Genomic DNA, 52,111 nt, shown 5'->3' with positions numbered 1-52,111 from the left:
TGATCGGGAGGCCGTTGGTGCCCGCGTCGATGACCTGCGCGCCGGTGAGGCGCTTCTTCAGGCCGTCGAAGCCCTTCGGGTCCACGGCGGTGTCGCCGTTGATGAAGTGGTCCTGGAACTTGTAGGACAGCGCCTTGACCTTCATCGCGGTCTGAATGGCCCGCTGCTCGTTCAGGTTGCCCCGGGTCTTGACGATGAACGTGTCAACGTCCGCGTCGCCACCGAGGATCACGAGCGCCTCGGACTTCTGGTTGACCGTACCGGTGGACTCGCTGTACGCCTCGTTGACGTTACGGAACTCCACGCCGGGCAAGGTCGCTTCCTCGTTGTACGCGTACGCGTTGCCCTGGATGGTCAGGAAGGGAATCCGGTCCAGAACCGGAGAAGCCTGGACGAAGGTCTCCAGGACGCCCCGCTGAAGGTCGTCCGTGGACAGCTTCGCAGCCTCGGAAAGAGTCAGTGCCATTAGTTGCTACTCCTAGAATGGGTTGGCGAAGTCAGCTCTGGTACGCGCTCAGCAGGCGGGAAAGCCCCGGCCCCGGGTCGGACTTCTCCGAGCCGTAGGCACCCTGCGAGGGGTCAACCGGACGATCTGACTTCTTCGAAGCTCCGAAAAGCTCCTTTACCTTCTCCGCGTGGGCCTTGATCTCGTCTTCGTTCGTGCCCTTGAGGAGATCTGCGAACTCGGCAGCGGATTCGCCGGGAACCCCTACCGAGAGAGCCGCCTGGAGCTTGACCAGTCCCAGGCGGGCGCTTTCCAGCTCGGCGGCCAGCGCCGCCTTCGAGGTGGACAACTCCTCCAGCTTGGCCCCGAACTCCCCAGCGGCTTCGGTCTTCGCCTTCTCGGCGGCCTCCTTCGCCTGCACGCGGTACTTGGCGGCCTCGTTGTTGGCCTTGGTGAGCTGCTCGCGCGCCCACTCCGGCAGCTCGTCCGGCTTGGTGTCCTCGGGCCTGGCCCGGGTACCGGTCGGCTGCGCGCTCTCGGCGGGCTCGTTCTGGGCAGCGGTTTCGGCGGGGATGTTGTCCATGGGTTGCCTCCTGGGCACGAAGAAAGCGCCCCCCGGGGCGCTGAGAATGAAATCGGCTACGCGGCGGCTGCGTAGTCGCGCATGTCGAGGTCGCCTTGTTCTATGCCTCGACGCATTGCGGCGATGATTGCTTCGCTGCGAGACCACGACCGCTTACCTTTGGTGTGCTGATTCCCGTTCTGCGGGTTCAGCAACTCGGGGTCGTTGTCGACGAGCTTGCTGTATTTGATCCAGACCGACTCGGCACGCTTCCATTCGTCTCGGCCCGGCCAGTTGGTCCGGTCGAAGACGGGGACGGCCTTGCAATCACAGCCCGTGTGCCACTCGGTCATCGACTCGTCCAACTCCTTGGCGGCGAGCCGGGCAGATTCGCCGATGCCGAGCGATCGCTGAAAGAGCTGAGTCGCTGACGTGTCGTCCAGGTCCAGCCCGGCCGTGTCTGCGGACAGGTATACGGGGCCTCGGGAGATGAGGGCCAAGCAGAAGGCGCACGTTTCCCGGCCGGTCGCGACTCGCGCCCAGCGCACCGTGAACGGATCGGTTTCCACGGCCCGGAGCACGCTTCTCCGGCCTCCGTTCTCCACGACCTTGGCCGCACGAAGCCCCACTCTCGAGACGGCAGACTCGGAAGCGCCTGGCTTCATCATCGCCGCCCGCTCGGGCTCCATGTCTTCCACGAACCATGCGAACTTGTACGACGGAAGGAGCGAATCGTGCCGTCCGGCCTCGTTCGTGTGCTGGGCTCGCTGAGCGTCGTAGAACTTCCGGCCGAGGATGGCCGCCTGCATCCGGGCGTGCTCGACTTGCGGATACACGAACCGGAGCAGAGACAGCCAGCCGACCTTCGACAAGCTCGCGTACCGGTAGGGGCTGAACACCCGGAGGATGAAGGCGACCAGAGCGGCGGTGATCGCCTGCTGTTGTGCGCTGTACTCCTCCAGCTCCATTACGCGGCCTCAGCTTCAGGGGCGTCCGGCTGCGCCGTGGTCTCCTGGACCTGAGGCGCGTACAGAGCGGACAGACGGCCGTTCGGACTCTGGTTGTCCCACGCCTCCATCTCGCGGCGCTCCTCGTCGCTGTAGCCGAGGTCGATACGGGCACGCTCAACCGGGATGATCGGCTTGCCCTCGGGGGTCTGCGCGCTGGCCAGCTTGACAACAGCGTCGGCCTTGCTGGCGAACGTCGGCGTGGCCGGATCGCGCCAGATGGTCTCTAGCCGCCGGGCGGGCTTCGAGATCTTGCCGTCCATGACGAGCATCCCGAGCCGGAGCATCTCCTCGAACGCCCAACCGAAGACGCGCTGTTTCCGCTCGCACTTCTTCACCAGCCGGGATTCCGATGACCGGATTGCCTCGGCCGAACTCGGGTTGTCCGACGCGAACGAGAGGTACTGCGGAGGGAGGCCGGTGATCGACGCGGCCTGCTTCGCCAGCTCGCCGAGCACCTCGACGAAGTTGCGGAGGTCGGCGGCGGCGAACTGCATCGCGTGCGCCTCGGGGTCCTCCACGGCGATGATCCGCGCCAGGTACGCCTCAAGGACCGATCCCGGGCTTTCCGGGTTGGCCGCCAAGGCTTCCTGTGCCACGCCGAACAGCAGGCGCTGAGGCACCGCCATCAGCTCAGCGGCGGCCTGCATGTTCATCATGGTCCGGGCGGCGGTGTCCGAGATGCTGCGAAGTTCCGGGGTGATCTCGGATTCGCCCTTGGGCAGCGTCAGCCGGGCTCGGTTGACGATCGGCACCACCAAGACGCGGTTCAGGTTGTGCTCAACGTGGCGGTCGACCATCCACGGACCGTTCGCGCCGGACCGCTTCAGGAGAACGGTCTCATTCGGCAGCAGCAGCGTTGCCCGCTCGGCGTGCGCCGCGTCGGACTCGGTGTAGAGCCGGAGGGCCTTCTTCACGCGGCCGGTCACGATGTCGGTGTCGACCATGAGCGACCTGGGCGACTCGATCCTGAGAACCGGGGCGTCCGGGTCGGCCAAGTCGTCGGCCGGGTCCGGGGCCGCGACCGTGCCGTACGCGCGGCCGTGGATGAGGGCCTCCAGCATCCCCATGCCCGCGTTCACGGTCATGTTGTTGGCTTCCCACCAGTCCCAGAGCCGCTTGTCCGCCTTGGACCGCCCGGCCAGCCGGAAGCCCTCGGGGTCGAGCCGCTCCTCGATGGCGTCCAGGTACGACCGCGACCACCCGATGTGCGCGAGTAGCTGGCGCATCTCTTCCGGGGTCGCGATGCCGATCGCGGTTACGCGGTAAGTCGAGTCGTAGTAGCTCCGGTCCGTTTCGAGGGCGGTCTTGTCCCGGCCGTGGCGGCTGGCCATGTCGTTGGCGATGTCGTTGTACGCCGTCATCGCATGACCACCGCCTTTCTGCTCCGGTTCTTCTTGCTCATGAGGAATTCCTGCCTTGCGCCGTAGGCCATCACGGCGCACACGGCAGCGTCGATCTTTCGGGCGCTGTCCTTCGATGCCTTCCGGATGGTGATCGCGTCGAAGTTGGTCGGGTGCCGGTGCGCGTTCAGCACGTGCGCCCGCAGCACCTTGTCCCCGTTGTGGGTCAGCTCGCCTTCGAGCAGTGCGTCAAGGAATCGCTCGCAGTCGAGCGCGAACTTCTTCCGGACGGCCGTGTTGTCGGAGCCGCGCATGTCGAAGGCGATCGGCTTGCCGGGGATGGCGTCGATCTTCAGCTTCTTCTTGTACTTCTGGCCCCACTGGTCTACGTACGCCTCGAACTCCTTGACGTCGGACCGGAAGGCCACGACCTCGAAGCGGGAGAAGGCCCAGTGGACCATCGCGTCCACGTCTTCGCGGGGGACCTCCCCGCCGTACAGTTCGGGGTTCCAGACCTTCAGCGGGATGATCGCCGCGTCGTCCACCCGGCAGGCCACGAGCGCGGACCAGTCGCCGCCCTTGGAGCCGTCGAACGCCATCGTGATCCGGTCGCCCGGCTGGAGTTCGACGGCGGAGTGGGCTCGGTCCCACTCGTGCGGGGCGACCCAGGCGTCCTCGCTGGCGTTGACCTGGTTCAGGTACTTACGCCGTGACTCGGAGACCAGGTTGTTGATGTCCAGAATGGACGCGATGATCGAGCCCAGGTCCAGCCACGTCGCATCGCCACGGGCAACTTCGAGTCCTCGGCGGAGCTGCTCGATTCCGGCCTCGAACCCCGTGGGGTCGACATCCGGGTTCGGGATCTCGGAGACCGGAGTATCCGCCGGGGCTTCAAGAGCGTCGTACAAGATGCCGGTGTCGATGGCCTGGCCACCCTGCACGGCCAGGTAGTTGTCCCAGAGCCGCTCACCGATGGACTCCTCGCCGGGCCGGTGGGCGTTGCAGATCGCGAGATACCGCGCGCCGTTGCCCGCGCGCTTGGTCACGTTGCCCTCAATGACCGAGTACATGTCGTGGCCCGAGTTCGACTCAACCCACCACTGAACTTCGTTCATGATGACCAGCGTCGGGCGCTTACCTTCGAGAGCGAGGGGCGAACTGGTAACCGCTTCGATCATCCCGCCGTCGCGGCTGTAGATGATCGTCTTGTTCAGGTCCAGGCCGTACTGCTCGACGAGCTTCGGCGAAGCGAGCGGCGCGAACAGCGCGAACGTGTTCCTGGTCTGGTCCTGCGAGACCGCCGCTACCTGAATCCAGGCGGCGGACCGCTGCTTGCCGACCGGCTTACCGTCTGCGTCCCAATGGGAGAAGGCCACCGGTCCGCACAGCTCAGCGAGCGACATGGCGGCCACGAGCGGGTCTTTCCCCCAGCCCTTGAGTCTGCGGAGGATGCCGGACCGGTAGACGAACCGGCCCCGCTCATCGCAGGCGTACCACCAGACGAGGAAGCGGGCCTGCTCCAGCGTCGGCAGGAACGGCTTGTCGAGGTCTTCGGGATGACGCAGCCAGGCGGCCATCCAGTTGATGACGCCCCAGCCAAGGCTGTGCTCGGGCAGCCAGAAGCCACCGGACTTGAGCCGCCGCCAGGTCGGCCCGGTCACGTGCGCGGGCGCTGGCAGAAGGTCCGGGAGTCGGACAGTCGAGTTCCGCACTCCCGGGCACCTCCTAAGTCTGTGTGAAGCCGAAGGCGAGCCCGTGGGCGTCGTCTTCCTCAGCGATCTCCTCTTCCTCGTTCAGCAACTCGGCGAACGCGTCATACCGGCGCACCGTGAAGGCGAAGATCCGGAAGCCGAACAGGTGCAGCTCGAACGTCACGTAGCCCCGTTTCTCTTGGATAGGTGTGCGGTAGCCTGAGCGCGGCTGTTCGCCGAGCACGGTCCGCCACAGGCGTACTTGGTTCAGGGGAGCAGCCCTTTTATTGCTCGTGCCCGAGGAAAGCCCCGGCCGACCGACCCTCACGCGGGACGGCACGTTTACGGCCGGGGGAAGTTAGACGGCCCCGCACGGAGAGGAGCAGCGCGGAAAGGAGGAACGCGCGCTCGGAACCCTCCGGGGGCCGGGACTACGATCGGCGCATGAACAAGCCGATCGAAGAATGGCTGTACCAGCCGGAAGCGGATGCGACCGAGTTGGACAAGCAACTGCTGGCGCTGGCAAGAAACCTTCGGGTCGCTGGCCGCTACTACCAAGCCGAGACCATCGGCAACAGCGCCGCACATCTGCGCGAAACCTGGTCTCGGCCGGTGGGCAACGACGTGCACGAGGTCTACGACGCGTTGCAGACCATCGCGGAGAGCGCAAAGTCGATCATGGACGTGATCGAGGACGCGTTCCCGAATGAATCTCGCTTAAACGACCCGCGCTAGCCCGTTCCGGCCTGCTCCATCTGCTTCCGAAACAACGCGGCGACGTCGATGAGCTGGCCTTCGGACTGGCTGCGCTCGATCTCCAGCCGGACCCGACGGCGCGACCCCTCGGTGATCAGCAGATCGCTCATGGCCGAAGAGATCGTCTGGAGCATCTGAGCCGAAGGCTTCCGGCTCCAGAGGAGCTGGCTTAGGAAGTGGCACTGCACCCGAGCCCATTGCCAGTCCGAGGGCTCCCAGTACTGCGTCTCGGCCGACTCGGGGAGCGCGGCGTACAGGTCGACCACGATCGGGTGCGGGTCAGTGAGGCCCAGCTCGGGCGCGTCGACCGGCCCGGCGGCCTCGATCTTGTCTACGGGCACGTTCTTGTTCCGGCGGACGCGCTGGTCCGACCGCTTACCTACGGGGCCGCTGACGCCCATGAGCGTGACCCCTTTCCGAGTCATCTAGTGTTTCTGTATGGCAGACAAGAACGAGATCCTCCAGGCGCTTGGGCGGGTCAGCCAGGAGATCCGGCGGCTATCGATTGACCTGGAGTACGCCGACGCTGAACGATCCCGGATCGTGAAAGCGGCCGTGGAGTCCGGCGCATCGGCTGAGGAGATCGGCTCCGCGCACCGGCTGGCCAATCACGACTGATACAGCCGATAATGATCACAGGATGGTCACGACAGACCTGAAACCCGTACATGATCGGGCAGCCGCATTACGCGCCGATCTCGCGTGCCCCCGTGGGGGTCATCCCCCTGGGGGCCAAGATCGTATTCTGTTAGTCAAGCATCTGCGACTGTACCCGCAGTCGCGCTGTGTGTAAAGCCTGCAAGCGAGTGCGCCTGCACCCTGTCCCGTGCCCAGCAGTGCCCTACCCCCTGCACAGCACGCGCAGCAGCGCGCCCAGCGCGCGCGTCCCCAGTGCAGCTCTGCCCAGCACGCCCCTCTACTACCCGCCTACCCGGGTGCCTCTCTGCCGGACGCGCACGCCTAGCCCGTAGCTGTGCCTGCCTAGCTAGCCCCTCTGTCGAGGACTTCTGACTGTGGCACGTAGCGCATACAGCGCGAAGGTTCTGCACCCGATGGTTACTGCCCCTTTGGATGTGATCCACTTCGGTTGCTTGGACAGTGCATTGGGGTCCCTGGACCTGGCATTGGTAACGGTCCCTTTCGAGAACGAACCTTCGTCGGTGCTTCCAGTCTTGAGGAAGCTCTAGCTTCCTTTGAGACGTATTCCAGGGCATGAGGTACCCCTTATAGGCAGCACTTCGGGTGCTGCCCTCTATGGGCCGTTCAGACGGCCCAATGACTCTTTCTCTCGACCGGCCGTCTTGGGCCGGTCGGAAGTTCTTGGTTCGGTCGGTCGCTTTGCTCCCTCCCTCACCTATAGAGAGGGGTCACGTTCGCCTACAGCGTGGCAACGCCTAGACACGGTTCACCCGGATGGGGGATCCGGTACGCGGATGCCATGCGCTTGACCAGCGGAAACAAAGATCTTCGGAAAAACTTGCCCTGAGTGCTTGTACTCCCAGCAGCGCTGGGCATAAAGTGTCTCCTGTCAGGCCGAACGGGAGACGGAAAGCCTCCCCCGGGCCGGGACTACACAAGGCGCGAGTCGAGGACTCACAGGCCAAGGCCGAGAGGTACAGCCGTAGCTCAGGGAGCGGCAGCGCCGATATAGCTCAGACAGCCGGTGGAAGTAGCACATAGAGTGCCCCGGCGACTTGGGCACCCGGAGCCGCGCGGGACTCACTCTCCCGTGCCGCTTGGCCACCCGGCTAGGCAGCCAGGGGAACCGATGGACAGGAGCCATTGACCGCCCTTGTTCCGATCGAACGGTTCGCCACGGGGTTCGATTCCCCCGGGTGGTACTCGATCATCCTCAACGAATCACGGGAGAACTAGTTGTCTACGCAGACCAGTTTGCGCCTTTCGCGCCCTGAAATGGTCGAGCTGTTGAGAATGCTTAACGTATCCATTCGCCTGATCGATGATGCAGAGCAGAGCGAAAACCGGGAGAGTGTTTGCGGCGCATTCACTATCAGAGTTACCCGGCTCGAACGGTTGTACACGTTGGTAATTAGGTTGGCTGATCCGGCACAAGACGGCTAGCCCGATGGCGTCGGGGCCGGTCCGGAGATAGGAGACACTAGTCATGGCAACTACGGTTCCGGTGATCATGTACCCGGAAGGTGTTGTAGTCGGGAAGGTGACCAGCGGCAAAGACAAGCGAAGTGGCAGGGTGCGACACGTCGCGTATGCTCCTGATGGCAGCCGCATCGGTACGTTCGATACTTACCGGGCGGCACGTGACGAATTGGTCAGAGCAGCACGCAAAGACTTGAAGGGATAAGAGATGATCTGCGTTACGCCATACGATAAGGCACTGGACTTGGTGTACGGAGAGTTCCGGGGCTTAACTCCGTCTCAGATCCGCAGTCGCTCGGGCGCGAAGCTCAGAGCGGGAGAAATCACGCGTGAGGTATACGACGCGGTTGTCAGCATTATTGGTCGCTGGGGCATCTACTAACCAGGGGGATGGGGACGCATGAGAGGATAGAGGGTATGGACCCGATAGCAGACAAGGTGACTCCAAAGGTCAACCGCAAGAAGGGTAAGGATGTCGCAGTGGGTGACGTTATCCCCATGCGGCGGCCGGATGCAGGCACCCACGGTTACGGCAGGGAGTGGAGAACTGTCGCGGAAATCCGGAACGGCAACGAGATCGGATTGATTGGTCGGAATCAGTACGCCTTCTTCGCGGATGATGGTTGGATGGCGGCGGCCAACGGTCACGAATACGTACAGGTGCACAGCTAGCCCGAATGGTTCTTGTGGTCGGTTCGATTCCGACCACGGGCGCTTACTGAAACAACTTGACCCGAAAGGGAATCATCATGCGAAAGGCACTTGCGGTTGCTGCTGCCCTCATTGCGGCTGCGTCCATCACGTTCATTGCGGCCAATGACGGCGCCACGGACGGGTGCGGAGCAATCGTCACGGCCCCGGACGGATTGCCAATCCGGTCGGCGCAACTGGTCGAGGCCGGTACCCGGGGAGATGATGACCGGAACGGCATGATCTTGGAAGACGAGTCCGGCTGGAACGCCAAGACCATGGGGAACTGTGTCGGGTGGCTCCGATGACCCGCAAGACGGCAGTAGAGCGCGCTCGGGACTTGCGAGCGGCTGACTGTGAGCGGTGCGAATGGACCGGCTTGGACGAGAACGGCCAGAAGCTCACGTGTGCTGATCGAGGCGAAGAACTTGTGTACGGCAACCATGGTCTTGAGTTGCGTTGCCTCACGCACGTCCACCAATGATTTTTTTGCCCTCATTTTTTACTTACAGCGGCGCTGAGAGGAAAAACAATGACTGCTGCCTTGGCTACCTTGAACGTCCGCCTTGCCGATGCGATCAACGGCCCGGAAGGTGGGTTCTCCGTGTCGCCCTTGACTGGGCATGACGTCCGTTCCGGTTACGCCGTGAGCCTCCACCCGGACCGTGAGCGCCAGATTGGCGGGAAGGTCACTCCGGAAGACATCCGAGACTTCGCGTACGACAACGCGGCCGTTCTGATGGCCGGTGGCGTTGTCCTTGGCGGATGGAGAGACGACAACGGCGTGTCCTATCTGGACATCACGACCATTGTCTACGACCGGGAAGAGGCACTCGCCCTTGGCCGCAAGTATGGCCAGATTGCCATTTGGGACTTCGCCCGGGGTGCGTCCGTCAAGGTTCAGGGGGAGTGAGCAATGGGAAACCGGCACGTTAGTGAGCGTCTCCCAAAGGGGTGGACGTACTCGCTGAAAACGGAGCATGACCCGGACATCCGTCCGGACCGTGATTATGAGTGCTATTCCCTAGAAGACATCGCAGCTTGGAAACGGGATGAATGGGGCTTTGTTGTCCTTGTGCTCACTGTCGTAGACCCGTATGGACGTGATTGGGGATACGGGGCTGTTGGTGGGGTTGAGAACGGGTTCACAAGTGATGATGGAAAAACTTGGTGGGCCGTCGAACGAGACGATCTTTTAGAAAGCCTCTTAGGGGAGGCTATCGATAGAACAGAAGCGGAGATTGGGCGAATGGATGATGTTGCCCGTCTGTGGCGCTCCCATTTCGCCAAGGTTTGAGGGGTGGACGAATGATCGTGTTGGTTCGGCGTGGCAGTAATGAGCCTGTAGCGGTGTTCTCGAACGAAGACGAGATGCGCCGGTATCTGCGGGCTAGGGGATGGGCATCCGGTCACCTATACCGGCGAATGAATGTCCCCGTCGACCCGAAGTGATCCCTAGCCGTTTGACCAATGGTGCGGTTATCGCCCGTGCCCTTGCCTGACAGCTAGGCATTCAACATCTGTGAGGGAATCATGACTATGAGAACGCAGGTCCCTTATTCGCCCGAGCAGTACGAGCGCGCGGTGGACCTTTGGCGTCGCCTGATCGACAACTACCGGACGTCGTTGACGTGCGACCGGTACGGCCGTGGGATCGACAGGCTTCCGGACGAGACGCTCTACGCGCTCATTCTGAGCGATGGGGAGGAGACCGAAGACGAATACGCGGTAACCCTCACCCTGGCATCCTACTCGGATTATGGCGGTTCGTGCTGCGACGCAGCCAACGTCCGTGTGTTCCGGGATGAATTCGGGTGGGTTTCTACATCGACGGATGGTTACCACGGAGATGGCGCAGCTTGGGTCCAGTTCGGTGAACTGCCCGACACGCAAGACATCGGCAACGGCCTTGACATGCTTGAGTCCCTGGCCAATGCGATGGACCGGCTGACGGACTACCCGCTTCTGAGCGATGAGGCGCATTCCGAGTACGAACACGAGTTGCAAGAAGAGGCTTGGGTTTCATGGCTTGAGTGGGACGTCAAGAGCGAGCTTGACGATCAGATGGGCGGATACCTCGAAATTTTCGGTTTCACCGATAACGAGATCCGAGAGCTGTACTACTCGTACGAAGAAAACGAGTGGGAGTGCGAGTCGGCTACTTCGGTGGTGAACCGCAACCACGACGACGCCGTTGCCTACGTCCTAGACGAGATCGTAAAGGCATGGCGAACTCCGGCGGTTGGCCCGAATCAACTGGCGTTGAACGACTGAGAGGGGCTATTTCCATGCTAAACGAGGCGGCCCGAGCTTTCGTCCCCGCAGTCTTAGCACTGGCCTAGGAATCCTTCCCCTTGGGATTGGGTGGTCTATCGGCCCTTTGGTCGGTAGTTCCGCCCTGTTTCAACGGAAAGGATGGTATGTCAGGAATGTTGAAAAAAGCACAAGCGATAGCGGCCGTTCTAGGGGAGGGCTGGTCCGCCCGAAAGGGAGTGTGGGGCGGCGGAGGAGATGCGTTCCTCGACGGCCCCAACGGAGAGCGGCTGCACGTACGGCCCGGTACCCGGACGGTGAGCAAGGGGCGTGTCGAGATTTCGGGGGTCCTCGACAACAAGTTCACCCGATACAACGAGCCGAACCACGTGATCACCGTGTCCCCGGACAAGGCCCCTGCGCGTATCGCCGGGGACATCGAAAGGCGGCTCTTGCCCGCGTACCAGGAAGCTTTGGCGGAGAACAAGCGCCGCAAGGCTGAGCACGAAAACGCAGAGGCCGAGAAAGAGCGCACGCTGACCACGCTCGCGGGCATCCTGCCCGACTCGACACGTCTTGGCGGCCAGCCGGACCACGTGGGATTCGGTGGCGGCAAGTACGGAAGTCGGCGTATCGGGGGAGAAGTCCAGTTCGTGCGGGGCGGTGAGCTGGAGTGGGTTATCCGCACGAACGACGAACGCGCCGGGTTGGCGCTGGCCGAGCTGCTCTACAAGGCCACCAGAGAATTGAAGGGGGACTGAGAGGCATGGCAATTCGGATCATCGAGCGCACGCGGCACGGCCAGCGTGAAGAGACGAGGGTGCTCGACCTGCCACACCTGTCCGTGGAACTGATAGAGGCCGTGATGACAGCCTGTCCGTACGGATACTCCGTCACGCCACAGATGGCGATCGACTGCGCCCGCAGGCTGCGTGACCTACACACCCCGTACCAGTTCGGATGGACGGACTGGGTGAGGGTTCCGACCCTCGACCACGAAACGGACGGAAAGGCTTGACCGTTCGACTCCGCGATAGCGATGACGGGGACAAACGGAAAGGCATGAGAAACCTTCGCGAGGAGAACTCGCCCACGACGGTCACTCTGCGGGACGGCCGGATCGTTGACGTATTCCCGGACGGCCGGGTCCAAGTGTACAGCCCGGACTGCGCGCATGGGTACGAGATAGACCTCCCGGCGGCGACAGTTCAGTCCGGCCATATCGCAATTATCACGTATGGCTGAGAAAGGCATGGTGCATGAATATCACAGAGCGTTCGCTAGCTTTGTTCCTTGACTATGCGCGGGACGCGGGCAACTGGTCCGGCACGCCGTTGGTTGGGGGAAACGTAGGCGGCAGCGCGGAAGATCGTGGGAACTTGACCCAACTCAAACGGGCTGGGTTGATCGACACGTTCCTCTCAAACGGAGAGCAATGGATTCAATTCACCGACGCGGGTCGTAAGTTGGCCGCACAGTATGGAATCGAAGTCGGCTAACCGTTGGGCCTAAGTGCTGGGCAGATCGTTGTGTCTGCCTAGTGCTTAGGGGTTGCGGTAAAGACTTGAGAGAAAAGGGAAAGGCATGGCTAGGACCATCTGCGCGTTGTACCTGGAGGACGTCCTGGACAACGAGGAAGTCTTGATTAGCAACGCGAGACGCGCGCTCGGCGGGGTTGACTTCGACACGATGATCGGAACGGGTCTCTCTGGCTCGCTGGTGGTTCCGGTGATCGCTCGCGCACTTGGAAAGCATTGGGCGATCGTCCGTAAACCAAACGACGGATCGCACAGTAACAAGCCGCTAGAGGGAACTGTGGGAGACCGGTGGGTGTTCGTCGATGACTTTGTGGAAAGCGGAGCGACTCGTAATCGCGTGATCGACGTTATCGAGGACGCGCAAGAGCACTACCGGTTCGAAACCGAGCACGTCGGATCGTACCTGTATTCCACGTGCGGAGGAGTTTCCCCTTCAAGATTCGAGCACGTCGAGGACTACACGAGATAGGGGGAAGGCATGGCGCTGCACCTGAAGGATCTAGAGGCTACGCTGCGAGAATCGAGGGACCGAGCCCGATCGGAAGCAAAGCTGTACCCCCACAACTCGGACTTCCACAGAGGTCAGGCGTCGGCTTTCTCCCTGGCGCTGGCATACCTGCATATCGACACAGACGGAGCGTACGGCGAGCGGTACGAACAGCGGAAAGGGTGAGAAAAGGTATGGCAATACGATCACGGGATCTCAAAGACTTGGAAGCCGCCCTACGTAAACAGCGAGACGAATCGAAGTGCCGTAGCGAAGAAGCGTTCACGGACGGGGAAAGTCTTCGCTACGAAGGAAGGTTTTCCGCCTTTCGAATGGCTTTGAGTCTGTTGCACACATACACAGACGGCAAGTTTGGCGAAAGCCTGGATGACTAAGGCGGGTAGAGGCATGGTTAAGTTGCGGATGACCCGAGCGCAGCACGCCGTTCTTGAGTCCGCTGACAAGCATGGTGTGATCCGCTTGCGGGACGGCCGGGTCCTGAAGGCGTTAGCAAAAAAGGGATGGGCCGAACAGGTCCAAGACAAGAAGTCACGTGCGCGCAAGCCTCGGTACGTCTGGTACATCACGGCGGCCGGGCAGCACGCCTGGGCGTGGGCGGAAGTGATCGAGCCCAAGCCCAAGCCCGACTGGCGGGACTGGAAAGTGGGCACGGAAGTCATCGTCCCCCGGCGGCACTACCGGGTTCGGCACCACACGGTGATTCAGCCCTGGCCGGGGATGCTCTGGCGGGTGTTCTGCCCGAGGGACGGCGAGGGGATTCGGCTGGAGAAGCAGGGGGAGAACCTCGCCGAGGCGTTGGACCTGCTGGCCGATCACCTGTACCGAAGGTGCCAGTACCAGCCTGTTTCGTACGAAGGCTTGGAGAGGAACCAGAAATGACGCGCACCGCGAAGGAAGTAGCTGCGACCATTCGGGCCGAGCTGAAGAGGCTTGGTATCAAGGCGCGTTGTCGGGTGGCTCCTGGGGCGAAAGACATCGTGCAGGTGTACGTGCCGAAGTTCGACCAGGAGTTCACCGAGGTCGAGCAACGTGCCATCCGGTCCCTCGGTGTGGAGCTGGGCCTTACATGGGTGCGGGGGCTTCCGATCAACGTCGAGCAGATGACCAACCCGCACGATATGAACTTCTACCTGCCCGAGTGGGTGGAGTGATGGCCGAGCGGGGCCAGCTCGTCCACAGCGGCTTGATCGTGGAGACCGCCCGGCAGCCGGACGGTACGATCGTCGTCCGCCTGGACCCGGGCGACGAGAGGTTTCGTCTGATCGTTTACGAGAAGGGAACGCTGCCTCGGTGAAAGCGCGAGAGCTTCGAGAAGGTGACCAGCTCCGGGACGAGTCCACGGGAGGTGTCGTGTACACGGTCTTGTCGGCCCCGCAGTCTGCACCGGACGGCGAGGTCTTCGTAGACGTGAGGTACCTGGATGGCGGCGAGGGTCGCCGGGTGTTCAAGGCGGACGCGGAAGTGCCGCACGTCCGTCCAGAGCAGTAGAGAGGCATGGGCAATGAGTGATCACGTCGGCTTCGTCCCTACGAGCAACGTCGAAGCGGCTACGGAGGTCGTTCGCAACGTCCTCGGCTGCACGCCGACTCAAGCGCGCGAGGTGGCGAACGAACTGAACACGATGGGGCTGCTTGCCAGTGACGACCTGGACGCTCGCGTCCAGAACCGAGCGCGCCAAGCTGCTCGATACCGCCGAGGTCTGGGCCGGGGCTAACGGCCGGGCCTAGAAAGGCATGACAGCCCGCGCCGGGTAAGGCCGTGGCAGGGGAGTCGAGCACCCTGGCGGGCGCGCAATCGAGACGGGACGAGCCATGATCAAACAGAACCCAAGGCGGGTTGTCTGCGACTCGCCGGGCTGCACGGCGCAGCACCTATACGGGGTGAGCGCAGCCGACGCTCGGCGACGGGCGAAGGCGGACGGCTGGCAGTTCGTCCGCCAAGCGAAGCGGGACCTGTGCCCGAAGCACAGTGTGCGGGCTCGACCTGGTGACCCGCGTCGTCGCTCTCGACTGACTGACGGTCATTCGGTATCACTCACCCGGGGGAGTTAAGTCACTGGTCCGGACGGGTGAACATCATCAGTTGTTACTCACGCGTACGGTGAGCGCGGATTATCGGTATCTCGAAGATGGCGCTGACCAGGGCAAACGTGCCACTGACTTGATCGAGGCTAACCCTGACCTATCGAGCGTTGGCAGCAGTTCGCTACGTTCGCGCGCCAGGTTGGCGGGTGACCCTGGTCACAATACTTTGGTTTGGCTGAGGGTTGAAATGTGAATTAGCGTCTGCCTTGTCGGGTGGCAAGAGGGTAAAGGCCAAGGTAGGGCGCTCGGTAGCGGAACTGGCGGGGGGGCAAAAGTAGGGTTTGCCTCTTCAGCGACGCTGCCGGTAAAGTTTCGGTAACAGAAAGCTACAGGGGAGAGTAGGCGTGCCACCGAAACCGCGCGTTACTACGGACATGGTCCTGGCATTGATCAACCAAGGCTTGTCGCCTACGGAGGCGGCGAAGGCGCTTGGCGAATCAAAACAACTGATCAACTACCACTTGAGCAAGGCGAATTACAAGTCCCCCGTTCGGGTGGCGCAAGAGAACATTCCGTGGAAGGACATCAGCCCCGAGCATAAGCACACAGAACCATTCAATCGGGTGTTGAACCACCTGGAGTATGTGGCGACTGGCGGCCGTCGCATGTCGAAGACAAAGCGGCAGCGGCTCCGCCAATGGTACGACCGCCTGAAGAGGTTTGAGGTCGTACTGGTGCACGATCCGAATATCCCTCCGTCTCCTGGAATGAAAGCAGGAGGATGGGATTACGTGCCCCGTTTGCCTGAAGACGATGACTTGATCATCCGAGTTAACAAGTACGCGACTATGAGCGATGAAGCGTACGAATTGTTCCGCCTTCCGGACGAGAACAAATGGCCGGAAGTGGTTTAAAGGGGTGTGAGTTGTCCAGTGAACCACATGAGGTGGTAAACAGTCCCACCATGCTGGTCGCCACGATGGTGCGGTCGGTGGGCGGATTCCTGCTCAGCATTTACAAAAGCGTTGTCGTCAAGACGGACGGCCGCCTGTATCGGCCGGTCCGAGACATCATTGGCAACAGTTGCACAACCGAGGTCTTTGCCGAGATCATCGAGGCCCCTCACATGATGTTCGGGGAAGCGTTGCTCTCGGTCGTAAAGGTTTGGGACGTGTGCCCTGAAGACATCGCGCATATCTGCGTGAATCCGCACCGGTCCGAGCGTCGACAAGGCGACGGGCATCCGGAGGAGAGCGCGGCCTAACTGAAAGTCCGGAGCTTCCGAGCAGCCGTTGCCGAGTTGTTCCGGACGTCAACCCCTGGAGAGTGGAGTTTGAGCGAAGGAGGAACGGTCAGGTACCGATCGGTGTCCCAGTACAAGGAGTACAAGGACTGCCCGTACCGGTACTACCTGAACAGGCGAGAGCGCGCCTGGCAGCGTCCGGCGGCCTGGTTGCCCCAGGGAACGGCCGTGCATAAGGCAGCCGAGGAATGGGAGCGCTCGGGCCGGGCGATGTCTCTAGCAGACGCTCAGGACGTGTTCCGCGAGACGTACGCGGCCTCGGTGAACGAGATGTGCGAGGACACGCCCAACCTGGACTTCTGGTACCGGAGCGGGCCGTACCGAGGAGAGGTCGACATCGAGCGCCGGTACGGCCTCGGCCTCGGCCAGGTGGAGAAGTACATCGAGTACTACACAGTAAAGGCCCCGGACGAGGTCATCTGGATCACGCCGGACGGCGAGCCAGCCATCGAGCTGGAGTTCGACATCGATCTGGACGGCGTCCGAGTCAAAGGCTTCATTGACCAGGTCGTTGACGGGAAGCCTCGGGACATCAAGACCGGCAACAAGCCGGGCGATGACTTCCAGCTCGGCGTGTACGGCGTCGCCCTGGAGGTCGAGCACGGGTTGAAGCCGACCGAGGGGGACTACTGGATGGGCCGGTCCGGCAAGCCGACCGTGCCGTACGACATCTCGGAATGGACGCGAGAACGCGTCACCGAGGAGTTCCACCGGCTCGACGAGAACATTCAGGCCGAAAGATTCGATGCCAAACCAGAGCCCAGCAAGTGCGGTTTTTGTTCAGTCGCTACCGCGTGCCCTTTTGCTGCTCTCTAACTTTACTGGCAGCAACGCTGCGAGAAAAGGTATGGCTTCGATGGGCAAGGAGGTAGCGGCACTGGTCGAGCAGATCGAAGCCTTGGCCTCCCGGCTGCCCAAGTTGACGCAGAAAGCGGACGCAGACATGGCGCTGATGTACCTGCGCCATCTTCAGAAACAGGCGGAGGAGAGCCGATGAGTCAAGACGTATGGAGAGAGCGCCGGTTGTGGCTGGCCAGTCTGAAGCCGGGCGACAGTGTGACCGGTAAGGCCGTGATCACGGGGAAGCTCGTAGAAGGCTTCTACGTTCGAGAGGCTTCGTTCCGTGGCGAGACGCTGATCCACACCAACGACGGTCCGGCCTACGTGCTGACGAAGTCAATGCGCCCCGCCGAGGGGTTCTCGGCCGCGCCGGAGTACTGCCCTCTGCACCAGCACTACAAGTGGTGCGATCACAACGGGGGAGCACTCGCCGAGTCCGGCTATGAGGCCCCGGATGGACGGACAGCCTTGGAAAGGTTGGCGGACGGATGAGACGGAAGGCTTCGATCGTAGGGCTCCTCGTTGGGGGAGCCTTTTTTGTTGCCGGGTGTTCGTCGGTCACGTCCGGCACGGTGACCGGCAAGGAGTACGAGCCTGAGACGACAGTTCTCGTTCCGACATGCACGATCTACGACAGCAAAGGCATGTGCGTGATCTGGACGCCGTTGCCGTTCACCGATCCGGAGTGCTGGCGGCTGGACCTTGACGACGGCAAGGCCACGGGGAGCGTCTGCGTCTCCCGGCAGGATTACGACCGGTACAAGAAGGGAGACCGGTACCCGGCATGAACGAGAAGACATACAAGATCCAGGTCAAGTACACGCTGGACGCTATGAAGTGGCACACGATCTATACGGGACCGTGGAACCGCAGCGCGGCCTACCGGTACCACCACAACTCCGCCGCATTGGTGCGGGTCGTGTATGTGCCCTCGGAAGCGGAGATCTCGGCGAAGCTCGCCGAGCATCCGGACTTGAAGCTGTTGGACGAGTACCTGGACGACTGGTACGTCATCGAGGGGTCGCCGGACGATCCTCCGAACCGGACGGACGCGAACGTCAAGCGGATCGGCCGATGAACCCGGAACCGTGCTGCGAAGACAGCCCGGACTGCGGGGGATGGTGCGACCCAGACCCGTACGGAACTGGTGACGTCGTTCCTGCCGATCTCTGGGGCGCAGCTCGACAGAAGGGAGAGTGATCTGTACTCACTCCTGCAATCGAAGAGAGTTCGTGGAGCAGCCGGAGAGCCGCTCCCTGTCGTTTTCAAGGGCCTGGAGGACCGGGGCACGCGGTTCCTTCGTGGACAGCTCGTGCTCGTGTCGGCCGGGCCTGGGACCGGCAAGAGTGCGTTCACGCTCTCGTACGCGCTCCAGGCCCGGGTTCCCGCGCTGTACTTTTCGGCGGACTCGGACGCGTTCGTTCAGCTCACCCGGTCCATTAGCGTGGTGACTGGCTGGACGCTGGAGGCGGCGGCCAGGGCCGTGCTGAAGGACGAGTTGGCCGCGCCGAGGGAGAAGCTGACCGGTTTGCCCATCCGGTTCAACTACCAGGCATCCCCGAGCTTGGGTGACATCGAGACGTCCATCGAGGCGTACGAGGAAGTGTACGGCGACTATCCGGCCTTGATCGTGGTAGACAACGTGACCAATGTCCGGTCAGGCATGGCCGACGACGACGGCGACCCCTTCGCCGGGTTGGAAGGGCTGATGGACTATCTGCACACGATGGCCAGGGAGACGCAAGCCTGTGTCATCGGGCTGCACCACGTGACCGGGCCGTACAACGACTCGGACAAGCCGATCCCGCTCAGCGGGGTCAAAGGTCAGATCAGCCGGGTTCCGGAGATGGTGTTGACCTTGTTCAAGCCGGGGCCGAACCGGCTTGGCGTGTCCACGGTGAAGAACCGAGGTGGGAAGTCGGACAGCTCGGGCGCGGAGTTCGCGGAGCTGGAGTTCCTCGGCGACAAGATGTTGATCAGGGACCCCAAGTTGTTGATCCAGTCGACGAACTACCTGGAGCAGGCGGCCAGTTCGGTGAACGACGAAGTGATGAGGCGGGCCGAGGAGATGGCCGATCCGTTCGGATAGGGGGAGTGATGCCCGGCCAGGTCTATGGCTTCGACGTTGCCGTGTCGACACACGACCTGTTGCGCCAGGGCGTCACGGAGGCCCGGTTGGTGAGGGTCGAGGTAGCGGCGAGCAACCGCCTGGACGCGTCGCTGCTGGCCGCACAGATGGCGGCCGTGGTCGGTATGCCGACTGCGGTCTATGACCGGATATGAAAGGAGAGATGTGGGAGTCACGAACACGTGGGTCAGCCGGGACGGAAAGCGCGTTCTGGTCGAGTTCGACCACGAGCGAGTGCAGGTTTTGAACAGCGGCGGCTACGTCGAGGACGATCCGCCGATCGAGGCCCCGAACAGGTGGGTCCGGTGGGCAGAGGTGCGGTGACGGCGAAGCGCTGCAAGGACTGTCCGCCTGGGAGCAAGCGCCCGGCGAACTACCCCGGCCCTCGGTGTGCGACGCACCACCGAGCAGTACGAGCAGCTCGGCGCGAACGGTCGAGGGCACAGTACGTAGAGCGGACGTACAACATCACGGACGAGCAGTACTGGGCGCTCTACGAGGCACAGGGCGGAGCCTGCTACATCTGCCAGCGGGCCAAGGGCACCGGTCGAAAGCGGTTGTCCGTCGATCATGATCATTCGTGCTGCCCGGGTTCGACCAGTTGCGGGAAGTGTGTCCGGGGCCTGCTCTGCAAGCCGTGTAACCGTGATGTCCTCGGGCATCTGAGGGACGAGATCGAGGCGTTCGAACGAGCAGCCGCGTATCTTCGCAACCCGCCCGCCAAGGCGGTATTTTCTCTTGCCTCGTAACTTTACTCCCAGCAACGCTGGAGGGAAACATGGCGAACCCGGCTGAGTCGCTAATCGCGCTGGTTCTTCTGAACTACTTCCCGAGCTGGGAAGTCCCAGAAGACCGCAAGGAGTGGAACCCGTGCCTGTGTCCAGCGCACGACGAAAGCCGTCCGTCTGCCTCGGTTTCGTTCGAGCACGACGCGGTGAAGTGCCAGGCGTGCGGGTTCAAGGGCGATGCGTTGGCGATCATCATGAGAAAGGAGGGCATCGGGTTTGGCGAGGCTGTCAAGCGCGCGGAAAAGATTTCTGGTCGAAGCGACCTCGCGGTATCACGAAAGCCTGAGCGTAAGTCCGGGAGTCGAGTATTTGGCCACGCGCGGGCTGACGGCCGAGAGCGTTCGAAAGGAGGTCGGCCGGTTCCGCCTTGGCTACGTAGCTGATCCCCTGCCTGGCCATGAGATGTACCGGGGCATGCTCGCCATTCCGTACCTCCGTGTTGCTCCAGACGGTGAATGGTCCGTGGTGTCCCTGCGGTTTCGGTGCATCCGTGAAGGGTGCGAGCATCCGAACCACGGCAAGTACATGTCGATGCCGGGCGACAAGCCTCGGCTATACAACACGCTTGAGCTGGTCCGGAATGACGACACGATCGCCATCTGCGAAGGCGAGATCGACGCCATAACCGCGACCATCTGCGGTGTTCCGGCCATCGGAGTGGCAGGCGTCGAGTCGTGGCAACCCCATTTCCGAGAACCGTTACTCGGATACGAAACCGTGTTCATTCTCGCGGACGGAGACGAGCCCGGAATGCGGTTCGCTACGAGCGTCGCCAAGGAGCTGGCGAACGCGAAGATCATCCCTATGCCAGAGAAGGAGGACGTCAATTCGACGGTTCTTGCTCGCGGCAAAACAGCACTCCTGGAGAGAATCAAGTGACGAAACGAATCGTGGTCATCTCGGATACCCAGATGCCCTACGAAGACCGGAAGGCGCTGAAGTCGATTCTCCGGTTCATCGGCGAATACCAGCCGGACGAGGTTGTCCAGATCGGCGACCTGATGGACTACCCGCAGCCATCCCGTTGGAACAAGGGCACGGCGGCCGAGTACGAGGGCAGCGTGTTCGAGGACTCGGACTACGCGAAGCGCCACTTCCTGAAGCCGTTGAGGGACGTCTACCAAGGCCCGGTCGGCATCCTGGAGGGCAATCACGACCTCCGGCCTCGGACCTATCTCGCCAAGTACGCGCCCGCGCTAGCGTCGAGCGGAGCCTTCGACTTCGACGTTCTACTGGACTTCGACGGGTTCGGGGTCGAGAAGCTGCCCGACTTCTACAAGTTTGCGCCGGGTTGGGTCATGACCCATGGCCACGTCGGCAAGATCTCGCTGAGCCGGATCGCAGGGAACACCGCGCTGAACGCGGCGAAGAACTTCCAGACGTCCGTGATCATGGGACACACCCACCGACTCGGAAAGGCCAGCCACACCTTCGGGTTCGGCGGCGACATCAGCCGCCAGGTAACCGGCGTCGAGGTCGGGAACCTCATGAACATGAAGCTGGCGAACTACCTCCAGGGCGGAACAGCGAACTGGCAGCAGGGTTTCGCCTTAGTCAATGTGGACGGCCGCAATGTCCAGGTGGACACGATCCCCATCGTCGGCCGCCGGTTCATCGTGGACGGCGAAGTCTTCGAGGTCTGAAAGGAACGGGTTTGACCAACCAGAATGACGCCCTCATTCAGATCCTCCCGGACATCCAGCGGGCGGCGAGGCACATCGAGATGGAGTGGAAAGGCGTCGTAGAAGCCGATGACATCGAGCAGGACATCGCCGCCCGGCTGCTGGAGAACAACTACGCCACGGTAGCGGCGAGCCTGGAGCCCCGAGCGCTGCGCCGGGCGTTGTTCAAGATCGGCGTGCAACTCGCAAGCGGCGAGCGCGTGAGTTACGAGCACTTCTCAGGCCAGTTCCGATACTCGACCGGCGAAGTGCGAGAGCGACTGGAGCGCGGTGCGCTGGTCGACGTCGGAGAGATCAAGGTTGAGGGCGCACCCGAACCGGCCTCGGTGTTCTCGGTAGAGGACGTCGATGTCCGCGTGGCGGCCGACAAGCTGTCGGTGGCCCACCAGAACGCCTTGGCACGTCGCTACGTCGACGGCCTGGTCAGTGCGGACGCCACCGACCGGAAGACCGTCCAGCGCGCCGTGGACGCGCTCACGCACGAGCTGAACCGCGAGTTTCGGCGAGCCGCCGAGGCGCACGACGGGCCGGGCTCCCGGCAGGCCGTGTCCAACGCTCAGGCGCATGTGTCCCTGAAGCGCCAGGCGTGACCCAGTCCGTTCGGACTGGATTCCAAACAACGAAAGGAAGAACCAAGTGACCTTCGATCCGTTCGCTGATGCCCCTGCCGACGAGGCGCAGGCTGCTCCGGCTCAGGCTCCGGCGGCCACCCCGGCGCGGCCGGTCGCGGCTGGCTCGGAAGGCAAGGTGGTGGTGACCCTGAAGGGCGGCGCGGGCTTTGACGCTCCGTGGGTGGTCGTCCACGCGGCCGACGTCGAGGACGCCATCGGTCACCTGTCGGACGAGAAGTTGCGGGATCTGCTGGACCGCACCAAGCGCGCGGGCGGCTACTTCGCGGGTGGCAGCTCGGCACCGCAGGGCGGCGGGCAGCAGCGGCAGGCCGGAAAGCCCGAGGGCGCGGACCAGGCCCCCGGCGGCGAGGAACGCTATTGCAAGCACGGTCAGATGCAGTTCAAGTCGGGCGTGTCCAAGTCCAGCGGGAAGGCGTACAAGGGTTTCTTCTGCTCGGAGCGTGACCGCAACGAGCAGTGCAAGCCGGAGTTCATCAAGTAAGTCCTAGATAGACCAGCACCGCTAGGGGCCTGAGGCGCGATGACCTCGGCCCCTTTTGTGTGCCCGGAAAAGGAGATCGATGGTCAACGTCGAAGTCCATTTCACGAACGGCCAGGTCCAGCACGCCGAAGGCGTGACCGTGGACGAGGGCCTCACCGCTCTGACCGTCCACACGGGACCAGCGGAGAAGACCGTGATCCCGCTCGTCAACGTCCAGTTCTACGACATCGAGGAAACCAATTGAGCAACTCTCTTCAGGAAGCACTCGACCAGCTCGTCAAGACCGCTTCCGACATTCAGCAGCAGGTCAATGTTGTCGCTCGCGAGAACCGGAGACTGAAAGACCGGTACGGCAACCAGAAGAAGCTGACTGCCCGCGACGTCGCCCGTATTCGCGAACTGGCCTCGGCGAATTGGAAGCAGGTCGACATCGCCGACGCGTTCGACATCAACCCGGCCACCGTGAGCCGGATCGTCCGGCACAAGTACTGGGCCTGATCGACCGCAGCGAAAGGAGAGGCGGTGAAGGAACACCGCTACGTGGTCGAGGGCGAGCCGGTTTCTATCAAGGTCGCAGAGCATGAGGACGACCTGGAAACCTTCCGGGACTTCGTGCGGTCCAACCTTCGCGCCCTCGCGGTTGACTCGGAATCGACGGGCCTGGACATCTACGGCCAGGACCACCGGCTACGGCTGGTCCAGTTCGGGACCAAGACCGAGTCGTGGGTAATCCCGGTAGAACTCGGCGGGCGGTTCAAGGAGGACGCTCGCCGGGCTCTCCTCGGCGTGGACAAGCTCGTCTTCCAGAATGGCGTCTTCGACCTCCAGGAGTTCGACCGGCACTTGGGCGTGGAGATGGAGAAGCTATGGCCCAAGGTGTTGGACACCAAGATACTGGCGCACCTGGCCGACCCCCGGGGACAGGAAGAAGGTGGGATTGGGCAGGGCCTCGAAGCCTTGACCGCCCACCACATCGACGCCCAGGCAGCCGATGAGGTCAAGGGTCTGATGGCCCGACTTGCCAAGGAACACAAGACGACCAAGTCGCGCATCTGGTCCAAGGTGGACACGTTCCATCCCGAGTACAACCTGTACGCGGGCATGGATACGGTCCTGGCCGCCCGGCTGGCCGGGAAACTCATGCCCTTGGTGCCCAGCTCGGCGCGGGGTCTGATCTCTTACGAGCACAAGATTGCCGAGATCTGCTCGTACATGGAGCGGACTGGCTTCCTGCTCGACGTGGACTACACGCTGGAGCTGTCGGCCCGGCTGGCGGGGGAGGAGCAGGCGTACACGGAGATCGCGGCCAAGCTCGGGTGCGAGAACGTCAACAGCACTGAGCAGGTTGCCGACGTCCTGGAGTCCCGAGGCGTCAAGATCACCGACCGCACGCCGACCGGCAAGCGGAAGGTGGACAAGAAGCTCCTTGATGAACTGGTCCAGCAGGGTGACGAGTTCGCCATTGCGGTGAAGGAGGCCAAGAAGGCCCGCAAGTGGAGGTCCACGTGGGTTGACGGGTTCTTGTCCAACATGGACAGCGACGGCCGTTGCCATGCCTCGATCAACGCCCTTCGCGCCCGCACGGCGCGGATGAGCATCACGGGCATTCCGGCCCAGACGTTGCCCTCGGGCGACTTCATGATCCGGCGCTGCTTCGTGGCGGACGAGGGCCATCTGATCGGCTCTGTCGACTACCAGGCGCAGGAGCTTCGCGTCCTGGCTGCGCTCTCCGGCGACCCGACGATGATCCAGGCGTTCGCCGAGGGGGCCGACCTCCACCTGATGACCGCTCAAGCGGCCTTCGGAGACCACATCACGAAGGACGACAAGGAGCGGAAGTGGGCCAAGGTCGTGAACTTCGGCCGGGTCTACGGCGGCGGAGCCAAGACCGTGGCTGAACAGACCGGCCTGGACATGGCCACGGCCAAGCGCGTGGTCGAGGGCTTCGACAAGGCATACCCAGGAGTGCAGAAGCTTTCCCGGAAGCTCCAGATCGAGGCCCGGCAGAACGGCTACATCACCACACCGGTGGGGCGTCGACTGCCGGTCGACCCTGACAGGGCCTACAGCGCCCTGAACTACCTCGTCCAGTCGTCCAGTCGGGACGTGACCTGCCGGGGCCTCATTCGGCTCCACAAGGCCGGTTTCACCCGGTACCTGCGCCTGCCTATCCATGACGAGGTCGTGGCGTCCCTGCCCGCGAAGCACGCGCAGTGGGGCGCGGAGCAGATCGCCCGGCACATGGCCGAACAGATGGGGCCTGTGTTCATCGGAACTGACCCCGAGGTCGGTAAGCGGTCTTGGGGCTCGTTGTACGGAGCCGCTGCATGAACGACGAATGTTTCTTCCACGGCCACGAGCCGCTGCCCGAGAACTACTACCGGGTGTGTGGCGAATGCGGCCACGTGTTCGCCACGGCCGATGAACTGCTTCGCCGCGAGCGAGAGATAGCGAACGAGGTCGGGTTCCAGCCGGAAACAGACCCGGACCGGGTCTATGTGTGCCCGCTGTGCGCGCACGACTTCTAGAAGGAGGACAAATGAACATCATCTCAGCACAACTCGAAGTGAATCCGGAGTGGAACGCCTGGGAACTCGACCAATGGGAAAGCGGCGGCGCGGAACCTGCGCCTGAGCCCGCTCTGCACATCGTCCGGCTGAAGTTCGGAAGCTACACGATCGCGGCAATCGACGTGGATGTTCCGTTCGGTGATGACGGGCGAACACAGGACGAGGCGATCGCGGAAACGCTGGCGAAGTACTTCGGAGGCAAGAAGTGAAGCACTTGACGTTCTTCGGCCTGGGCGGGGGAGTCGAGACCGATGACCTCCGGGCGCTGGCGGAGAAGTGGGCGCGGGAGAACGGCGTCAAGTTCGCGTACCGCGAGGCGACCCCCGCAGTCCGCGCGGAATACAACATCGGGCTGGTTCCGACGATCCGCTACTTCGACGAGCGCAGCGGAAAGCCTCGCATCGAGGCGAAGCTTCGCACCGAGATTCTTCGATTCCTGAAGGAGGAGAGTATTTGAGCGAGTTCGTGACGCTCGACTCCGGCAAGCGGCACGAGTTCGAGTCTGGGATGCGTCGGGACGCCCAGGAGGGCAAGCCCCGGTACGACCTGATCCCCCTGTGGTTCCTGCGGGAGCTGGCCGAGCTGATGGCCCGGGGAGCGGAGAAGTACGGGGACCGGAATTGGGAGCTGGCCAACTCGAAGGAAGAGGCCGACCGGATGGACGCCTCCGGGCTCCGGCACCACTTCCAGTACCTCGAAGGCGACCGGACTGAGAACCACCTCGCGGCGGTGTGTTTCAACCTGTTCGCCGCCGAGCAGACGAGGCGGAAGGTCGCAGCGGCAGAGGCCCCGAAGAAGCTGCCCGAGGCCGTCAGCAGGTGGGAGGCGGGCGAGTGAACTGGGAGACCGTTGGGTACCTCGACACCGGCCCGAAGCTGCCCGAGCCGAGGAAGAACCTGCTCTGGCTGGCCGTCGACCTAGACGGCACCCTGGCCGAGCCCCTGTGGACGCCAGACAACCCGACGTCCGAGATCGGCAATCCGATCTGGCGGAACGTCCACAAGCTCGACGAAGCAGTGATCGACGGATGGAAGATCGTCATCCACACGTCGCGCCCCTGGACGGACTACGAGGCCATCGAGGCGTGGCTGAACTACTGGGGCATCACGTTCCACAAGATCGTGTGCGGGAAGCTCCTGGCCGCCGCCTACATCGACGACCGATCGGTCCACGCCGAGGACGACGTATGGGCTCCAGGTGGCCTGTCCACTCGTTCGATCACGAAGACGGTCGAGTTGCGTCAGAAGCGGTTCGCACGGTCGTGGACCGAGATGTTCCGGCTGGCCTCGAAGCTGTGCGGGGAGGGCAAGTGACCGATGACCGCGCGCCAGAGATCGACTTCGGCCGGGACACGACTGATGTCTTGGTGCAGGTCCGGACGGTGCTCTCCCGAGCGGAGACTGCGCTGAAGATGCTCCGAGGCCGGGACGGCACCGGTCCCGTGTACTGGGTCGTGCCCCCGCAGCCGATCTTCTCGGGGACGGAGACGAACGACTACGGCGGTCCGCAGTTCCTCGGGTACTCGGACGGGATCAGCGTCCCGCACCCCGGCGGAGACGAGATGGTCAGCGCCCTGGAGGGCCTGATCGAACGGCTGTCGCCGTTCCGGCGGACCGGGAGGCCGAAGAAGTGAGCGGGCCGTACGACTTCGAGCTGACCGTATCGAAGGACGGTAAGGAGCTGGCCGTGCTGTCCGGGGTCACCACAGGCCCGCTGGACAAGATCATCGTGGAGGAGAAGCGTGCAGCCGGGTACTGGTCCGCGTTCCCCGACATGACCGTCCGTCTCCCTGGCGTGGCCTTGGTGAGCTTGCAGACGGAGGGCGAATGACGGAGCTGATCGAGCACGTGGCCAAGAAGCTGGCCGCCTGGGATTGGGAGCACAGCGGGCACCAGGAGCCGGAGGACTTCTACGAGGGCATGGCCGAGGTCGCCGTACGATCGGTCCACGACTTCCGAGAGGAGACCGTGGTGCCTACCCACCCCAACGAGATCCGGCCCGGTCAGCACATCGACTACCAGGGGTGGCACGTCGAAGTGGCTGAGGTACAGGTCGGCACACACCCGTTGACCGGTGCACCATCGTGGAGCATCTTGCGCCTGGACCCGGACGGGAAGCTTCGGCATGAACTCACCCTGTACGAGGAAGACCGGGTGGAGATCCGCATCGATGAGGGGTAACGCCCCAGGTCAGGCGGCCGATACCTCCGGGTAAGAAAGGAGGCCGCCGTGCCTGCTCACCTCCACGTACCCCTCCCGGGGCCGTTCTCGTACTCGGTCCCGCTCGGCGGCGTTAGCCGCACGGGCAGCCTGGCCGCCACAGTGACGAAGTGGCTGCTCCTGTCCCCGTTCCTGCTCGCTTGGTGGGCGATCGTCGCGGCCATCTGGCTGGTCTTCGGAGCCCTGGCCGTCGTCGTGTTCGTCTGGACGTTCGTCTTCCGACTGATCACCGCGAAGACGTCGGAGACGTCCGAGCCTGCTAAACCCGCCTAATACGCAAAGCGCCCCCTCCCTTCGCGGGAGGGGGCCTTTTTGCGTTTCCGGGTATTTACTTACTTGGCTCTTTGCCCCCCAGACTGCGGAGTGCTTCGTTGCCAAGCTCCCGTGCTTCTTCGGCGCGGTCTCGGCTGCGCTCCCTTTCCGCAGCAGTTCGCTCGTCCGCCATCAAATCGGCTCCTTGTCTTCCAGTATCTTGATAGCCAGGTCTCGGGCAACCGGATCGTCGTCTTCGCGCAGCGGGGTAAGGATTGCCGCCAGAACGTTCTCTCGTCTCCACTCCGCTATGAGCGATAGAAGGCTCTCTCTGGTTTGACGTGCGGAAACCACGAACTCGTCTTGCTCGTAGTCGTGCAATGCCCGCGACTTTGAACGGAAGGCGTTGCGAGCAGCGTTCCAGGCGTCGGCCTCTTTCATGTGGCTCCCTGTGGTTGCATAAGACAACCCCGACACCGTTGAGGGAGTGGGTGCCGGGGCAGTCTAGACAAGAACTCGGAATCTGTTGGAAATGACAATCAGCTTGCTATGGGCACATCAGACATGTCTACGCCGGTCCTCCTTCCTCCGCGCCGTTGTTTACCCCTGCCCGGATCTCGGGCAGTACTTTTGCTTTCAGCCACTCCTCGAACCGGCGGGCCTGCTCTTGTTTTATGCTGCGCGTGATCAAGTACATTAGGTCGTCAAGCCGTATGGTCGCGACGGTCTCAGCGCCAGGAGGTGTGCGGATAGCGATTACCTTTCCGCCACGCACAAGCACGGGTACAAGGAGTTTCACAGGGGCATCTTCGTAGCCCAGTACCTCGCACACATCGGACGCTGCGAACATTGGCGTCCCGGCCAAGTGTACAACTCTTACCCGCTGCCCTTCATAGGTGAATTCCCTGAAGGGCTCGTTAACCGCGACCATTCTGTTCCCTATCTACGCCGCCATACCGGGCGGACTGTGTTGAGCCACCACACGTAGAGAAGCGCGCCGAGCTGCGTCCTGTTCATCAGCGCGTGCCAGATGGGCACGAACACGGTGAGCGCTAGGACGGCTCCCATCGTCGCCAGAACCCAGCCCATGACGTCTCCTAGTGCGGTTTGTGGATGGACGACAGAGCCGAGCGGCTAACTGCGGGAGGGGGTCGTCATCGAGTCGCAGCCCCTACCCGGCCCTGTCGTCACAAAGGCCGAAGCCAAGTCCCCGGCGGGCGTACCTGCTGATTGGCTGCCAGTGCGGTGGGGACTTGACTTTGGCCCGCGTGGGGCGTGACCTTGGCTCGCGTCCTGCGGCTTACTGGACGTATAGAGGTGAGCCGTTGATCGTGCCCCACGGGTAGCCTCTTACGAGAACTGCGAGGATGGAACGGTTTCGGCGTTGACAGGGCGTTGACATGACGACAGGTGACATGCTGCGGATGGCTAGGCAGGCAGCAGGGCTAAGCCTCGCCCAGATGGGGCAGCGCGTGAACTACACTGCGTCATATCTGAGTTTGGTAGAGACAGGCAAGCGTCGAGTAGTTGATGATGTAGTCGCGGCTTACGAGGGGGAGCTAGGCATAGCCGATTGGAGCGACTACATGGACCGTCGAGAGTTTCTGTCCCTTTCGGGCGGTGTGGTAGCTGGTGAACTTATTGCCCGTTCAGAGGGTGCACCTGCCGACCAGTTAGCATCGATTCTTTCAGCCACTCGGCGACTTGAGGATAACTCCGGTGCAGCCGCTGTTCTTCCTGCTGTGCGAGGGTTTTCGTTACTTGCGGAGCGCTTGACGAAGGAAGCCCGATTGGCTGTGCATAGCCGGACCGCGTGTGTCGCAAGTGAGATTCTGCAATACCGAGGCTGGCTTGAGTTTTCGACCGGCCGTCGACAGGCGGCTGATGGCAGCATCGATCGAGGTATTCAACTCGCAAAAGCGGCGAAAGATCCAGACCGTCTAGTCAGGGGCTTGAGCTTCCTTGCCCACTTCAAGGTGGGTGACGCCAATGTGGGTGAGGCCGGGGACCTGATCGATGCAACACTGAGGGTGAAGGGCGCGCATCCGATGCGCCGGGTATCGAGCCTCTATCACCGCGCGAGGGTTCAGGCCGTGCTCGGCGAGAGCTATCAGGCTCAGAGGACGCTCGCCGATGCCGACAAGTCCGCCGAGAAGACCTCGGGACGAACGCCCCCTGAAGACGTGTACTGGTACTCAGACGGCCTGTGGGGGCTCTATCGAGGCCGCGTCCTCTATCACCTCGGCCAGCGAGAGCAAGGGCTGGCAGAGGTCCGTTCCGGGCTTACGGCGATGCCCGCAGCAGACCGGTCCGCCGAGTGGTGCCAGCCGTGGCGGCGGTCAATGGAGCGAGAACAAGTGCCGGACTGACGGCTCCCCCTCGGGTGTTGCCCTGACGGGCCGACGACGTGTACCGTCGACATCCCCCGGCTTACTTTGTTCGGAGTCCTCGAAGCAGAACTGGGTCAGGTACATCTCGTCGCCGAGCCGCCCCTCGGCCGCCATCGCCTTCATGAACGGCTGGATGTCCTCGGTGACCGCTTCCTCACCGGCGATGAACTGCGCGCACAGGTAGGTCGCCGAACGCCGCTCCTCGTCGGTCAGCGTCCGCCAGTCCGCCGCGTCCTGGCTGAAGTCGATGTCCGCCGGGTTCCAGAACTTCTTGTTCCCCTTGACGAACAGCCGCAGCGGAAAGGCGTCCCAGTTGAGCCCGCCCCGCCGCAGCGACTGGAAACCGGTGCGACGGGCGGCGATGGTCTCGGTCATTTCGGCACCTCTCGTGTCACTCCATTGTGGACGAATACCGGTCGATCGCGGGCGCGATCGCGGCGCAGACCATGTCGGCGGCCTCGGCCGCGGAATGGGTGCGCAGCACCAGGTGGCTCAGCGAGAGCCGGACCACGGTCTCGGCGAGCAGCGCGGCGTGCTCCGCGCTCAGCGACGGCAGCCGTTCGGTGTAGTGGTTCGCGGCGAGTTCGGTGGCCGCGCGCAGGATCGGCTCGCCCTTGGTGGTCAGCAGCGGCAGCAGGTCCTCACCGGCCTCGGTGCCGAGCGCCGCGGCGACCAGGCGGTTCTCCCGGGCGTGCTCGATCGTGTACCGGACGGCCGAACGCACCCCGGCCAGCAGTTCCGGCGCGTCGGCGAACCGCTGCTGGATGCCGTCCAGGAACTCGCCCGCGGTCCGCAGCGCCACCGCCTGCACCAGGGTGGCCTTGTTGCCGAACTCGTTGTAGACCGTCTGCCTGCTCACCCCGGCCGCGGCCGCGACGTCGGCCATGCGCAGCCCGGCGTAACCCTTGTCCGGGAGCTGCCGGGTGGCCGCGTCGAGCAGCGCCTCGCGCAGGGAGTCCCGGACCCGTTCGGTGAAGGCGGTGATCTCTGCCACACGGCCAGCTTGACACAGGTGCCTGCCATGTCAAGTAGCTGTACGTGTCCCATTCGTGTGTAAAGCGTCCGGTTCGTGGACCGCGCGGTTCGTGTCGGTGGGCCCGGCTACCGTGGAGGTGTGGGGATCACCGTGGGCTTCGACCTGGACATGACGCTCATCGATCCGCGACCGGGCATGGTCGCGGCGATGAACGCGCTCGCCGACGAGTCGGGGCTCGCGCTGGACGGTGAGCACTTCGCGGCGAACCTCGGCCCGCCGCTGGACGAGGTGCTGCGCGGTTTCGAGGCGCCGGAGGAGCGCATCCCGGGGCTGGTCGACCGGTTCCGCGCGCTGTACCCGGAGATCGTGATCCCGCGCACGGCCGCGCTGCCCGGCGCGGCCGCCGCGCTGGACGCCGTGCGGGCCGCCGGGGGCAGCACGCTCGTGGTCACCGGCAAGTACGCCCCCAACGCCGCCCTGCACCTGCGCGCACTCGGCTTCGAGGTGGACGCGCTGGTCGGCGAACTGTGGTCCACCGGCAAGGCGGAGGCCCTGCTCGACCACGGCGCGACCGTCTACGTGGGCGACCACCTCGGCGACGTGCGCGGCGCGCTGGCCGCGGGCGCGCTCGCGGTCGGCGTCACCACGGGCCCGTGCACCCGCGCCGAACTCCTGGATGCCGGTGCGCACGTGGTTTTCGCCGACCTCGGCGACTTCCCGGCCTGGCTCGACGCGGAGTTAGAGAGGGGGCGGCTTGGGGAAACCAGGAAAGACACGCGATCTAGGCGGCCCGGCGGTGTTCCCGGACCAGGGCGATCAACCCGAGGCCCAGTCCGAGCGGGGTGACGACCCCGGCACCGGCGGACAGCCAGACCGGCAGGTTCTCCAGCCCGGCGGCGAAGAGTATGAAAACCGCCAGCACGGCGAGCATGCCCAGGGCGAACAAACCGATGCCGGTGCGCATCAACCAGGACTTGCGCGGGGCCATTGGGGTGGCGGTTTCCATGTGCTCCAGGGTATCTGCTTCTCCAACTCGCCTCCCCCGGGCTAGGCTGAGCAGATGCGCGTCCTGGGTACGCCCCTGGGGCGCGTTCGTCGTGTGGGACCACCTAGGCAGCATGCGATGAAGAACACGTCAACGAAGGAACGGTGAGGGCAGTGCCGACCGGCAAGGTCAAGTGGTACGACGCGGAAAAGGGTTTCGGATTCGTCACCCAGGATGGCGGCGAGGACGTCTACATCCGCAAAACCGCTCTACCGCAGGGCGTGGAAGGGCTCAAGGCCGGCCAGCGGCTGGAGTTCGGGGTCGCCGACGGCCGGCGCGGACCGCAGGCCCTGTCCGTGCGGCTGCTCGACCCGCCGCCGTCGGTCGCGGAGGCCCGCCGCCGTCCCGCCGAGGAGCTGCACGGCCTGATCGAGGACATGATCAAGCTGCTCGAGTTGAAGGTCCAGCCGGACCTGCGCCGCAACCGGTACCCGGACCGCAAGCACACCAAGCGGATCGCCGAGGTCATGCGGGCCGTCGCGCGGGACCTCGACCCGTAAACCAGGGTCAGCCCGGCTGCACCTGCAGCGACCACAACGCGCGCACGACCAGCTGCGGGTTGCCCGCCTCGTCGAGGATCGGGTTGCCCGCCTGGTCGGCCGCGTAGGCCGCGCCGAGCTGCTGGATCTCCACCACCGCGAGCTGCCCGCCGGGCACGTTCGGGGTGGCGGTGTAGGCGTGCTTCGAACCGGGGGAGAAGTACTCCTGCTTGACCGGCTGGTACTCGCCCTTTTCATTGGTGTACTGGACGTTCACCACCCACGGGGTGTCGGTGACCTCCTTGGGCACCGAGATCTGCACCGGTTTGCCCGGCCGCACCTTGAGGCTGACCGTCGACTCCTGGTGCTGCTCGCACTGCTTCAGCAGCGCGTCGCAGTTGATCAGCGGCTGCGCGTTCACGGTGTGGCCGTCGGCGTAGAACGTCACTTCGGGCGGCCCCGGAGCCGAACACCCGGTGACCACCACGGCCCCCAGCACGAACAAGACCGCCAAAACCCGTCGCATGAGCACAGAGATTACGAGCCCGGCCAGTTGCGCGAGGGGGCCGGTCCCCTCGCCGCGCCGGGAACGGGGGTGCTCCCGGTCTGGTCCGGGCGCAACGGCCGGTCGCCGCCCAGGCCCGGCACCAGCGAAGTCCCCCGGTGCACCAGCATGGTCTGCACCAGCCCGACGGACAGCAGAACGGTCACCACCAGGAAGCCGATCCAGTAGGTCGGCGGCAGCAGCAGCCCGATCACGCCGCCGAAGCACCAGGACAGCTGCAGCACGGTCTCCGACCGCCCGAACGCCGACGCCCGGGACTCCTCGGGCAGATCCTCCTGGATCACCGCGTCCAGGCTGATCTTGGCGAGTGCGCTGGCCATCGCGCCGATCAGGCCGACCAGGGCCGCGGTGGCGACCCCGGCCATCAGGGTCGCCAGCAGGGTGGCCAGCACGCACGCGCCGACGCAGCCGAGGATCACCTGATCCGGCTTGCCGAAGTGCAGGCGCGAGCCGAGCGCGTTGCCGACGAACCCGCCGACACCCGCCGCCGCGCCGATGCTGCCCAGCAGCAGGAGCTGGGTGAACGCGCTCTCCCCGCTGTTCTCGTGCTGCGCCTTCACCGCGAACGCGGCGAACATCAGCAGGAACCCGGTGAGCACCCGGACCGATCCGTTGCCCCACAAGGACACCACTATCTGGCGTCCCATCGGCTGGCGCTTCTTCTTCTCCGGGTGCGCCGACAGCGACGCCGGAACCTCGCCCTCGGTGGCCTCCACCCAGGACGGGATGCGCATCGACTGCACCGCGGCGACCACGCAGATGAGCGCGGTGAACCAGAGCGCGCCGGCGGAGCCGGAGATCGCGTTGACCCCGGCCGCGAGCGCGCCGAACACACCCCCGCCGACCAGGCCGAACACCGTCAGCCGGGCATTGGTCTTGGACAGGGTGATCTCCGGTGGCACCACCCTCGGCGTGACCGCCGCCTTGAGCACGGTGAACGATTTGGACAGCACCATCATGCCGAGCGCGGCCGGGTAGAGGATCCAGTCGTCGAAGTGCAGGGCCATGATCACGGCCATCAGCGCCTGGCCCGCCGAGGCCACGCACATGGCCAGCCGCCGGCCCCGCTGGATCCTGTCCAGCGCCGGGCCGATCACCGGGGCGACCAGCGCGAACGGCGCGATGGTGACCAGCAGGTACAGCGCGACCTTGCCCTTGCTGCTGTCCGCGCTGGTCGGCGAGATGAACAGGGTGTTCGCCAGCGCGATCATCATCGCCGCGTCGCTGGCGTAGTTCAGCAGGACCGCGTAGGTGAGCGCGGTGAGCCCGGACTTGTCCGCGCCGTCGGCCTTGGTGGCCCGCTGGAACGCGCCCACCGCCTGCCCGGTGAGCTGGCGGCCGCGCAGCGCGGCGACCCGGGTCACGGTCAGCTTCTTGGGCAGGCGCGGCAGGCTGCCCGCGCCCGCGGCGGCCGTGGTGCCGTGCTGGGCGGATTCGGGTTTCGGCGGCTCGGGGGCGGGGTGCCGCGGTTCGCCCGCGTAGCCGCCGGTGTCGTAGCGCTCGTAGTCGTCGTAGTACCCGCCCGGCGGCACCGGGGGAACGTCCCGGCGGGTGCGCGGCGGCTCGCGCCGGACCGGCTCGGTCCGCCGCGCCGAGGGGTCGTTCGGCGGCGGGTACGGCCGGGCGCCCCGCGGCGGATACCCGGACCGGCCCATCGGGACCGCGCCGGTCGGCGCGTCGTCGGCGGTCGGGGTCGGCCGGTCGACCGGCGGCATCTTGCGGGTCGGCGGTCGGGGCGGCACGTCGTCGTAGAAGTAGCTGCGCGGCGGTTCGGGCGGCGGGCGCCAGGAGGGCGCCTTTCCGGAGCCGGGTTCCGGCGTCCACTTGCGCTTGCTCTTGCGCCCGGCGCGCCCCTTGCCCCAGCGGCCGAACTTCGAACCGCCGGGTCCGGGCTGCGAACCGGATCGAGTCATAACGTCAATCCTGCCGTATGGAGGGGGTGGCGCGCCCGCAGGTTTGGCCAGGTTGACGCGTGTCACCCCGGAACGGGTGCCCTAGCGGACCGGGACGAAACGCACTTCGAACAGCTTCGGCCACAGCTTCCCGGTGAGCAGGAACCGGTCGGTGCCGGGCCGGGCGGCGATGCCGTTGAGCACGTCCGCGCCGTGTTTCTCGTCCGGGGTGAGCAGGCCGGAGGCGTCGATCGTCGCGGTGACCCGGCCGGACGCCGGGTCGATGCGCAGGATCTCGTCGGACTGCCAGACGTTCGCGTACACCGCGCCACCCGCGCATTCGAGCTCGTTGAGCCGGTCGAGGACGCGGTCGCCGTCCCGGACCGTCACCGCGCCGACCTGGGCGAACGTGCCCGGATCGCGGAAGGTGAGCCGGGCCGAACCGTCGCTCATCACCAGCCGGCCGTCCTGGTGGCACAGGCCCCAGCCCTCGCCGGAGTAGGGGACCCGCCGCCGCTCGGCCAGGGTGGCCGCGTCGCGTTCCAGTGCGATCCCGTCCTTCCAGGTGAGCTGCCAGACCGACGAGCCGACCAGGGTGATGCCCTCGCCGAACAGCGGCGCGGGCAGATCGACCCGGGTGGTCGGCGGCTGCCCGGGCGGCCCGGCGCGCAGCGAAGACTGCCCGATCAGCCCGGTGCCCTCGTAGAGCGTGCCGCCGGACAGTTCGAGGCCCTGGGTGAACGCGCCCGGGTCGTGCGGCAGCGTGCCGACCACCTCGGCGCGGAGTCTGTCCGGACGGGCTGGACCTGCGGGTTCGGCGGGCCGGGAGGCCGCGCAGCCCGCGAGCGCGACGACCAGGGCGATCAGGAAGGCTTTCAGCACAGGCACCGGGTAAGCCTGACATGAAGTGGTGGGTACGCGTGCTGCACAATTGGGGGTATGACGCTGCTGCTCACGCTCGACGACGGTTCCGTCCAGCGGGCGCTCGCCGACGCCGTTGACCTGGCCCGCGAGGCCGCGGTGGAGGACGCCGGGGCCGAGCAGGTGGGTGCGCACGCCGGATTCGAACGCGAGGACGCGGTCTCGATCAGCCATCTGTTCGAGGCGAAGGTCCCGGGGTACCGCGGCTGGCGGTGGTCGGTGACCGTGGCGACCGCGGGCGACGGCGCGCCGGTGACGGTGAGCGAGGTCGTGCTGCGGCCCGGGCCGGACGCCTTGGTCGCGCCGACCTGGGTGCCGTGGGAGCGCCGCGTGCGCGCCGGTGACCTCGGCGTCGGTGACATCTTCCCGACCGACAAGGACGATCCGCGCCTGGTGCCCGCGTACCTCGCGTCCGACGATCCGGATGTCGAGGAGACCGCGTACGAGGTGGGGCTCGGCCGGGTGCACGTGATGTCGCGGTACGGGCGGCTCGACGCCGCGGCGCGCTGGCGGACCGGGGAGTTCGGCCCGCGTTCGGACATGGCCCGCAGCGCCCCGGACGTGTGCGGCACCTGCGGCTTCTTCCTGCCGCTGGCGGGTTCGCTGCGCGCGGCGTACGGGGTGTGCGGCAACGACATCGCGCCCGCCGACGGGCACGTGGTGAACGTGGAATACGGCTGCGGCGCGCATTCGGAGATCGAGGTCGAGGTCGCCTCGTCGGTGCCGGTCGCCGAGCTGGTCTACGACGACTCGCTGCTCGACATGGAACCGCTCCCCGCCGCCGCAGAGAACCCTGTTGGCTGATCCGTTCGGCACCGGGGAACTGCGGGACTCGGTGCTGCGGGCCTGGCGCGATTCGCCGACCCGGTTCACCGAGGACACGAACGCCGAACACGATCTGCGGGTCGGCGGCTACCGCGACCGCCTGTTCGTCGAACTCGCCCAGAACGCGGCCGACGCGGCGCAGCTGACCGGCGCCCCCGGCCGCCTCCGGGTGTCCATTGTGGACAACGAACTCCGGGTGGCCAACACCGGCGCCCCGCTGGACGCGGCCGGGGTCGCGTCGCTGGCGTCGTTGCGGGCCTCGGCGAAGCGGGCGGGCACGGTCGGCCGGTTCGGGCTCGGGTTCGCCGCCGTGCTCGCGGTGAGCGAGGAACCGCGGGTGATCTCGCGGACCGGCGGGGTGGCGTTCTCCGCGGCGCGCACCCGCGAGGCGATCGGCCGGGACGGCGCCGTGCCGGTGCTGCGGCTGCCGTGGCCGGTTCCCGACGCCGAACCACCCGCGGGGTTCGACACCGAGGTGCGGCTGCCGTTGCGGCCGGACGTGGACGCGACCGCGCTGCTGGACACGCTCGCCGCGGACGTCGAGGACCTGCTGCTCGCGTTGCCGTGGCTCGCCCGGATCGAGGTGGACACCCGCGTCTGGACCCGGTCCGGCGGCCCGCTGGTCGAACTGACCGCGCCCGGCGGAACCGTCCGGTGGCTGACCCACGCCGAACACGGCTGCGTCTGGGCGGTGCCGGTGGACGCCGACGGGGTGCCCGAACCGCAGGACACCGACGTCCTGCACGCGCCGACGCCGACCGACGAGCGGCTCTCGCTCCCGGCGCGGCTGCTCGCCTCGGCGCCGATCGAACCGTCCCGGCGGCGGTTGCTCGCCGGGGAGGCGACCCGGGCCGCGCTGGCCGGGGCCGCGGACGCCTACCCGGGACTGGTCCGCGCGCTGCGCGGCGAACACCGGCTCGCGCTGATGCCGCGTCCCGGCTTTCCGCTGTCCGAAGTGGACACAGAACTTCGGGAACTGGTGCTCGAGCGGCTCACCAAATCGGCCTGGCTGCCCGCCGCGCGCGGGCCGGAGCTGCCGGGCTCGCGGGCCCGGGTGCTCGGTGTCGACGCGCCGGACCTGGTGTCCCTGCTCGCCGACGTGGTGCCCGGCCTGGTCGCCGCGCCGCTGTGCGGTCCGGAACCGGCGCGGGCGCTCGCCCCCGCGGGGGCGGAGACGCTGGGCATGGCCGAGCTGGTCGAGGCGCTGACCGGGCTGGACCGGGAACCGCCCTGGTGGCGGTCGCTCTACGCGGCGCTGCTGCCCTTGGTGGAATCGCACGCCGTCGCGGCGGACGAGCTGGGCGCGCTGCCGGTGCCGCTCGCCGACGGCCGCACGCTGCCCGGCCCGCGCGGCGCGCTGCTCTTCGGCGCCTCGCCGGACCTGCTCGAGCTGCTGTCCACCGCGGACGTCGCCGGGCTGCGGCTGGTGCATCCGGACGCCGCGCATCCGCTGCTGGAACGCCTGGGCGCCAAACCGGCCGAGGCGGGCGACCTGCTGGACGCCCTGCGCGACGCGGTGGACCGCAGCCTGGACGACCCACTGTCCGGTTTGGACACTCTCGGGCTGGCCGAGGTGGTGCTCCGGCTGGTCGCCGAGACCGGCGCGCGCGACGGGCTGGGCGCGCTGGCGCTGCCCGCCGAGCACGGCTGGCGGCGCGCCGACGAGCTGATGCTGCCGACCTCCCCGCTGCTGGAGATCTTCGACACCGAGGCGTTCGGCGAGGACGGCCCGCTGGACGTGCTGGACGAGGAGTTCGCCGACGGGCGCCCGGACGACGTGCTGACCGCGATCGGCGTGCTCGACACGTTCTTCGTGGTGGCCGACGCCGAACCGGCCGAACCCGACCACGGTCTGCCCGACGAGGACGAGTGGTGGGAGGCGGCGGACGAGCCGCCGCCGAGCGTGTTCGCGGTGCGCGACCTCGATCTGGTGGACGACGACGCGTGGCCGGAGGCGCTGAACCTGCTCGCCGCGAATCCGGAGACCTGGCGGGCGCTGACCCTGCCCGGTGGCCACACCGGCTGGTGGATCGCGCGCTACGCCACCCTGGCCGGTCGGGCGCCGAACGAGTGGCGGCTACCCGATGCCGAGTCGCTGGCCGGGCTGTACGACCCGATCCCGGATCTCGGCCTGCGTCCGGAGCTGCTCGCCGCGATCGGCGTGCGGGACCGGCTCCGGCTCGACCCCGAGCACACCGCGGACCTGCTGGAGCGGCTGGCCGATCCGGCGCGCGAGGTGGCGCCGGGCCTGGTCCTGCGCGCGCATGCCGCACTCGCCGATGCCGACGTGCCCGGCGACCTCGCTCCGGGGTTCGTCCGCACGCTCGACGGATCGGTCACCGACGCGGACCGGGCCGTGGTGCTCGACGAACCGTGGCTGATCCCGGTCTGGCCCGCGAACCGCCTGGTCGCGGCCGAACCGGGAGACGGGCGGGCGGCCCGGCTCGCCGAACTCCTGGACCTTCCGCGGGCGAGCGAGCGGACCATCGCCGAGGTCGAGGCGGACGGCGAGTACGTCCCCTGGCGCGACCTGCCCGCCCTGGCCGCCGCCGCGGAGATCCTGGACATCCCGCTGCCCGAGGGCGGCGTCTTCGTGCACGACGAACTCCTGGTCCGGATCGACGGGCGGCCGCACGCGGTGCCGTGGTGGTCGGCGCGCACCCTGCACGCCGCGGACAGCCCGGAGGGCCTCGCCCGCGCGTTCGCCTGGGCCGCCGACCGGTGGCCGGACCGCCACCTCCTCACCACCCTCATCGACGACCCCACCCCCGGCCCCCTCCTCGGCTGAGTGAGCGGCACTATTCCGGGAAAATGCCCTAGTTGCGCGCGCAAGGAGGGCACTTTTCCGGGAAAGTGCCCTACGGTCAGAGTCCGGTTTGGGCGGTCTTCGAGCCGCGGCGGGCGGCGGCGCGTTGCCAGAGCATGATCGGCATGCCGATGAAGCCCAGCGCGGCTCCGGCGACCGTGGTCCACAGCCATACCCCGGGCGGGCCGTCCGAACCCAGGTACGCCACGAAGAGGATCGCGAAGCCGATCAGCCACAGGACTGTGCCGACCACCACTACCGGGAACAGCGCGGTGAGCTGCTTCGGCAGCTCGGGCGGGGGTCGCAATGAGCCCGTTACGTCCTGGTCGTTGATCGCTTCGGCCACGTCAGGAAGGCTACCCCGGCGGCCCCGTGCCATCGAACGACCAAGCATTGAAGGCGGATAGACCATGTGGACCAGGCTGGACCGGTTCTTCAAGATCACCGAGCTGGGCTCGACCCCGGGACGGGAGATCCGCGGCGGGATCGTCACCTTCGTCACGATGGCCTACATCGTGGTGCTCAACCCGCTGATCCTCGGCAGCTTCTCCGCCGACGACGCCGGGGCGCACAAGGACGTGCTCGGCAACATCCTGCCGGTGCCGCAGGTGGCCGCGGTGACCGCGCTGGTCGCCGGGGTGATGACCATCCTGATGGGGCTGGTGGCCAACTACCCGTTCGCGATCGCCACCGGGCTCGGGATCAACAGCCTGCTGGCGGTGACGATCGCGCCGCAGATGACCTGGCCCGAGGCGATGGGCCTGGTGGTGGTCGAGGGCGTGATCATCGTGCTGCTCGTGGTCACCGGCTTCCGGACGGCGGTGTTCCGCGCGGTGCCGCCCGCGCTGAAGTCCGCGATCGCGGTCGGGATCGGGCTGTTCATCTGCTTCATCGGCCTGGTCGACGCCGGTTTCGTCCGCCGCATCCCGGACGCGGCGAAGACGAACGTGCCGGTCGGCCTCGGCATCGACGGTTCGATCGCCTCCTGGCCGACGGCGGTGTTCGTGGCCGGGCTGCTCGTCACCGGTGTCCTGGTGGCCAAGCGGGTCCGCGGCGGGATCCTGATCGGCGTGCTCGTCTCGACCGTGCTGGCCATCGTCGTCGAGGCGATCGTGCGGGCGGGGCCGGCCAAGGGCGTCAACCCGACGGGCTGGAACCTCGGCTACCCGGCCTTGCCGGACAAGGTCTTCGGCCTGCCCGACCTGTCCCTGTTCGGTGACGTGTCGCTCGGCGCGTGGAGCAGGCTGCCCGCGATCACCGTGTCGCTGCTGGTGTTCACCCTGCTGCTGGCCAACTTCTTCGACGCGATGGGCACGCTGACCGGCCTGGGCAAGGAAGCGAACCTGGTCGACGCGAAGGGCGATCTGCCGCGGGTCGGCCGGGCGCTGTTCGTCGAGGGGCTCGGCGCGTCCGCGGGTGGTTTCGGTTCGGCCAGCTCCAACACCGTCTACGTGGAATCCGCCTCGGGCATCGCCGAGGGCGCCCGCACCGGGCTGGCCAACGTGGTCACCGGCGTGCTGTTCCTGGCCGCCATGTTCTTCACCCCGCTCTACCAGGTGGTCCCGGTCGAGGCGGCGGCGCCGGCGCTGGTCGTGGTCGGCGCGCTGATGATCGGTCAGGTCCGGGAGATCGACTTCCGCGACTTCTCGATCGCGCTGCCCGCGTTCCTGACGATCGTGGTCATGCCGTTCACCTATTCGATCGCCAACGGAATCGGCGCCGGATTCGTCAGTTACGTCGTGATCCGCGCGGTGACCGGCAAGGCACGCCAGGTGCACCCGCTGATGTGGGTGATCGCGCTCGCGTTCGTGGCCTACTTCTCGGTGGGGCCGCTGCGGGCCGCGCTCGCCTAGCAGTGGTCAAGTTCACCCAGGTGACGGAGCGATCGTAAGGTATGCTAACTAATATGTCCGAGTGTCCGCACGAGCGTTCACTGGCAAGCCGCCTGCGGCTGGCCGTGGTGCGGCTCAACCGACGGCTCCGGGCACAACGGACCAGCCAGAGCATCACGCTGACCCAGATCTCCGCACTGTCCACATTGCACAAATGTGGCGCGTTGACGCCGGGGCAGTTGGCCGCCAAGGAAGGCGTGCAGCCGCCGTCGATGACCAGGGTCATCGCCGCGCTCGAGGAAATCGGTTACGTCGAGCGCAGCCCGCACCCCACCGACGGGCGGCAGGCGATCGTCGCCCTGACCCAGCGCGGCCTGGACTACGTGCACGAGACGATCTCGGCCCGCGAGGCCTGGCTGGACAAACGGCTGGCGGAACTGAGCGGCGAGGAACGCGAACTGCTTTCCAGAGCCGCCGAGATAATCGACAGGATGGCGGGTAAGTAACGCGGTGCGGGCGAACTCGAGTAGCGAATCGCAGTCAGTCGAACCGATCGCTACCCGGGAGCCGGGACCGCCTCCGGCCGATGCCGCCGAAACCCGGCGGGGCATGTTCGCCTCCCTGCGGGTGCGCAACTACCGGCTGTTCTTCAGCGGCCAGGTGGTCTCCAACATCGGCACCTGGATGCAGCGCATCGCGCAGGACTGGCTGGTGTTCACGCTCAGCGGCAACAGCCCGGTCGCCCTCGGCGTCGCGGTCGCGCTGCAGTTCGCCCCGACCCTGTTCCTCTCGCTGTGGGGCGGGGTGCTCGCCGACCGGGTGGACAAGCGCCGCCTGCTCATCCTGATCCAGTCACTGGTCCTGCTGCTGTCGCTCGCCCTGGGCCTGCTGGACGTGGCCGGCCTGGTGACGCTCTGGCAGGTGTACCTGGTGTGCTTCGCCGCGGGCTGCCTCGCCGCGCTCGAGGTGCCGACGCGGCAGTCGTTCGTCGCCGAGATGGTCGGCCGGGACCAGGTGACGAACGCCGTGGCGCTCAACTCGTCGATCTTCAACATGGCGCGGATCGTGGGCCCGGCCATCGCCGGATTCGCGATCACCCTGGTCGGCACCGGGTGGTTGTTCGTGGCGAACGCGGTCAGCACGCTCGCGGTGATCGCCGGGCTGGTCCTGATGAACCCGGACGAGCTCTTCCGCGGCCCGGCGGTGGCCCGCGCCAAGGGGCAGCTGCGCGAGGGGCTGCGGTACGTGCGCCACCGCGCCGACCTGGTGACCGTGATGGTGCTGGTGTTCTTCGTCAGCACGTTCGGGATCTCGTTCTTCACCTCGCTCCCGATCGTCGCGGCCAACGTGTTCGGCACCAACGCCGACGGCTACGGCCTGCTGTCCACGCTGCTCGCGGTCGGCACGTTCACCGGTGCGCTGCTGGCCGTGCGCCGCGGCGCCCGGGGCGGGCCGAGCGTGCGCGTGCTGCTGATCGCCGCGCTCAGCCTCGGCGCGCTCGAGTTCGGCGCCGCGTTCATGCCGACCTACCTCGCGTTCGGGCTGGCGCTGGTGCCGCTCGGCGTCGCCACGATCACGTTCCTGAACACCGCCAACGCGCTCGTGCAGACCGCGGTGAGCCCGGAGATGCGCGGCCGCGTGATGGGCCTGTACGTGCTGGTGCTGATCGGCGGGAACCCGATCGGCGGCCCGATGACCGGGTGGATGGCCGACGTCTTCGGGGGGCGCTCGCCGTTCTGGATCGGCGGGGTGCTCTCGGTGGCCGCGGCGGTGGTGTGCGCGGTGCTGCTGGCGCGCCGCGGCGGGGTCCGCCTCCCCGCCCGCCCGTCGTTGAGCGGGTTCCGGATCCTGAAGCGCTAACGCCCCAGGAGGGCGGGCAGGACCCGGCCGGTGAAGCCCGGCAGATCGGCCTCGCTCACCGCCTTGCCGTCGGTGGACAGGGTCAGGGCCTGCTCGGAGTTGTCGGCGAGCTTGACGGTCACCGCGTTCTGCTGCACCGAGGCCGGGCGCCCGGCGATCGTCGTGGTGTACGCGCGCGGGGAGAGGTCCTGGGTGTAGGTCGCGTGCACGCCGCGGACCGCGCAGTCGCCCTTGAACTTCGCGTCGGCGGCGCCCACCCCGGTGCCCAGTTCCCGGCTCAGCCGGGTGCACAGCTGCCAGGAGATCATCGGCCACGATCCGTCGACGATCCCGTGGCCGGGCACCGGTTCGGTCTGCCGCGCGGTGATCACCCCGTTCCGGCCGACCGGGGGCAGTCCGGGCCCCGGCGCGGCGGCGGCGGTGAGGACGCCGCGGGCGATCGCGGTCACCTGCTCGTCCAGGCCCTCGTCGGCGCGGTGGTTCGGGTCCTGGCCGATGTCGATGCGCAGCATCGTGCGGATGTCCTCGCTGGCGTTCGGCGGCTGGGCGGCCAGCGGGACGGTCAGCTTCGCGTTGAGCTTCGCCCCGGCGTATTCGAGCTGCCCGGGGCGGCCGTCGACGTCCACCTGCTCGGGTTCCTCCGCCTGCGGGCCCGGCGGTTCCGCGCCGGGGCGGTCCAGCCGGACGAAGACCTCGAGGGTGTCGGTCACCAGGTGGCAGGCGTCGGACTGGGCCTCGCGCAGCGTCTTCCCGCCGAGGATCTCCTCCCAGCGCTTCGGCGGCAGCGCCTGGCACAGCACGTGCCCGGCGGTGCTCTGCGGCAGCGCGGCGATCATCTCGCCGGTCGGCATCGGGACCGGGCGGGGGATCTCGCCGTGCTTCGTCGGCCAGACGGCCGGCAGCCCGCGCGGTGGCGGCGGCTCGATACCGCTCGCGTTCTGGGCCCACAGGTATCCGGCCAGCCCGGAGATGGACGCGGCGAGCAGCACTACGCCCCCGACGATCCCGGCGATCGTCGACGTCTTCATGCCTCGACTGCCCACGGACGGCTCCTCCTTGCGGTCGTGCGAGGACAAGCTAACCGTTTGGATGTCCCGACGAAGTGAGTTTGCCTCAGATTAGGCGGTAGCCGAGGGGAGTCCGGTAACGGGTTCAGGGTCACTCGGTCGAGTGAGAGGTGGGTCTCCGCGCTCGCGGCCTTGCGTCCGATTCTGAGGTTAGGCTAACCTCATACACGTCCGCTTCGTGGTGGGAGCGGCAGTCAGTTCGGGAACGGACGAGGCCCCGCAACCGGGAAGACCCGGGGCGGGGCCTCGTTCACGGATGGCTCCACGGTCGCCGAGACGTGTTCGGCCGTCAAGGTCTTCCCGGCACTTGGCGCAATGCGGGCACCCGATCCAGGCGCATCCCGAAGCTGATCCGGTAGACGTCCAGGATCTCCTCGTCGCTGGTGAGCGTGCGTTCCTCCCGCTCGTCCCCGCAGGTCTCGATCAGGCGGTCGCCCGACAGCGTGATCCGGCCCTGCGGCGTCGGCAGCGAACAGGTCAGGCTCCGGGTGAAATGCGAGTCCGGCGAGGTCGCCTGCCACCAGCAGGTGGGCGCGAAGTCGCGCAACCGCCGCGGCCGGGTCTCGACCAGGTAGACCGGGCGCCCGTCGTGGCGCACCTCCAGGTCCCCGTCCGGGGTGTCCAGCACGAGGAACTCGCCCTCCGGATCGCGCTGCGGCCCGACCGCGTCGAGGCGCAGCGGAAAGCGAGCGAACCGGCCGAAGCCCACGTCCGCGAGCCACGGCTCGTCCAGGTCCACGCGCAGCGTCAGGTGGTCGAACGGCGGGCCCGGCTCGCCGTCGGGGGTGAACACCCGCGCGGACAGGAGGGCCACCTCGAAGCCCAGTTCGGTGAGCAGCCAGGCGAAGGCGCCGTTGAGCTCGTAGCAGAAGCCGCCGCGCCCGCGCCGGACGATCTTGTCGTAGAGGCGCGGCTCGTCGAGTTCGATCGGCTCGCCGAGATGGACGCTCAGGTTCTCGAACGGGACCGCGTCGAGGTGGCGCAGGTGCAGGTCGCGCAGGGCACGGGCGTCGGCGCGCTCGGGACGGCTCGCGCCGATCCGCGCGAGGTAGGCGTCTGGGTCCATGGTTCAGCACGCTGTCATCTCGAGTCAGGTGGAGGTCAAGCGCACCGGAAAACGAATCGGGGCCCTCCCTTGGGAGAGCCCCGATAGGTTTCGACGGTCCGCTGTTTCAGTCGAGCAGCAGGCCGTTGCCGCCCTTGACGGCGTTGTCGAAGCGCCGGGAGATCTCTTCCCAGTTGAAGATGTTCCAGAGCGCCTTGACGTAGTCCGGCTTCACGTTCTTGTAGTCCAGGTAGAACGCGTGCTCCCACACGTCGACCAGCAGAATCGGCACGGTCGGCAGGATCAGGTTGTTGTGGTGGTCGCGCAGCTGCTGGGTGATCAGCGTCTTGCCGATCGGGTCCCAGGAGAGCGCGCCCCAGCCGTTGCCCTGGATCGTGGTGGACACCGCGGTGAACTGGGCCTTGAACTTGTCGAACGAGCCGAACGCCTCGTCGATCGCCGCGGCCAGCTCGCCGGTCGGCTTGTCGCCCCCGTTGGGGGACAGGATCTTCCACCAGACGACGTGGTTCGCGTGCCCGGCCAGGTTGAAGGCCAGCGTGGTCTCCAGGCCGACGATGGAGCCGAAGTCGTTCGCTTCGCGCGCCGCCTCGAGCTTGTCGAGCGTGTCGTTCGCGCCCTTGACGTAGGTCGCGTGGTGCTTGCTGTGGTGGAGCTCGTTGATCTCGCCGGAGATATGCGGAGCGAGTGCGCCGTAGTCGTAGTCGAGATCGGGAAGCTCGTACCGGGCCATTAGCCCTCCTTCTTTTTCGACGCAAGTCTCTTGCGATGTCAAACCTAGTAGCTGCCGAGTCGGCTGGCGAACCGGGTAGCGGTGTCCACACCGGACGTCCGGACGGTGGAACGGCTACCCCGGATCCCGTCGAACTGGCATGTCACGAGCTTGCAAGCTCAAGATAGGTGGAGGTCAAGGTGATGTAAGCGCGCCCACAACGGGTTTGTTCCGGTCCGGATTTCGCCGTAGCAGAAATGCGTTTTCGGCACACCGAATTTGTTTCGCCGTGCTGGCGATCGGGGCCTTTTGTGTCTACTGTGGACGTTCAGGCGGCGCGGTACCGGCCCATGGTCTCGGCGAGTTCGTCGAACACGGCGATATTGCACTCGAAGGCGGCCACCGCCTCGTCGGCGACGCGGCCGCGCTCGGCTTCGTCCCAGGGGGCGGCGTCCAGCAGGTCCCGGTAGCGGGCCCGGAACGCGGGCGCGCTACCGATTCCGTCGAACTGATAGAAGAACACGCCGGGGCCGTCGAGCCGGTATTGCCTGGTGAGCAGCCTGCGGATGACCTGGCCGCCCGCGATGTCGCCGAGGTAGCGGGTGTAGTGGTGTGCCACGTACCCGCCCGCCCACTCCTGGGAGGTCTGGACGATTCGGCGCGCGTAGTCCTCGGTGGCGGGCAGCGGGCGGATCTCGCTCCGCCAGCCGGGGCCGACGAGGAACGCCAGATCCTCGGCGAGCTTGGGTAGCCTGCGCAACTCGTCGAAGACGAAGTCGCGGCCGACCGGGTCGCTTGCCATGGCGTCGCTGACCTGCTCGATCGCCCCGTAGATGAAGTAGTACTGGATCGCGAGCTGGGTGTATCCGGCAAGAGTGAGCTCGCCGCCGAGCAGCGCTTTCATGTAGCGCGATTGCTCGGCCCTTTCGTGCGCGTCCCGGGTGGAGCCACGCAAGGACTTGGAGAACGGGGTCTGGTCGAGCACGAGCTCAGTCATCGGGCGCCCTCCATCGAGCTGACAAGCTGTCATAAAGAGCGTAGGCGAAATCCGGTACTTAGGCTACCCTAAATTCCGGTTTTCCCTGGTTTTTCCTTCGCGCCGACCGCGCGCAGCACGAACCGGACCGCCGTGGCGATCGCGTGTTCCAGCTGGTCCGGGGGTACTTCCACGATGTGCCGGCTGGCGAGCGCGGAGGTGATCATCGGGATCAGCACGTCCGGGTCCTCCGGTGGCAGCCGCCCGGCGCGCATCCCGTCGAGCAGGATCTCGCGGAGCTGGTTCGTGATCGGATCGGCGTGCGCGGCGACCCGCCGGTACGTGTCCGGGGCCAGCGCCGAGGCGAGCGTGCTGCCCGGCGGCAGGTGGTACTCGGCGACCACGGTCAGCTGGAGCCGGACGAAGGTGGCGAGCTTGTCGACCGGATCGTCGACCGCGGCCACCGCCTCGTCCAGGCGGCGCACGTACCGGTTCGCCTCCTCCTCGACGAAGGCGACCAGCAGGCTCTCCTTGTCCGGGAAGTGGTTGTACATCGCGGTGCGGCCGAGTTCGGCCTCCGCCGCGACCCCGGCGAGGGTGATCGCGTCGAAGCCGCGCTCGTACAGCTGGTTGCGCAGTGCCTGGAAGACCCGGTTGCGGACCTGTTCCCGGTGCTCGGTGAGCGACCTGCCGATGATCTTGGGCATGCGAGCACCTCCTGTGCGCATCCTGATGGTGCCAGCGCCGCGGTCGGCAGACCAGCGGGGTGCGCGGATCCGGCGGGCAGGACGAAGGAATTGTCCAGAAAGCGTTCTCTCGGCGCCTGCTTACGCGTCCACCGGCCAGCTGTGCACCGGTTCCTCCGACTGCGCGAGTTCCAGGTAGCGGGCCAGCATTCCGGCCAGCGCGGTCTCCCGGTCGGCGCCGCGTTTCTGCGCCCAGGCCACGGTTTCGCGCTGCCACCAGGAACCGGTGCGGCGGGTCAGGCAGCGCTGCTCGATCACCCCGAGGTAGCGCTCGCGGGCCTCGTCGGTGACCTCGGACATCCGCAGCCCCTCGTGCGCGAGCGGGAGCAGGATCCGCAGGACCAGTTCGTCCGGCGGGATCCAGCCGACGCCCGGCCAGTAGAGCTGCGCGTCGAACCCGTTGCGGGCGCCGGCGTAGAGGTTGTCCTCGGCGGCCTGGAACGACATCTGGGTCCAGAGTGGACGATCCGCCTCGGCCAGCGCCCGCTGCGCGCCGTAGAAGAACGCGGCGTTGGCCACCATGTCGAGCACGGTCGGCCCGGCGGGCAGCACGCGGTTCTCCACCCGGATGTGCGGTTTCCCGTCGACCACGTCGTACACCGGGCGGTTCCAGCGCCAGACCGTGCCGTTGTGCAGGCGCAGTTCGGTCAGCTTCGGGGCCTGACCGGATTCCAGCGCTTCGACCGGATCCTCGTCGTCGGTTTCGGTGAGCAGACCGGGGAAGTACCGGACGTTCTCCTCGAACAGGTCGAAGATCGAGGTGATCCACCGCTCGCCGAACCACACGCGCGGCCGGACGCCCTGGTTCTTCAGCTCCTCCGGCCGGGTGTCGGTGGACTGGAGGAACAACGGGATCCGCGTCTCGTGCCACAACGCCTTGCCGAGCAGGAACGGGGAATTGGCGCCGATCGCGACCTGCACCCCGGCCAGGCACTGCGCCGCGTTCCAGAACGACGCGAACTCCTCGGGCGCCACCTGCAGGTGCAGCTGCATGGACGTGCAGGCGGCCTCGGGCAGTATCGACTCGGCGTAACTGCGCAGCCGCTCGGGTTTCTGGCCCTGCAGCGAGGCGCCTTCCATGGACAGCACGGTGTTTTCGCCGCGGGCGGCGAAGATCTGGTCGTTGAGCACCGAATACCGCGCGTTGTTGGTCAGCCACTTCTGGTCGAAGTGGTCGTGCGTCAGGGTCGGCAGGATGCCGATCATCGCCAGGTTCGCGTCGGCCTCGCCGGCCGCGGTGCCCGCTCCGGTGAGGAAGGACCGCAGATCGTCCTCGAGCTCGAGCACCGAGCGTCCGGCGAGCGGCCGCGGGGGAACGTTGAGTTCGATGTTCTGCTGGCCGAGTTCGGTGGTCCAAGAGGGATCGTCGAGCGCCTCGAGGACCATGGTGTTGGTCATCGACGGGCGCATCGCCTCGTCCACCAGGTTCACCTCGACCTCAAGCCCGATGTGCTTGCGGGGGAAGGAAAAGCTGCCGTCGGACAGCATCCGCGCGAGCGTGTCGAGACACCGCTGGACCTTCCGTCTGTACCGCCCCCTGTCCCGTGGATTGAAGGGATCCGACGAATGGTCCTTGCCCATGACGATCCTGCTCCTCGTCGGCGTCCGCGGGGGCTCGGCGGCGTATTGCCCGGCGGACAACCGTTACACAGCGCAGAGCCGTCGGCTAGCGGCCAAACTGGTGCTGTGCGTTACGTGAGGTTAACTGTAAGCGAGCATACCCCGTTCGTACCAAGGGTTCGAGCACGCCCGGAGCAGCGCGGCGCGCGAAGCGGCGGATGAAAGACTTCCCGGGTGGCACAGCTGATCTTCACCGACGACCCGGCCGATCACCGGCTGGACGATTTCCGGGACCTGTCCGCGGCCGATCGGCGACCCGATCGGCCGGGCGGGCGCGGTCTGGTCATCGCCGAGGGAACCGTGGTCGTCCGCCGGTTGCTCGACTCGCCGTACCCGGTGCGCGCTCTACTGGGGGTAGAACGACGGGTCCGCGATTTGGAGCAGGATCTCGCCGGGCTGGACGTGCCCGCCTACGTGACTTCGGCCGAGACGATGGCCGAGGTCGTCGGGTTCCACCTCAACCGGGGCGTGCTCGCGGTGGCGGACCGGGCGCCGGCGCGGTCCGCGGCCGAACTCGCGGCGGGCGCGCGGGCGCTGGCGGTGCTGGAGGGCGTCGGGGATCACGAGAACCTCGGGGCGCTGTTCCGCAACGCGGCCGCGCTCGGGGTCGACGGGGTGCTGCTCGGCGCGGGCTGCTCGGATCCGCTGTACCGGCGGAGCGTGCGGGTGTCGATGGGGCACGTGCTGCGGGTGCCGTTCGCCCCGCTCGAGCCGTGGCCGTCCGGATTGGACCTGCTGCGCGCGCGGGGCTTCCGGATCGCCGCGCTCACCCCGCGGCCGGGCTCGGCCGAGCTGTGGGCGCTGCGCCGGGCGGGCGACGAGCGGTTCGCCCTGCTGCTGGGGTCGGAGGGGCCGGGCCTGAGCGAGGAGGCCCTGGCCGCGGCCGACCTGACCGTCCGGATCCCGATGGCCGACGGAGTGGACTCACTCAACGTGGCGACCGCCGCCGCCGTGGCGTTCTACGAACTGCGCCGGTCGTGAGTAAATTGGCCGGGGCTTCCGACGGCCGGACGGGAAGGTGCACGGGTGGAATTGCGGGTCCGTGGTGAGCGCGCCGTGCTCGCGGGCGACGACGGGGAACGAGCGCGCGAGATCGATCCGCACAACATCGCCCTCGGCACGGACCTGGCCGACGCGCTGCACGAATGGGCACGGGTGGCCGCGGCGGTGCGGCGCTCGCCCGAGGAAGAGGACGACGGACCGCCGAGCGAGGCGGCATTGGTGGTGTCGCAGCGCGGGCGCCAGCTGGCCGGCCGGGTCGCCGCGGTGATGGGGGTGCCGGTGCAGTACCGGGACCCGGTCACCGACACCGCGGTGGTCGTGCCCCCGCCGCCGCGGACCACCCGGTCCGCGGTCCGGCGGCTGTTCGGCGCGGCGGACCAGGACGAGCCGACGCCGTGGGCCACCGGGCTGGTCGTCGCCGGGTTCGTCGCGGTGGTCGTGGTCATCGCGATGCTCGCGCTGGCGAACACGCTGGCCGCGGAGACGAGCGGCCTGCTCGCGATCGTGGCGGCGGTCGTGGTGACCGCGGGCCTGACGCCGTCCCTGTGGCTGGCGCGGCGGTTGCCGATCGTCCGCTGGCTCGCCCTCGGCGCCGCCGCCGGGATGGCGCTGTCCTGGATCGGCGTCCTCCTGGTCGCGCTGTAGGCCGTTGCCGCACAACCGGATCGGGCGGTCCCGCGTCTGCCGATCATGGTGATCGAATCGAGTGTGCTGTGCGTGCACGCGCATCCGGATGACGAGGCGCTGTTCACCGGCGGGCTGCTGGCCCGCTGCCACGACCAGGGGGTGCGCGCCGGTGTCGTCACGTGCACCTACCAGGAGGGGCACCGGCGGGTCGGCGAACTGCGCCGCTCGCTGGAGATCCTCGGCGCGGGGCCGCCGCGATTGCTCGGTTACCGGGATTCCCGGCCCGCCGCCGAGGGCGCCTTCTGCACCGCGCCGTTCGACGAGGCGGTCGGCCGTCTGGTGGGGCACCTGCGCGAGTTCCGGCCGGACAACGTGGTCACCTACGACGGGTTCGGCACCTACGGGCACATCGACCACATCCGCGCGCACCGGGTGACCCTGGCCGCGGTCGAGGCCGCCGGGTATCCGCAGCTCTACCCGGAAGCGGGACCGGTGTGGCGGCCGAAGGTGCTGTACCAGGTCACCTTCCCCCGCTCGACGGTCGAGCAGACCTGGCGGGAACTGTTCGGCGCCGAGGTGCCGCCGGAGGGGCCGGGCGTGGCGGGGGTCCCCGACGACTGGGTGGACGCGCGGCTCGATGTGCGGCCGTGGCTGGACCGCAAGTGGGAGGCGTTCCGGCAACACGAATCCGAAACCGAACGCGGCGCCGGCCCCGCCCGTTTCCTCGCGCTGCCCGAGGAAACGCGAACACGCCTGCTGGGCACCGAATGGTTCCTGCGCCGGGACCTCACCGGTCAGGCGTCGAAGACGGTGGCGATCGGTTCCTCGTCGTAGGGATCGTCGGGGCGTTTGGTTCGAACGGGCCGCGGTGCGGGTG

General features: G+C 66.3%; 73 protein-coding genes and 2 pseudogenes (2 of these 75 cut by a window edge). 51 read left to right on the top strand and 24 right to left on the bottom strand.

Features of this window, described 5'->3' with window-relative positions:
• The 6 genes from FXO23_RS06935 to FXO23_RS06910 all read right to left on the bottom strand — a co-directional run.
• Nucleotides 1-466: the 5' end (the start) of a major capsid protein gene (locus FXO23_RS06935; protein WP_158881982.1), read on the bottom strand. 479 nt of this gene lie to the left of the window's left edge; 466 of the gene's 945 nt are visible here — the first part of the coding sequence; the start codon lies at nucleotides 464-466; its stop codon lies beyond the left edge, outside the window.
• 31 nt (nucleotides 467-497) lie between these two features.
• Nucleotides 498-1,028: a hypothetical protein gene (locus FXO23_RS06930; protein ID WP_158881980.1), complete on the bottom strand. Its 531-nt coding sequence runs from the start codon at nucleotides 1,026-1,028 to the stop codon at nucleotides 498-500.
• Nucleotides 1,029-1,084: 56 nt separating this feature from the next.
• Complete coding sequence (locus FXO23_RS06925; protein ID WP_158881978.1) at nucleotides 1,085-1,975, bottom strand: VG15 protein; 891 nt, start codon at nucleotides 1,973-1,975, stop codon at nucleotides 1,085-1,087.
• On the bottom strand, nucleotides 1,975-3,459 hold the full coding sequence (locus FXO23_RS06920) for a phage portal protein (RefSeq protein ID WP_158881976.1): 1,485 nt from the start codon (nucleotides 3,457-3,459) through the stop codon (nucleotides 1,975-1,977). The genes FXO23_RS06925 and FXO23_RS06920 overlap by 1 nt, the downstream gene beginning before the upstream one ends.
• Nucleotides 3,375-5,018 (bottom strand): phage terminase family protein, encoded by a 1,644-nt coding sequence (locus FXO23_RS06915; protein WP_218951915.1) that lies wholly within the window; start codon nucleotides 5,016-5,018, stop codon nucleotides 3,375-3,377. Before FXO23_RS06915 ends, FXO23_RS06920 begins: the two co-directional genes overlap by 85 nt.
• A gap of 64 nt (nucleotides 5,019-5,082) precedes the next feature.
• Nucleotides 5,083-5,292, bottom strand: coding sequence for a hypothetical protein (locus tag FXO23_RS06910; RefSeq protein WP_158881972.1), 210 nt, complete (start codon nucleotides 5,290-5,292; stop codon nucleotides 5,083-5,085).
• Nucleotides 5,293-5,492: 200 nt separating this feature from the next.
• Between FXO23_RS06910 and FXO23_RS06905 the strand changes: the two genes are divergently transcribed.
• Nucleotides 5,493-5,783 carry a hypothetical protein gene (locus FXO23_RS06905; RefSeq protein WP_158881970.1) on the top strand — a complete coding sequence of 97 codons (291 nt, stop codon included), beginning with the start codon at nucleotides 5,493-5,495 and terminating at the stop codon, nucleotides 5,781-5,783.
• On the opposite strand, the gene FXO23_RS06900 is transcribed toward FXO23_RS06905, so the two are convergent.
• Nucleotides 5,780-6,229 carry a phage terminase small subunit gene (locus FXO23_RS06900; RefSeq protein ID WP_218951914.1) on the bottom strand — a complete coding sequence of 150 codons (450 nt, stop codon included), beginning with the start codon at nucleotides 6,227-6,229 and terminating at the stop codon, nucleotides 5,780-5,782. The two genes, FXO23_RS06905 and FXO23_RS06900, sit on opposite strands and share 4 nt — an antisense overlap.
• Nucleotides 6,230-6,242: 13 nt before the next feature.
• Here FXO23_RS06900 and FXO23_RS06895 point away from each other — a divergent pair, with 13 nt between their 5' ends.
• Entirely contained in the window at nucleotides 6,243-6,422 is a 180-nt protein-coding gene (locus FXO23_RS06895; protein ID WP_158881968.1) for a hypothetical protein, read from the top strand.
• A 134-nt stretch (nucleotides 6,423-6,556) separates the two neighbouring features.
• Here the strand turns inward: FXO23_RS06895 and FXO23_RS52660 are convergent, their stop codons facing one another.
• Complete coding sequence (locus tag FXO23_RS52660; RefSeq protein ID WP_158881966.1) at nucleotides 6,557-7,018, bottom strand: HNH endonuclease; 462 nt, start codon at nucleotides 7,016-7,018, stop codon at nucleotides 6,557-6,559.
• A 1,321-nt stretch (nucleotides 7,019-8,339) separates the two neighbouring features.
• Between FXO23_RS52660 and FXO23_RS06885 the strand changes: the two genes are divergently transcribed.
• The 38 genes and pseudogenes from FXO23_RS06885 (at nucleotide 8,340) to FXO23_RS06700 (ending at nucleotide 27,851) form a co-directional block, all read left to right on the top strand.
• Nucleotides 8,340-8,594, top strand: a complete 255-nt coding sequence (locus FXO23_RS06885) for a hypothetical protein (RefSeq protein ID WP_158881964.1) — start codon at nucleotides 8,340-8,342, stop codon at nucleotides 8,592-8,594.
• A 77-nt stretch (nucleotides 8,595-8,671) separates the two neighbouring features.
• Nucleotides 8,672-8,920: a hypothetical protein gene (locus tag FXO23_RS06880; protein WP_158881962.1), complete on the top strand. Its 249-nt coding sequence runs from the start codon at nucleotides 8,672-8,674 to the stop codon at nucleotides 8,918-8,920.
• Between the two features lie 224 nt (nucleotides 8,921-9,144).
• Nucleotides 9,145-9,525 (top strand): hypothetical protein, encoded by a 381-nt coding sequence (locus tag FXO23_RS06875; RefSeq protein ID WP_158881959.1) that lies wholly within the window; start codon nucleotides 9,145-9,147, stop codon nucleotides 9,523-9,525.
• Nucleotides 9,526-10,151: 626 nt separating this feature from the next.
• Nucleotides 10,152-10,886 carry a hypothetical protein gene (locus tag FXO23_RS06870; RefSeq protein ID WP_158881957.1) on the top strand — a complete coding sequence of 245 codons (735 nt, stop codon included), beginning with the start codon at nucleotides 10,152-10,154 and terminating at the stop codon, nucleotides 10,884-10,886.
• A gap of 146 nt (nucleotides 10,887-11,032) precedes the next feature.
• Nucleotides 11,033-11,626, top strand: a complete 594-nt coding sequence (locus FXO23_RS06865) for a hypothetical protein (RefSeq protein ID WP_158881955.1) — start codon at nucleotides 11,033-11,035, stop codon at nucleotides 11,624-11,626.
• A gap of 5 nt (nucleotides 11,627-11,631) precedes the next feature.
• Nucleotides 11,632-11,883 (top strand): hypothetical protein, encoded by a 252-nt coding sequence (locus FXO23_RS06860; protein ID WP_158881953.1) that lies wholly within the window; start codon nucleotides 11,632-11,634, stop codon nucleotides 11,881-11,883.
• Nucleotides 11,884-12,449: 566 nt separating this feature from the next.
• Entirely contained in the window at nucleotides 12,450-12,872 is a 423-nt protein-coding gene (locus tag FXO23_RS06855; protein WP_158881951.1) for a type I phosphoribosyltransferase, read from the top strand.
• 441 nt (nucleotides 12,873-13,313) lie between these two features.
• Complete coding sequence (locus FXO23_RS06850) at nucleotides 13,314-13,790, top strand: hypothetical protein (RefSeq protein WP_158881949.1); 477 nt, start codon at nucleotides 13,314-13,316, stop codon at nucleotides 13,788-13,790.
• Entirely contained in the window at nucleotides 13,787-14,062 is a 276-nt protein-coding gene (locus FXO23_RS06845) for a hypothetical protein (protein ID WP_158881947.1), read from the top strand. Before FXO23_RS06850 ends, FXO23_RS06845 begins: the two co-directional genes overlap by 4 nt.
• Nucleotides 14,062-14,205 (top strand): hypothetical protein, encoded by a 144-nt coding sequence (locus FXO23_RS06840; RefSeq protein WP_158881945.1) that lies wholly within the window; start codon nucleotides 14,062-14,064, stop codon nucleotides 14,203-14,205. The genes FXO23_RS06845 and FXO23_RS06840 overlap by 1 nt, the downstream gene beginning before the upstream one ends.
• 1,164 nt (nucleotides 14,206-15,369) lie before the next feature.
• Nucleotides 15,370-15,849 (top strand): hypothetical protein, encoded by a 480-nt coding sequence (locus FXO23_RS06835; RefSeq protein WP_158881943.1) that lies wholly within the window; start codon nucleotides 15,370-15,372, stop codon nucleotides 15,847-15,849.
• A 50-nt stretch (nucleotides 15,850-15,899) separates the two neighbouring features.
• Entirely contained in the window at nucleotides 15,900-16,199 is a 300-nt protein-coding gene (locus FXO23_RS06830; protein ID WP_158881941.1) for a hypothetical protein, read from the top strand.
• Nucleotides 16,200-16,301: 102 nt separating this feature from the next.
• Complete coding sequence (locus FXO23_RS06825; protein WP_218951912.1) at nucleotides 16,302-17,054, top strand: RecB family exonuclease; 753 nt, start codon at nucleotides 16,302-16,304, stop codon at nucleotides 17,052-17,054.
• A 40-nt stretch (nucleotides 17,055-17,094) separates the two neighbouring features.
• A complete protein-coding gene (locus FXO23_RS06820; protein ID WP_158881937.1) occupies nucleotides 17,095-17,235 on the top strand; it encodes a hypothetical protein in 141 nt (46 codons plus the stop codon).
• Nucleotides 17,232-17,570 (top strand): hypothetical protein, encoded by a 339-nt coding sequence (locus tag FXO23_RS06815; RefSeq protein WP_158881935.1) that lies wholly within the window; start codon nucleotides 17,232-17,234, stop codon nucleotides 17,568-17,570. The genes FXO23_RS06820 and FXO23_RS06815 overlap by 4 nt, the downstream gene beginning before the upstream one ends.
• Entirely contained in the window at nucleotides 17,567-17,866 is a 300-nt protein-coding gene (locus FXO23_RS06810; protein WP_158881933.1) for a hypothetical protein, read from the top strand. The genes FXO23_RS06815 and FXO23_RS06810 overlap by 4 nt, the downstream gene beginning before the upstream one ends.
• Complete coding sequence (locus tag FXO23_RS06805) at nucleotides 17,863-18,156, top strand: hypothetical protein (RefSeq protein WP_158881931.1); 294 nt, start codon at nucleotides 17,863-17,865, stop codon at nucleotides 18,154-18,156. Before FXO23_RS06810 ends, FXO23_RS06805 begins: the two co-directional genes overlap by 4 nt.
• A gap of 69 nt (nucleotides 18,157-18,225) precedes the next feature.
• Entirely contained in the window at nucleotides 18,226-19,167 is a 942-nt protein-coding gene (locus FXO23_RS06800) for an AAA family ATPase (protein ID WP_246256995.1), read from the top strand.
• Between the two features lie 8 nt (nucleotides 19,168-19,175).
• A complete protein-coding gene (locus FXO23_RS06795) occupies nucleotides 19,176-19,361 on the top strand; it encodes a hypothetical protein (RefSeq protein WP_158881929.1) in 186 nt (61 codons plus the stop codon).
• A 10-nt stretch (nucleotides 19,362-19,371) separates the two neighbouring features.
• On the top strand, nucleotides 19,372-19,530 hold the full coding sequence (locus tag FXO23_RS06790) for a hypothetical protein (RefSeq protein WP_158881927.1): 159 nt from the start codon (nucleotides 19,372-19,374) through the stop codon (nucleotides 19,528-19,530).
• Nucleotides 19,503-19,955 (top strand): endonuclease VII domain-containing protein, encoded by a 453-nt coding sequence (locus FXO23_RS52655; RefSeq protein ID WP_425484844.1) that lies wholly within the window; start codon nucleotides 19,503-19,505, stop codon nucleotides 19,953-19,955. Before FXO23_RS06790 ends, FXO23_RS52655 begins: the two co-directional genes overlap by 28 nt.
• Before the next feature lie 29 nt (nucleotides 19,956-19,984).
• Nucleotides 19,985-20,182: pseudogene (locus FXO23_RS52650) on the top strand (CHC2 zinc finger domain-containing protein); the annotation flags it as partial.
• A 28-nt stretch (nucleotides 20,183-20,210) separates the two neighbouring features.
• Complete coding sequence (locus tag FXO23_RS06775; RefSeq protein ID WP_158881921.1) at nucleotides 20,211-20,873, top strand: toprim domain-containing protein; 663 nt, start codon at nucleotides 20,211-20,213, stop codon at nucleotides 20,871-20,873.
• Nucleotides 20,870-21,637 carry a metallophosphoesterase gene (locus FXO23_RS06770; RefSeq protein WP_158881919.1) on the top strand — a complete coding sequence of 256 codons (768 nt, stop codon included), beginning with the start codon at nucleotides 20,870-20,872 and terminating at the stop codon, nucleotides 21,635-21,637. Before FXO23_RS06775 ends, FXO23_RS06770 begins: the two co-directional genes overlap by 4 nt.
• A gap of 11 nt (nucleotides 21,638-21,648) precedes the next feature.
• A complete protein-coding gene (locus tag FXO23_RS06765; protein ID WP_158881917.1) occupies nucleotides 21,649-22,266 on the top strand; it encodes a hypothetical protein in 618 nt (205 codons plus the stop codon).
• Nucleotides 22,267-22,312: 46 nt separating this feature from the next.
• Nucleotides 22,313-22,789: a hypothetical protein gene (locus FXO23_RS06760; RefSeq protein WP_158881915.1), complete on the top strand. Its 477-nt coding sequence runs from the start codon at nucleotides 22,313-22,315 to the stop codon at nucleotides 22,787-22,789.
• A 79-nt stretch (nucleotides 22,790-22,868) separates the two neighbouring features.
• Nucleotides 22,869-23,033 (top strand): hypothetical protein, encoded by a 165-nt coding sequence (locus FXO23_RS06755; RefSeq protein ID WP_158881913.1) that lies wholly within the window; start codon nucleotides 22,869-22,871, stop codon nucleotides 23,031-23,033.
• Entirely contained in the window at nucleotides 23,030-23,287 is a 258-nt protein-coding gene (locus tag FXO23_RS06750; protein WP_158881911.1) for a helix-turn-helix domain-containing protein, read from the top strand. The genes FXO23_RS06755 and FXO23_RS06750 overlap by 4 nt, the downstream gene beginning before the upstream one ends.
• Before the next feature lie 24 nt (nucleotides 23,288-23,311).
• Nucleotides 23,312-25,120: a DNA polymerase gene (locus FXO23_RS06745; protein WP_158881909.1), complete on the top strand. Its 1,809-nt coding sequence runs from the start codon at nucleotides 23,312-23,314 to the stop codon at nucleotides 25,118-25,120.
• Nucleotides 25,117-25,317 (top strand): hypothetical protein, encoded by a 201-nt coding sequence (locus tag FXO23_RS06740; RefSeq protein WP_158881907.1) that lies wholly within the window; start codon nucleotides 25,117-25,119, stop codon nucleotides 25,315-25,317. The genes FXO23_RS06745 and FXO23_RS06740 overlap by 4 nt, the downstream gene beginning before the upstream one ends.
• A gap of 11 nt (nucleotides 25,318-25,328) precedes the next feature.
• The gene (locus FXO23_RS06735) at nucleotides 25,329-25,568 is read left to right on the top strand and encodes a hypothetical protein (protein WP_158881905.1); all 240 of its coding nucleotides are present in this window, start codon (nucleotides 25,329-25,331) and stop codon (nucleotides 25,566-25,568) included.
• A 5-nt stretch (nucleotides 25,569-25,573) separates the two neighbouring features.
• Complete coding sequence (locus tag FXO23_RS06730; RefSeq protein WP_158881903.1) at nucleotides 25,574-25,816, top strand: hypothetical protein; 243 nt, start codon at nucleotides 25,574-25,576, stop codon at nucleotides 25,814-25,816.
• Entirely contained in the window at nucleotides 25,813-26,196 is a 384-nt protein-coding gene (locus tag FXO23_RS06725; RefSeq protein WP_158881901.1) for a dATP/dGTP diphosphohydrolase domain-containing protein, read from the top strand. The genes FXO23_RS06730 and FXO23_RS06725 overlap by 4 nt, the downstream gene beginning before the upstream one ends.
• Nucleotides 26,193-26,672, top strand: coding sequence for a hypothetical protein (locus tag FXO23_RS06720; protein WP_158881899.1), 480 nt, complete (start codon nucleotides 26,193-26,195; stop codon nucleotides 26,670-26,672). The genes FXO23_RS06725 and FXO23_RS06720 overlap by 4 nt, the downstream gene beginning before the upstream one ends.
• On the top strand, nucleotides 26,669-26,992 hold the full coding sequence (locus FXO23_RS06715) for a hypothetical protein (RefSeq protein WP_158881897.1): 324 nt from the start codon (nucleotides 26,669-26,671) through the stop codon (nucleotides 26,990-26,992). Before FXO23_RS06720 ends, FXO23_RS06715 begins: the two co-directional genes overlap by 4 nt.
• A complete protein-coding gene (locus FXO23_RS06710; protein ID WP_158881895.1) occupies nucleotides 26,989-27,189 on the top strand; it encodes a hypothetical protein in 201 nt (66 codons plus the stop codon). Before FXO23_RS06715 ends, FXO23_RS06710 begins: the two co-directional genes overlap by 4 nt.
• Entirely contained in the window at nucleotides 27,186-27,539 is a 354-nt protein-coding gene (locus tag FXO23_RS06705; protein ID WP_158881893.1) for a hypothetical protein, read from the top strand. The genes FXO23_RS06710 and FXO23_RS06705 overlap by 4 nt, the downstream gene beginning before the upstream one ends.
• Nucleotides 27,540-27,587: 48 nt before the next feature.
• On the top strand, nucleotides 27,588-27,851 hold the full coding sequence (locus FXO23_RS06700; RefSeq protein WP_158881891.1) for a hypothetical protein: 264 nt from the start codon (nucleotides 27,588-27,590) through the stop codon (nucleotides 27,849-27,851).
• Between the two features lie 171 nt (nucleotides 27,852-28,022).
• Here the strand turns inward: FXO23_RS06700 and FXO23_RS06695 are convergent, their stop codons facing one another.
• Together FXO23_RS06695 and FXO23_RS06690 are read right to left on the bottom strand one after the other, a co-directional pair.
• Nucleotides 28,023-28,271: a hypothetical protein gene (locus FXO23_RS06695; RefSeq protein ID WP_158881889.1), complete on the bottom strand. Its 249-nt coding sequence runs from the start codon at nucleotides 28,269-28,271 to the stop codon at nucleotides 28,023-28,025.
• A 127-nt stretch (nucleotides 28,272-28,398) separates the two neighbouring features.
• Complete coding sequence (locus tag FXO23_RS06690) at nucleotides 28,399-28,761, bottom strand: BRO-N domain-containing protein (protein WP_158881887.1); 363 nt, start codon at nucleotides 28,759-28,761, stop codon at nucleotides 28,399-28,401.
• A 469-nt stretch (nucleotides 28,762-29,230) separates the two neighbouring features.
• Here FXO23_RS06690 and FXO23_RS06685 point away from each other — a divergent pair, with 469 nt between their 5' ends.
• A complete protein-coding gene (locus FXO23_RS06685; protein ID WP_158881885.1) occupies nucleotides 29,231-30,199 on the top strand; it encodes a helix-turn-helix domain-containing protein in 969 nt (322 codons plus the stop codon).
• A gap of 60 nt (nucleotides 30,200-30,259) precedes the next feature.
• On the opposite strand, the pseudogene FXO23_RS06680 reads toward FXO23_RS06685, so the two are convergent.
• Both FXO23_RS06680 and FXO23_RS06675 read right to left on the bottom strand, forming a co-directional pair.
• Nucleotides 30,260-30,595 (bottom strand): annotated as a pseudogene (locus FXO23_RS06680) (ribonucleotide-diphosphate reductase subunit beta); the annotation flags it as partial.
• A gap of 16 nt (nucleotides 30,596-30,611) precedes the next feature.
• Nucleotides 30,612-31,214 (bottom strand): TetR/AcrR family transcriptional regulator, encoded by a 603-nt coding sequence (locus FXO23_RS06675; RefSeq protein ID WP_179956702.1) that lies wholly within the window; start codon nucleotides 31,212-31,214, stop codon nucleotides 30,612-30,614.
• Nucleotides 31,215-31,334: 120 nt separating this feature from the next.
• On the opposite strand from FXO23_RS06675, the gene FXO23_RS06670 reads away from it, so the two are divergent.
• A complete protein-coding gene (locus FXO23_RS06670; protein WP_158881883.1) occupies nucleotides 31,335-32,042 on the top strand; it encodes an HAD family hydrolase in 708 nt (235 codons plus the stop codon).
• Here FXO23_RS06670 and FXO23_RS06665 read toward each other — a convergent pair.
• Nucleotides 31,978-32,202, bottom strand: coding sequence for a hypothetical protein (locus tag FXO23_RS06665; RefSeq protein ID WP_158881881.1), 225 nt, complete (start codon nucleotides 32,200-32,202; stop codon nucleotides 31,978-31,980). The genes FXO23_RS06670 and FXO23_RS06665 overlap by 65 nt on opposite strands.
• 152 nt (nucleotides 32,203-32,354) lie before the next feature.
• Here FXO23_RS06665 and FXO23_RS06660 point away from each other — a divergent pair, with 152 nt between their 5' ends.
• A complete protein-coding gene (locus FXO23_RS06660) occupies nucleotides 32,355-32,741 on the top strand; it encodes a cold-shock protein (protein ID WP_158882436.1) in 387 nt (128 codons plus the stop codon).
• A 7-nt stretch (nucleotides 32,742-32,748) separates the two neighbouring features.
• On the opposite strand, the gene FXO23_RS06655 is transcribed toward FXO23_RS06660, so the two are convergent.
• The 3 genes from FXO23_RS06655 to FXO23_RS06645 form a co-directional block, all read right to left on the bottom strand.
• The gene (locus FXO23_RS06655) at nucleotides 32,749-33,246 is read right to left on the bottom strand and encodes a DUF2771 family protein (RefSeq protein WP_158881879.1); all 498 of its coding nucleotides are present in this window, start codon (nucleotides 33,244-33,246) and stop codon (nucleotides 32,749-32,751) included.
• An 11-nt stretch (nucleotides 33,247-33,257) separates the two neighbouring features.
• On the bottom strand, nucleotides 33,258-35,198 hold the full coding sequence (locus tag FXO23_RS06650; RefSeq protein ID WP_158881877.1) for an MFS transporter: 1,941 nt from the start codon (nucleotides 35,196-35,198) through the stop codon (nucleotides 33,258-33,260).
• Between the two features lie 81 nt (nucleotides 35,199-35,279).
• Nucleotides 35,280-36,065 carry a glutaminyl-peptide cyclotransferase gene (locus FXO23_RS06645; RefSeq protein ID WP_158881875.1) on the bottom strand — a complete coding sequence of 262 codons (786 nt, stop codon included), beginning with the start codon at nucleotides 36,063-36,065 and terminating at the stop codon, nucleotides 35,280-35,282.
• A 51-nt stretch (nucleotides 36,066-36,116) separates the two neighbouring features.
• Here FXO23_RS06645 and FXO23_RS06640 point away from each other — a divergent pair, with 51 nt between their 5' ends.
• Together FXO23_RS06640 and FXO23_RS06635 are read left to right on the top strand one after the other, a co-directional pair.
• Nucleotides 36,117-36,902: a DUF3027 domain-containing protein gene (locus tag FXO23_RS06640; protein WP_158881873.1), complete on the top strand. Its 786-nt coding sequence runs from the start codon at nucleotides 36,117-36,119 to the stop codon at nucleotides 36,900-36,902.
• Nucleotides 36,892-39,711 (top strand): sacsin N-terminal ATP-binding-like domain-containing protein, encoded by a 2,820-nt coding sequence (locus FXO23_RS06635; protein ID WP_158882434.1) that lies wholly within the window; start codon nucleotides 36,892-36,894, stop codon nucleotides 39,709-39,711. Before FXO23_RS06640 ends, FXO23_RS06635 begins: the two co-directional genes overlap by 11 nt.
• Before the next feature lie 76 nt (nucleotides 39,712-39,787).
• On the opposite strand, the gene FXO23_RS06630 is transcribed toward FXO23_RS06635, so the two are convergent.
• Nucleotides 39,788-40,075 (bottom strand): DUF2530 domain-containing protein, encoded by a 288-nt coding sequence (locus tag FXO23_RS06630; protein ID WP_425484843.1) that lies wholly within the window; start codon nucleotides 40,073-40,075, stop codon nucleotides 39,788-39,790.
• 64 nt (nucleotides 40,076-40,139) lie between these two features.
• On the opposite strand from FXO23_RS06630, the gene FXO23_RS06625 reads away from it, so the two are divergent.
• The 3 genes from FXO23_RS06625 (at nucleotide 40,140) to FXO23_RS06615 (ending at nucleotide 43,421) form a co-directional block, all read left to right on the top strand.
• Nucleotides 40,140-41,582: an NCS2 family permease gene (locus FXO23_RS06625; protein ID WP_158881871.1), complete on the top strand. Its 1,443-nt coding sequence runs from the start codon at nucleotides 40,140-40,142 to the stop codon at nucleotides 41,580-41,582.
• Nucleotides 41,583-41,635: 53 nt separating this feature from the next.
• A complete protein-coding gene (locus tag FXO23_RS06620) occupies nucleotides 41,636-42,067 on the top strand; it encodes a MarR family winged helix-turn-helix transcriptional regulator (protein WP_158881868.1) in 432 nt (143 codons plus the stop codon).
• 103 nt (nucleotides 42,068-42,170) lie between these two features.
• Nucleotides 42,171-43,421 (top strand): MFS transporter, encoded by a 1,251-nt coding sequence (locus FXO23_RS06615; protein WP_158881866.1) that lies wholly within the window; start codon nucleotides 42,171-42,173, stop codon nucleotides 43,419-43,421.
• Here the strand turns inward: FXO23_RS06615 and FXO23_RS06610 are convergent.
• From FXO23_RS06610 to FXO23_RS06585, 6 genes are all read right to left on the bottom strand, one after another.
• Nucleotides 43,418-44,464 carry a hypothetical protein gene (locus FXO23_RS06610; protein ID WP_158881864.1) on the bottom strand — a complete coding sequence of 349 codons (1,047 nt, stop codon included), beginning with the start codon at nucleotides 44,462-44,464 and terminating at the stop codon, nucleotides 43,418-43,420. The two genes, FXO23_RS06615 and FXO23_RS06610, sit on opposite strands and share 4 nt — an antisense overlap.
• A 313-nt stretch (nucleotides 44,465-44,777) precedes the next feature.
• Nucleotides 44,778-45,554, bottom strand: a complete 777-nt coding sequence (locus FXO23_RS06605) for an arylamine N-acetyltransferase family protein (protein WP_158881862.1) — start codon at nucleotides 45,552-45,554, stop codon at nucleotides 44,778-44,780.
• Between the two features lie 106 nt (nucleotides 45,555-45,660).
• Complete coding sequence (locus FXO23_RS06600) at nucleotides 45,661-46,284, bottom strand: superoxide dismutase (RefSeq protein WP_158881860.1); 624 nt, start codon at nucleotides 46,282-46,284, stop codon at nucleotides 45,661-45,663.
• Nucleotides 46,285-46,591: 307 nt separating this feature from the next.
• Nucleotides 46,592-47,260 carry a biliverdin-producing heme oxygenase gene (locus FXO23_RS06595; protein ID WP_158881858.1) on the bottom strand — a complete coding sequence of 223 codons (669 nt, stop codon included), beginning with the start codon at nucleotides 47,258-47,260 and terminating at the stop codon, nucleotides 46,592-46,594.
• Between the two features lie 68 nt (nucleotides 47,261-47,328).
• Nucleotides 47,329-47,946, bottom strand: coding sequence for a TetR/AcrR family transcriptional regulator (locus tag FXO23_RS06590; protein ID WP_158881856.1), 618 nt, complete (start codon nucleotides 47,944-47,946; stop codon nucleotides 47,329-47,331).
• A 120-nt stretch (nucleotides 47,947-48,066) separates the two neighbouring features.
• A complete protein-coding gene (locus tag FXO23_RS06585; protein WP_158881854.1) occupies nucleotides 48,067-49,566 on the bottom strand; it encodes a glutamate-cysteine ligase family protein in 1,500 nt (499 codons plus the stop codon).
• 213 nt (nucleotides 49,567-49,779) lie between these two features.
• On the opposite strand from FXO23_RS06585, the gene FXO23_RS06580 reads away from it, so the two are divergent.
• The 3 genes from FXO23_RS06580 to FXO23_RS06570 are packed head-to-tail and all read left to right on the top strand — an operon-like array spanning nucleotide 49,780 to nucleotide 52,068.
• Nucleotides 49,780-50,586 carry a TrmH family RNA methyltransferase gene (locus FXO23_RS06580; protein WP_158881852.1) on the top strand — a complete coding sequence of 269 codons (807 nt, stop codon included), beginning with the start codon at nucleotides 49,780-49,782 and terminating at the stop codon, nucleotides 50,584-50,586.
• Nucleotides 50,587-50,631: 45 nt separating this feature from the next.
• Complete coding sequence (locus tag FXO23_RS06575) at nucleotides 50,632-51,252, top strand: DUF2537 domain-containing protein (RefSeq protein ID WP_158881850.1); 621 nt, start codon at nucleotides 50,632-50,634, stop codon at nucleotides 51,250-51,252.
• Between the two features lie 45 nt (nucleotides 51,253-51,297).
• Nucleotides 51,298-52,068, top strand: coding sequence for a PIG-L family deacetylase (locus FXO23_RS06570; RefSeq protein WP_158881848.1), 771 nt, complete (start codon nucleotides 51,298-51,300; stop codon nucleotides 52,066-52,068).
• Here FXO23_RS06570 and FXO23_RS06565 read toward each other — a convergent pair.
• On the bottom strand, nucleotides 52,029-52,111 hold the end of the coding sequence (locus FXO23_RS06565) for a YbaB/EbfC family DNA-binding protein (RefSeq protein ID WP_246256993.1). Its footprint extends 346 nt past the window's final position; 83 of the gene's 429 nt are visible here — the last part of the coding sequence; the start codon falls outside the window, past its right edge; the stop codon is at nucleotides 52,029-52,031. The genes FXO23_RS06570 and FXO23_RS06565 overlap by 40 nt on opposite strands.

Source organism: Amycolatopsis anabasis (assembly GCF_009765355.1).
In the GTDB taxonomy this organism is placed as follows: domain Bacteria; phylum Actinomycetota; class Actinomycetes; order Mycobacteriales; family Pseudonocardiaceae; genus Amycolatopsis; species Amycolatopsis anabasis.
This window is presented reverse-complemented; position numbering and strand designations above follow the sequence as displayed.

What these genes read in the sequence shown, in the direction of transcription:
- FXO23_RS06930 (WP_158881980.1), bottom strand. Translation starts at nt 1,028, where the DNA reads ATGGACAACATCCCCGCCGAAACCGCTGCCCAGAACGAGCCCGCCGAG.
- FXO23_RS06925 (WP_158881978.1), bottom strand. Translation starts at nt 1,975, where the DNA reads ATGGAGCTGGAGGAGTACAGCGCACAACAGCAGGCGATCACCGCCGCT.
- FXO23_RS06905 (WP_158881970.1), top strand. Translation starts at nt 5,493, where the DNA reads ATGAACAAGCCGATCGAAGAATGGCTGTACCAGCCGGAAGCGGATGCG.
- FXO23_RS06900 (WP_218951914.1), bottom strand. Translation starts at nt 6,229, where the DNA reads ATGACTCGGAAAGGGGTCACGCTCATGGGCGTCAGCGGCCCCGTAGGT.
- FXO23_RS06895 (WP_158881968.1), top strand. Translation starts at nt 6,243, where the DNA reads ATGGCAGACAAGAACGAGATCCTCCAGGCGCTTGGGCGGGTCAGCCAG.
- FXO23_RS52660 (WP_158881966.1), bottom strand. Translation starts at nt 7,018, where the DNA reads ATGCCCTGGAATACGTCTCAAAGGAAGCTAGAGCTTCCTCAAGACTGG.
- FXO23_RS06885 (WP_158881964.1), top strand. Translation starts at nt 8,340, where the DNA reads ATGGACCCGATAGCAGACAAGGTGACTCCAAAGGTCAACCGCAAGAAG.
- FXO23_RS06880 (WP_158881962.1), top strand. Translation starts at nt 8,672, where the DNA reads ATGCGAAAGGCACTTGCGGTTGCTGCTGCCCTCATTGCGGCTGCGTCC.
- FXO23_RS06875 (WP_158881959.1), top strand. Translation starts at nt 9,145, where the DNA reads ATGACTGCTGCCTTGGCTACCTTGAACGTCCGCCTTGCCGATGCGATC.
- FXO23_RS06870 (WP_158881957.1), top strand. Translation starts at nt 10,152, where the DNA reads ATGAGAACGCAGGTCCCTTATTCGCCCGAGCAGTACGAGCGCGCGGTG.
- FXO23_RS06865 (WP_158881955.1), top strand. Translation starts at nt 11,033, where the DNA reads ATGTCAGGAATGTTGAAAAAAGCACAAGCGATAGCGGCCGTTCTAGGG.
- FXO23_RS06860 (WP_158881953.1), top strand. Translation starts at nt 11,632, where the DNA reads ATGGCAATTCGGATCATCGAGCGCACGCGGCACGGCCAGCGTGAAGAG.
- FXO23_RS06855 (WP_158881951.1), top strand. Translation starts at nt 12,450, where the DNA reads ATGGCTAGGACCATCTGCGCGTTGTACCTGGAGGACGTCCTGGACAAC.
- FXO23_RS06850 (WP_158881949.1), top strand. Translation starts at nt 13,314, where the DNA reads ATGACCCGAGCGCAGCACGCCGTTCTTGAGTCCGCTGACAAGCATGGT.
- FXO23_RS06845 (WP_158881947.1), top strand. Translation starts at nt 13,787, where the DNA reads ATGACGCGCACCGCGAAGGAAGTAGCTGCGACCATTCGGGCCGAGCTG.
- FXO23_RS06840 (WP_158881945.1), top strand. Translation starts at nt 14,062, where the DNA reads ATGGCCGAGCGGGGCCAGCTCGTCCACAGCGGCTTGATCGTGGAGACC.
- FXO23_RS06835 (WP_158881943.1), top strand. Translation starts at nt 15,370, where the DNA reads ATGGTCCTGGCATTGATCAACCAAGGCTTGTCGCCTACGGAGGCGGCG.
- FXO23_RS06830 (WP_158881941.1), top strand. Translation starts at nt 15,900, where the DNA reads ATGCTGGTCGCCACGATGGTGCGGTCGGTGGGCGGATTCCTGCTCAGC.
- FXO23_RS06820 (WP_158881937.1), top strand. Translation starts at nt 17,095, where the DNA reads ATGGGCAAGGAGGTAGCGGCACTGGTCGAGCAGATCGAAGCCTTGGCC.
- FXO23_RS06815 (WP_158881935.1), top strand. Translation starts at nt 17,232, where the DNA reads ATGAGTCAAGACGTATGGAGAGAGCGCCGGTTGTGGCTGGCCAGTCTG.
- FXO23_RS06810 (WP_158881933.1), top strand. Translation starts at nt 17,567, where the DNA reads ATGAGACGGAAGGCTTCGATCGTAGGGCTCCTCGTTGGGGGAGCCTTT.
- FXO23_RS06805 (WP_158881931.1), top strand. Translation starts at nt 17,863, where the DNA reads ATGAACGAGAAGACATACAAGATCCAGGTCAAGTACACGCTGGACGCT.
- FXO23_RS06795 (WP_158881929.1), top strand. Translation starts at nt 19,176, where the DNA reads ATGCCCGGCCAGGTCTATGGCTTCGACGTTGCCGTGTCGACACACGAC.
- FXO23_RS06755 (WP_158881913.1), top strand. Translation starts at nt 22,869, where the DNA reads ATGGTCAACGTCGAAGTCCATTTCACGAACGGCCAGGTCCAGCACGCC.
- FXO23_RS06740 (WP_158881907.1), top strand. Translation starts at nt 25,117, where the DNA reads ATGAACGACGAATGTTTCTTCCACGGCCACGAGCCGCTGCCCGAGAAC.
- FXO23_RS06735 (WP_158881905.1), top strand. Translation starts at nt 25,329, where the DNA reads ATGAACATCATCTCAGCACAACTCGAAGTGAATCCGGAGTGGAACGCC.
- FXO23_RS06705 (WP_158881893.1), top strand. Translation starts at nt 27,186, where the DNA reads ATGACGGAGCTGATCGAGCACGTGGCCAAGAAGCTGGCCGCCTGGGAT.
- FXO23_RS06695 (WP_158881889.1), bottom strand. Translation starts at nt 28,271, where the DNA reads ATGAAAGAGGCCGACGCCTGGAACGCTGCTCGCAACGCCTTCCGTTCA.
- FXO23_RS06690 (WP_158881887.1), bottom strand. Translation starts at nt 28,761, where the DNA reads ATGGTCGCGGTTAACGAGCCCTTCAGGGAATTCACCTATGAAGGGCAG.
- FXO23_RS06685 (WP_158881885.1), top strand. Translation starts at nt 29,231, where the DNA reads ATGACGACAGGTGACATGCTGCGGATGGCTAGGCAGGCAGCAGGGCTA.
- FXO23_RS06665 (WP_158881881.1), bottom strand. Translation starts at nt 32,202, where the DNA reads ATGGAAACCGCCACCCCAATGGCCCCGCGCAAGTCCTGGTTGATGCGC.
- FXO23_RS06655 (WP_158881879.1), bottom strand. Translation starts at nt 33,246, where the DNA reads ATGCGACGGGTTTTGGCGGTCTTGTTCGTGCTGGGGGCCGTGGTGGTC.
- FXO23_RS06650 (WP_158881877.1), bottom strand. Translation starts at nt 35,198, where the DNA reads ATGACTCGATCCGGTTCGCAGCCCGGACCCGGCGGTTCGAAGTTCGGC.
- FXO23_RS06640 (WP_158881873.1), top strand. Translation starts at nt 36,117, where the DNA reads ATGACGCTGCTGCTCACGCTCGACGACGGTTCCGTCCAGCGGGCGCTC.
- FXO23_RS06625 (WP_158881871.1), top strand. Translation starts at nt 40,140, where the DNA reads ATGTGGACCAGGCTGGACCGGTTCTTCAAGATCACCGAGCTGGGCTCG.
- FXO23_RS06620 (WP_158881868.1), top strand. Translation starts at nt 41,636, where the DNA reads ATGTCCGAGTGTCCGCACGAGCGTTCACTGGCAAGCCGCCTGCGGCTG.
- FXO23_RS06615 (WP_158881866.1), top strand. Translation starts at nt 42,171, where the DNA reads ATGTTCGCCTCCCTGCGGGTGCGCAACTACCGGCTGTTCTTCAGCGGC.
- FXO23_RS06605 (WP_158881862.1), bottom strand. Translation starts at nt 45,554, where the DNA reads ATGGACCCAGACGCCTACCTCGCGCGGATCGGCGCGAGCCGTCCCGAG.
- FXO23_RS06600 (WP_158881860.1), bottom strand. Translation starts at nt 46,284, where the DNA reads ATGGCCCGGTACGAGCTTCCCGATCTCGACTACGACTACGGCGCACTC.
- FXO23_RS06595 (WP_158881858.1), bottom strand. Translation starts at nt 47,260, where the DNA reads ATGACTGAGCTCGTGCTCGACCAGACCCCGTTCTCCAAGTCCTTGCGT.
- FXO23_RS06590 (WP_158881856.1), bottom strand. Translation starts at nt 47,946, where the DNA reads ATGCCCAAGATCATCGGCAGGTCGCTCACCGAGCACCGGGAACAGGTC.
- FXO23_RS06585 (WP_158881854.1), bottom strand. Translation starts at nt 49,566, where the DNA reads ATGGGCAAGGACCATTCGTCGGATCCCTTCAATCCACGGGACAGGGGG.
- FXO23_RS06570 (WP_158881848.1), top strand. Translation starts at nt 51,298, where the DNA reads ATGGTGATCGAATCGAGTGTGCTGTGCGTGCACGCGCATCCGGATGAC.